Here is a 56124-nt window from a genome sequence, read left to right as displayed (position 1 = left end):
GGCTGATCGTCGGCTTTCATTGCGGCCTTCGCCCCGATGCGACCCAGATCGGCCAACCCGCATAACCCTTGGGGTGTAGCGCAGCGAATATGTGATCCTGGAAGCCCTGCCGGAACCGTGCAACGAACTCCGGCCCGTCGCCGCGTTTGGTTGCCATCTCGCCGGCATACACATCGGCCCATGCTACAATGACATCGGCGAAGTCCTGCGCATCTCCGTCCAAGTTGGTGACCGTGAAGGTCTCGACACGTATGTCGTCGAATCCGGCTTCGATCAGATATCGGCGACTCTTGGGCCCGAGCTCAACGTCCATTTCGAAATGCGCGAACAGCTTCGCCACTTCATTGTATGTCCAACGGATGCTTTCGGCGCGCGGCTCGCCGAGGCAATGCGAATTCTTCTCGTTGGTGATGTAGACCCGCCCGCCTGGCTTGCATATGCGGTAGAGTTCCTTGAGGATGAGTTCCGGTCGATTGAAGATTTGAAGCGAATGTCGGCAGGTGACCAAGTCGAACTGCTCCTCGTCGAGCAGCATTTCCGAGGCATCGCCATAAGTATATTCGATGCCCCGGATATCGAACTCCCGCATCACGCGTCGGGCGTAGTCTAGGCTTGATATGGAGTGGTCGAGGGCGACAATCCGCGACGGCTGGAACTCTTTCTGCACGAGCACGGCGAAATCACCGATCCCGCAACAGATGTCGGCCATAACGATCCCGGGTCTCATGCCATGTCGCGGCAGGATTGCACGCTCGTGGCGCCAGGTCATCTTTGTCTGCGTGCGCAGGATTGGAACGAACCCGCCTTCCTCGAGGAAGCCCTGCCCTGGATAGAATTCGCTGTCATACTCCTCGACCGTGATGTTCGGTTCGATTCCGCTCAGCCGACCGAATTTTCGCGAGGTCCATCCGACGACGCTCGACGTGATGACAACAAATTTGAGATCGGGTCGAGCGCGACAGGCATCGATGATGATCCTCGAAAAGGCGTAAAATGCAGCGTTGTTCATCTGCGCCAAGCGCCTGACATTGACGTAGAGAACGCCGCGTACTCGGCCGATCGCATCGCGAAGCAATGCCAGGCTAGGCCCAAGCTCATCGATCGCCTGAGGCCGGACCACCCCAGATATTGAGAACTCCTGGTTGTTCGCATCGTACTGCGCCTTGAAGCGCGCGTGCAGGTTGTAAGGGCTCAATGTTGCAGGCCCTCAAGCGGAAGATCCACGACGAGCGTGATCGCATCGCCGTCGGCTTCCTCGACCCTGAGTGCCGCGTTGTAGTCGACAGCCAGTTCCAGGAGTACCACCTCCCGGCTGGGCGCCAGATCCCCAGACACAGAATTGAGATATCGCTCCTTGGCCTCAAATCCCGCGACTTGCGAAACGGCTTCTTCGTAGAATTGGCGCTCCTCCGGCATGCAGGGAAATGTCAGTTCGATCCTGTCCGTCGCGCCATAGCGAGACACCCTGCATGCCAGTTCGCCGTCGGCGTGGCGGGTACGAAAGGCGACTTCCAGTAATTCGTTGAACGCAGAGGAAAAGAGATTCGAATGCCGCACCGAGTCTGATCTGTTTTGACTGATCATCCGGGCTATGTACGTCGAGACATAATCGCAGTGTTTCCAAGCGGAGACAAAAGTCTTGATTTCCATGTCGATCTGGATCATCGGCTCAAAAGTCGGTTCGCCAACCGGGTCATGATGAACAGATCCCATCCGCATCCTCTCCTATTCCATCCGTATTTGAGCCCAGGTGACGCGATGAACTCCGGGACGGAAATTTGACCGCCTCGTGATGAGCCAGTCCCGCATTGCGCGGCATCTAGCTCGATCGTTTTTACAGCCCTCCGATTTACAAACGGTGCAAGTGGCTAGCGCGCCCGATTTGATTCCTCCATCGCTTCCAGCCCCTTCGGCGGCGACCGCCTGATGAAATCGCCGGTTGCCTCGGATCCGAGCGGCCGTCCCATGAAATTGCCTTGCAGGTAATCGCAATTTTCCTTGATCAGCCACCGTGCCTGCGCCGCCGTCTCGACCCCCTCGGCGGTGACGCTTATTCCCAGGCCGTGCGCCAGACTTATGATCGATCGCACAATCGTTTGGCTCTTTAGATCCGTCTCCAGATCCGCGATGAAGTATTGATCTATCTTCAAGGTATCGAACGGAAAATTCTTAAGGTAGCTCAAGGATGAATAGTATGTTCCAAAATCGTCGAGCGAGATTCGTATTCCCAGGACATTCAAAGTATTCAATGTATCTATGTTGTCTATAGTCTTCTCAAGAAGAACCGTTTCGGTGATCTCGAGTTCAAGCCTTTCAGCCCGGATTCCAACTGCGTCGATGATCTGAGCGACCGTGTCCGTCAGCGAACCGCTCAGGAACTGAGCCGGCGACAGGTTGACTGCGACTGTCAGCGCGGAAGGCCAGGCCAATGCCTGGCGACAAGCTTGCTCGAGCACCCATCGTCCAATTTCGTCCATCAGACCGTCCGCTTCGGCGATCGGAATGAACACGCCGGGCGGAATGATTCCGATCTCGGGGTGCCGCCACCGCAGCAGCGCTTCGAAACCAATCACCGACGAAGGAGGCCTGATGAGCGGCTGATAGTCCAGGTAAAGCTCGCCCCGCTCCAGCGCGGTTCGAAGGCTGCGCCTCAGATTTTCGCGTTGCTCAAGCAACAACAGCATCGAGCGATTGAACGTTCGAGCGCAGCCGCGACCATCCGTCTTGGCTGCGTAAAGAGCAATATCTGCCGCCTTCATCAGCTGCTCGCCATCGGTCCCGTGCTCCGGCCCGAAAGCGATTCCGATACTTGAACCGACGAAGACGGGAATGCCGTTGATGACGAAAGGGTCCTTGAACGCGTTGACCAGCGATGTGGCGAGGCGCTCGGCTTCCGCGGGCTGCTCCTTGCCCAATTGGATGACGGCGAATTCGTCGCCGGCATACCGGTACGCAGATTCGCCGTCCTCCAGCGCGTCGCGGATTCGACCTGCCGCAAGTTGCAGAAGCGTATCGCCTGCCCCATGGCCGAGCGTGTCGTTGACCGCTTTGAAATCGTCAAGATCGATTTGCAGCAGGGCGGCTTTCGGCTGAGATCCGCCGATGGCCGCCAGCGCTTGCTGCAGCCGCTCACCGAATCGCCGTCGATTCTGCAGTCCGGTCAGCACGTCGTGCGTCGCCTGATGGAGCAGAATCATATGCTCCTGCTCCTGCGCCGCGCTGCGCTCCCCCTGCTCCCGGGATTCAATGATTCCCACGCCATCTGCAGTGCCGAAGACGAAAACGGAGCGGGGCGCTTCGCCCAATGAGCGCGGCAGGTCAATGCTTGCCGCAGAGCTGCCCTGGAACACCCGAAGAAATTCGTCGCGGCACCTCGTATCGAGGAAGCTTGGATAGATCTCCCAAATGGCGGCGCCTGGCACCACCGCACCTCCGTACAGGCGTTTAAGCCTGGCGGCGTAGTGAGTTAGGCGGAAGTCGCTATCATAGAACGATAGAAGTTCGGTCGTATTCGCCAACAGGTTAGCGAGAAGCGCTTCGCCGGCACGTGAACCATCGCTTGAGGAAGACTCCTCATTCTGCGTGCCGACGCCTGATGCCTCTGAACGCAAAAGCCACCTCCGTAGGCGGTGAAAATTAGCGTCCCCCAGTTTAGAAATAGCATAAGTAACAAGCTTGGCAAACTTTCAACTCGCTATTTCAACAAGCGCGGCATGCGCTGTAATTGCAATGGCTGCTCCGCTGTGATTGGCGGCAGGTTATTCCACGATGGTGGTTCATTCATTGTTAATAAATCGCGGATCGACAGATAATCGGCGTCGCGCCAGGCCTGATTCGAAATATTGCGACCCACAGGACAGAGCGGAGTTCGCGGCCTGGGATCGATCACAGACCTAGTGTTTCGAAATCGGCTTTCTCAAAAATCTGGTTTTCAGCCACGTTTTCGACGGTCCGCTCTGGTAGGGGCTATCGGCGCGTTTCGAGATGACGCCGTCGAGCTCGGTTTTCTCGGTGGCGCGAAAGATCGCGAGCGCGTCGCCCTCAAAATGCTCGCTGTATTGGATCTTGCCGAGGCCAGGCTCAACCAGTCGCCACAGCGCTTGCTTGCGTTGCAGCAGGGGTAAGGGGATAAGATTGCGACCGTCGAGATGGAGGATGTCGAAAGCGACGAACACCAGCCGGCTCGGCTCGTTCCAGATCGCGGCTTCCAGCTCAGGAGAACCGGGCGAGCCCCGCTCGCCTGAGACAATCACCTCGCCGTCGAGAATGGCAGCCCGGCATGGCAGGTCGACAGCTAGCGCGATGGGCCAGTATTTAGTCGTCCAGTCGCGTCCGTTCTTGTTGTAAAGACGCGCGCCGTTCTTATCAATGATGATTTGCGTGCGGTAGCCGTCGAATTTGGCCTCGTGGACCCACCCTTCATCTTCGGGCGGCCGCTCGACAAGAGTTGGTATCTGCGGCGGAATGAACTCCAGCCGTTCGTCGTCGACCTTGTCACGCTGACTCAACTACGCCACCATCTTTGCCGGATAGCGGTGGCGCGAGCGGCACAGGCGATCTGGTATCCATTTGGACACCTGCCGCCTGTGCCTTGCCCCCACTAAGCCATTCTGCGACGGAATGAACACCGGCCAGCCGCCCCTCGGCCATTGGCACGCTTACTCAACTACGCCACACCTTCGACGGATAGCGGTAGCGCGAGCGGCACAGGCGATCCGATGTCCCCCAACTTGGACATCTGCCGCCTGTGCCGAGCCCCCACTAAGCCATCGAGCCCCCACTAGGCCATTCTGCGGCGGAATGAACACCAACCGGCCGCCTCGGCCTTGGCACGCTAACTCACTTACGCCTTTGACGGTTTGCGGCGGCGCGGTCGGCACAGGCGGTGCGATATTCCCCCCAACTTGGAAACCTGCCGCCTGTGCCGAGCCCCCCGCTAAGTCACAGCGAACATCTACGAATAAGGCCGCGCTGTCGTTAGCTGCGCATCCAGATACTTATCCGGGCGTACATATCTCGATCGGCACGGCATCTCTCGCCAGGGATTTTGCCCAATGGGGTACCGCCAGCCAAGGATCGCTTGCCCGGCAAGGATTGTCGCCGGATCCAGTATCACTCCGGGCATACTGATGAAACGTCCGCCGCGGATGCTATGATCAGCTTCCAAGCGCCTTGAGCCATCCTTCAAACGAGGAGGTCTTCTCGTGCTCGCCAAGCGAAACAGAGTGGGCGGGGCGCGGCAACACCGTCGTCCTGCGCCCTTCGCGGGGGCTGTAACCGAACTCCTTGCTGAACGCCCGGCTGAAATTTGCCGCTGAACTGAACCCGAAGGCCTCCGCAATTTGAACGATGCGCCGGCTGTCCGCCGGATCGCTGAGCGCAACATGGGCCGCTAGAAGTCGGCGACTTTGAATGTAATGGAGCACCCCACCGCTCGGTTCGAACAGCTGGTAGAGACGAGATCGCGAAACACCGAGCGCCCGGCACATTGAATCCGGCGTCAGATGAGCCGCTTCCAGGTTGTTCTGGACGTATCGACGGGCCCGCTCCATCAGCGCGACACTCGCCAGTTGTTCGGCCGCAGCCGCATGTTCGGCCGGCGGCGCTAGGCACGCAATGATCATGCTGCGGGTTGCGTGTACGATGCGAGGCAGGTCGTCAGCGGTGAGGCTGCGCAGTCTTGTTACGATGCCGTCGACATAGTCGATCAAAAGGTTTGCAAAATTGCCGGAAAGAATTGAATTGTTGTTTGCGTCGAGGGTTGCCGCCGCGTCGGCGAACAAATCACGCGGCAAATATAGAACGAGACTTTCGGATTCGGTCATCCTCCCGCGAAACGGGTAACCTAGCGACCTGATCTCAAGTTTGCCCGGCTGGCCCTCCGCGACACGGCGATTGACCTCCGTCCACGACCGGCCGGTATGTGGCAAGACGACATACCAATGATCGATCGAGCTGGACCGAAGCTTTGCGGCGGAACGGATATAACTGTGCGCCGGCGTCCGCTGTTCGACGATCAGCATGCCGCCGAGATTCCAAGCCTTGTGCGCTGCGGGGAAGCCGTCGTCCAGCGATTTGTCATCCGGCAGCCTGACCTCGACAAGCGGTGCCACATGCGCTTGCCAAGCGGGGAATTGATCCTCTGCTGCCAGTTCGAGTGTTGAAAAGGACAGCGGTTCCAGTGCCGGCGCGATTGGCCGAGCCGCCTCGTTGTCGGGTTGAACGTCGCGAGGCCAACGCCGTCGCTCACGCTCCGGTACAGGCCCGGTATGCGCCTCGTCTTGCTCCTTAGCGTCCATCGCGCGTGGTGCCATATCCGATTCCGGTATGCCCATGCCCCCGCAATCATGTGGTGTATCCCGGGATCTGGCAAGCCTGTGGACCGCATCGTCGATCACGCTGGGTTACAATAAGAAATGCATCCCGAGATAAGTTTCTGGATACGAGGCTAACGACACACTTCAGACCGGCGCCTATAGATTCCGACATCGTGAAAGCGACGTTGAGGAGACCAGGTAATGAATGAAAAAGTCAAAGGAGAAGCTCGCCGCAAGATAATTCTTGATGGATATGTCAACAACGAGCCTTTGAAAGACATTGCGGCAAAGCTCGGATGCTCACTGGCGAGTTTGAAAGTCAGCGCCAGCAAACTTGGCTGCACTCGCGCCCCGAAAGAGGCGGCTGACTTTCGACGCGGCTTTCGTATACCTGACAACAAACGGCAAGACTATTACCAGCTCATGCGGGTCGGCCAATATAGATCTCGGGACTGCGCACAGATTTTGGGATTATTGACAACACAATCGCCGAGCATGGAGTAACCTTACTAGAAGCTGGGGACAACATCTTTTCAAGCCTCGGTGACAAGGCCCCGCCGCAAAGTACGGGCGGCGGGCCCTGAAAGGTTCGCTCAAATGCTGCGTCGGCGTTTCAATCGCACCTGCCTTAGCCCTCTCGATCTGGCCGTTTGCGAACGCGTGTTCAATCAGGTCTGCGCAGATGAACAGCTCGATCCTTTGGACCCGGACGCCGAAATTCTAGCGGTATTGGTTGTGGCCATCTTTCGAAATGCTCACACCAACGAACGCGAACTGCTGGAGGCGGTCAAATCTCGCCGGCAAAAGGCCAGGGCAGCCGTCCGCACGCCTAAAATGAACTAGTTGATCTACCCGCCAGCGGCATCAAGCCGGCCATTCAGCCCTCTGCACATCGTCCGTAAGGGCAATGCTTCGACGAAGGGCCCGCTGCGCCAAGGCCCCCCGCCCCAAAAGGTCCGGGCGCGCAGCAACGTTTTGCACATCAGCTAGTCGGCTCTGGAATTTCAACCGGAAATCGAGCATGATGCGGCTTGGTATTGGCGTTGGATGCTTCGCGCTCCCATGAAATACCGGAGGACGGGACATGGCCATCGCGCTTGTACTCGTTTTGATCGTCGTGGGCTCGGTGTTGTTCCACTTCCTGAGCCCATGGTGGTGGACGCCGATTGCCTCGAACTGGGACTATATCGACCACACCATCATCATCAGCTTCTGGATCACCGGCGTCGTTTTTGCCGCCGTTGTGCTCTTCATGGCGTATTGCGTGTTCCGCTTTCGCCATCGCGAAGGCAATCGCGCGGTATACGAACCGGAGAACAAGCGTCTCGAATGGTGGCTGACGATCGTCACTGCGATCGGCGTCACCGCCTTGCTCGTTCCCGGCCTGTTCGTCTGGAGCCGCTTCGTCAACGTGCCGAGCGATGCGACCGAAATCGAGGTCGTTGCCCAGCAATGGCAGTGGAGCTATCGCCTGCCGGGCAAGGATGGCAAGCTCGGCACTTCGGACACCCGTGAAGTAGCCGCTGAGAACCCGCTAGGCATCGCCCCAGAGGATCCCAACGGCCAGGACGACGTCGTGGTCGAGGCGGCGGACCTGCACTTGCCGGTCGGCAAACCGGTCAAGATGCTGCTGCGTTCGATCGACGTGCTGCATGATTTCTACATCCCGGAATTCCGCGCCAAGATGGACATGATCCCGGGATCGGTCACCTATTTCTGGTTCACTCCAACAAGGACCGGAACCTTCCAGGTCCTGTGCGCCGAGCTCTGCGGCCAGGGACATCCGCTGATGCATGGCATGGTGATGGTCGACACCGAGCAGGATTACCTGACCTGGCTCGGGCAGCAGCAGACTTTTGCGCAACTGTCGGCGCCTCAGCAAACGGGCTCGGCGAACCCGCTGCCAGGAAAGACAATGGCGTCCGCTTTGGACGTCGGGGCAAAAGTCGAAACTGTCGAGGCCCGCTGAACAGGGAGGTGCTCCCATGGTCGACGTCACACCCGCAGATGCCGTTCCCCCCGCCGAAGTCGGGGAAATGGAACTGTACCATCCGCACAGTTGGTGGACGAAATACGTCTTCTCGCAGGACGCCAAGGTCATAGCGATCCAGTATTCGGCAACGGCAACGGCGATCGGCTTTGTAGCGCTGTTCCTGTCCTGGCTGATGCGCCTGCAGCTCGGCTTCCCCGGCACGTTCGATTTCATTACTCCGGAGGCCTACTACCAGTTCATCACCATGCACGGCATGATCATGGTGATCTACCTGCTCACCGCACTCTTCCTCGGCGGCTTCGGCAACTATCTCATCCCGCTGATGGTCGGCGCCCGCGACATGGTCTTCCCCTATGTCAACATGCTGAGCTACTGGGTCTACCTGTTGGCGGTGCTCGTTCTCGTCGCAAGCTTCTTTGCGCCCGGCGGACCGACCGGCGCCGGCTGGACGCTCTACCCGCCGCAGGCGATCATGACCGGCACGCCCGGTGGCCAGGACTGGGGCATCATCCTGATGCTCTCTTCGCTCATCCTGTTCATCATCGGCTTCACCATGGGTGGCTTGAACTATGTTGTGACGGTGCTGCAGGGCCGCACGCGGGGTATGACCTTGATGCGCCTGCCGCTCACCGTATGGGGCATCTTCACCGCCACCGTCATGGCTCTGCTCGCCTTCCCGGCGCTGTTCGTTGCTTGTGTGATGATGCTGCTCGACCGCGCGCTCGGCACCTCCTTCTTCATGCCGGCGATCGTCGAGATGGGCCAACAGTTGCAGCACAGTGGCGGCAGCCCGATCCTGTTTCAGCATCTGTTCTGGTTCTTCGGCCATCCGGAAGTCTACATCGTGGCCCTGCCGGCCTTCGGCATCGTGTCCGACCTCATCAGCACGCACGCGCGCAAGAACATCTTCGGCTACCGAATGATGGTCTGGGCGATCATCGCCATCGGCGCGCTGAGCTTCGTGGTCTGGGCGCACCACATGTATGTCAGCGGCATGCACCCTTATTTCGGCTTCTTCTTCGCCACGACGACGTTGATCATAGCCGTTCCGACCGCCATCAAGGTCTATAACTGGGTGCTGACCCTGTGGCGCGGCGACATCCATCTCTCCATACCAATGCTTTTCGCGCTCGCCTTCATCGTCACCTTCGTCAATGGCGGGTTGACGGGGCTGTTCCTCGGCAATGTCGTCGTCGACGTTCCCCTGTCGGACACGATGTTCGTCGTTGCCCATTTCCACATGGTGATGGGTGTCGCCCCGATCCTGGTGATCTTCGGCGCGATCTATCACTGGTATCCGAAGGTCACCGGACGGATGCTGGACGAGGCGCTCGGCCAGTTTCACTTCTGGGTCACCTTCCTCGGCGCCTACCTGATCTTCTTCCCCATGCACTATATCGGCCTGATTGGTGTACCGCGCCGCTACGCCGAACTGACAGACATGACGATCATGACGGAGTCGGCCCATCATCTGAATTCGTTCATCAGCATCATGGCCTTCTTGGTCGGCTTCGCCCAGATGGTGTTCCTGTTCAACCTGATCTGGAGCATCCGTCACGGCCGTGACGCTGGCGGCAATCCGTGGCGGGCAACGACGCTCGAGTGGCAGACGCCGCAGACGCCGCCGGCGCACGGCAATTTCGGCAAGGAACTGCCGATCGTCTATCGTTGGGCCTATGACTATAGCGTGCCGGGCGCGAAGGAGGATTTCATCCCGCAGAACGTGCCGGGCTCCTTCATCCCATCGAGGGAGCCGGCATGAGCGTCATCCTGGTCTTCCTGCTGGTGATCGCCGGCTTTGCCGGATGGTGGCTTTCGCACCAGCGGCTGACCGCGAAGCCGTGGCTCGAGCAAGGCTTGGCCGGGGATTTCGTCGGCCTCGAGCGATCGGCCCTGCCCACCGCCAAGATCGGCCTCGGTGTCTTCCTCGCGGTCGTCGGCTGTCTGTTTTCGCTGTTCACCAGCGCCTATTTCATGCGCATGGGTCTGCCGGACTGGCGGCCTCTGCCGCTGCCGCGGCTGCTCTGGCTGAACACCGGCGTGCTGGTGCTGAGCAGCGTCGCGCTGCAATGCGCCGTGATCGCGGCGCGCAGAGGCCAGACGGACATGGTCAGGCTCGGTCTTGCGACGGCCGGGCTGACCGCCCTCGCCTTCCTGATCGGCCAACTGATCGCGTGGCGGCAGCTGACCGATGACGGCTACCTGCTGGACTCCAACCCGGCCAACAGCTTCTTCTATCTGATCACCGCCATGCACGGCCTGCACATACTGGGCGGGCTGGTCGGCCTTGGCAGGACGAGCATCGGCGCCTGGACGGGCGCCCGGCCGCAGCGGCTTCGCCTCGGGATCGAGCTCTGCGCGATGTACTGGCATTTCCTGCTTTTCGTCTGGCTCGGCATCTTCGCCGTCCTGGCCGGCTGGGCGGCGACATTCGTGAGCATTTGCCAACGGCTGCTGACCTAGGAGACTGGCGATGGCCGAGACGACACTGACGGATAGCAGCCAGTTGGATCGCCCCCAGGGCTGGCGCGGGATTGCCGCCGACTGGGCCTCGGATCAGCGCGCGTTCAAGAACGTGTCCTGGGGCAAGGCCATGATGTGGATCTTCCTGCTCAGCGACACCTTCATCTTCGGCTGCTTCCTGCTCTCCTACATGACCGCCCGCATGTCGACGCGCGTGCCGTGGCCCAACCCAAGCAAGGTCTTCGCGCTGCACATCGGCGGGTCGGAGGTCCCGCTGATCCTGATCGCCATCATGACCTTCGTGCTGATCTCCAGCAGCGGCACCATGGCCATGGCGGTCAATTTCGGCTACCGCCGCGATCGCCGCAAAACCGCGATCCTGATGCTTTTGACCGCCGCGCTCGGCGCAACCTTCGTCGGCATGCAGGCCTTCGAATGGACCAAGCTCATCACCGAAGGAGTGCGGCCCTGGGGCAATCCCTGGGGAGCCGCGCAATTCGGCTCATGCTTTTTCATGATCACCGGCTTCCACGGCACGCACGTCACGATCGGGGTCATCTTCCTGATCATCGTGGCGCGAAAAGTCTGGCGCGGCGATTACGACATCGGGCGTCCAGGGTTTTTCACCAGTCGCCGGGGCCACTACGAGAATGTCGAGATCATGGGACTCTACTGGCACTTCGTCGACCTGGTCTGGGTGTTCATCTTCGCCTTCTTCTATCTTTGGTGAGAGGCAGGCTTTGCTGAGAGGACGAAATGGCTGAAGCAACCGCAAACGGTCTCGGACAACAGGCGCTGCACTCCACCCACGATGCAGCGACCGCCGGCAAATCGGACACGCACCAGGAACACCCGATCAGGCTCTATCTGGTGGTCTGGGTGTGGCTGTTCATACTCAGCGCCTGCTCCTATATGGTCGACTATTTCGGCCTGCACGGCTATCTCAGATGGTCGCTGATCCTGATCTTCATGATGCTCAAGGCAGGACTGATCGTGGCCGTCTTCATGCACATGGCCTGGGAACGGCTGGCGATGATGTATGCGATCATCCTGCCGCCGATATTGGTGCTGGTCTTCGTGGCGATGATGGTCTTCGAGGCCGACTATACGCTGCTGACCCGCATCGCGTTTTTCGGGCCCGGCCCCTGACGCGCGGTTTGGATAAACCGCAGCCTAATCAGCCCGAAATGGCCGGTGCCTCGAAACAACCGGCGGTTTGGTTTTGATATGCGTCGTGAACTCAAGCAAAGGACGCGGAAATGACGATAGCGAACAGACTGAGGAATTTCATAGACGGCAAGGGAATCCCGTACGACACCGTCGCGCATCATCGGACTGCAACCAGCAGGCAGGCCGCCATTGCCGCCCACGTGCCCGGCAGCATGATGGCCAAGTCCGTGGTCGTTCACCACGAGCTCGGCTATGCGCTGGCCGTGGTCCCAAGCACCCACAGGATCGAACTCGCCAAGCTCCAGGACGTCATGGACAAGCGCCTCGGGCTCGCTTCCGAAGACGAGGTGGTCTCGCTCTTCGATGATTGCGATATCGGCGCCGTGCCACCGATCGGCGCGGCCTATGATGTGCCGGTCATTTTGGACGAAAGCCTCGGCGATGCCGCCGAGATCTATTTCGAGGGCGGCGACCACAAGACCCTTGTGCATGTCAGCGGCAAGGATTTCCGCGACCTGACCACAGGCGCGCGTCGGGCACGCTTCAGCCACCCGGCCCTGTGAGAGCACCGGCACTCCCGCCCGTGCTCGACAGGTCTACGAGTTCGCCGGTCTTGGGGCGGCCGGCGCTTCCACGACCTTGCGATACACGTGCCAGGTGGCATGGCCGAGGACTGGCAGCACAACCGCCAGCCCTGCGAACACCGGCAGTGAGCCGACGATCAGCCCAACGGCGACGATCAGTCCCCAGACGGCCATTACGATGGGGTTCGCCAGCACTACGCGTACGGAAGTGTGAATGGCTTCGTAGGCGCCGACATCGCGATCAAGCAGCAGCGGAAAAGCCACCACGGTGGTGCACAACACGACCACGGCGAAGACGAATCCGATGGCGTGACCCAGCACGATCAGGGTCCAACCGCGCCCGGTGGCGAATATGTCAGCGATGAAACTGGACAGCGATGCCGGGGGCGCGGGACCGAACAGCTGCTCGTAGAAAATTTTGGCGGTCAAAAGCCAGGCGATGAAGATCGCGAACAGCATGATCCCGACCGCGGCGATGGCCGGCAGCGCCGGGGAGTTCCTGACCTCGAAGGCATGGCGCCAGGATGCATCGAGCCCGGCTTCCCGTCTGCGGCTGATCTCGTAAAGACCGATCGCCGCGAATGGGCCGATCAGCGCAAAACCGGACACCAGCGGAAACAGCAGTGGCAGCGCGTTCGCTCCCGATGTCCAGGTAGCAAGCACCACGCCGACGAGCGGATAGATCATGCACAGAAACACGATATGCGAGGGTTTCACCATGAAATCGTCGACACCGCGCCTGAGCGCGTCGAAAAGATCGGAAAGGCCGATCTTTCTCACTCTGGTATGCTCGAGCGTTTCGCTAGCGCCTGCAATGACGTGAAAGCTTGCCATGACCATTCCTCCAGACCAGGGTCCGGCAAGGTCGCGGATTCGCGGTGCTACCGCTCTGCATGGTTGGCCACGCAAAACCGCGACCTGCACCGGCAGCCAACATACTCCATTGCGCCCGGTTTGTCTCTTTTCATTGGAACGAGGGTGCGGTGGCCGGCCAGAGCTGCACGCTGGTTCCAGAGGTTTTTTTGCGGTATTCTTATACAGCTACAACGCAGCGCCTCCGGGACGCGCAAGGAGGCTGGATCACTTTGATTGGCCCGTGATCCTTTCCCTGTTTTCCGGGTCATGCGCCTGGTCGAAGGCGAACGTCATGGACACGCGAACGCTTCTCATACTCGGCCTCGGCATAGCCATTCTGCTGGTGCTGGGATTCTTTGCGCTGCCTGCATGACGGCGCCGGCGGCCACACTTCAGCAGCGTCATGCCGGCCGCCCTCGGTCGGAGCGAGCCGGCGCCACCGACGGGCCTGGAAGGGCCCGCTTACTTCGAAAACTGTTTCAGGTAAGCAATGACGTTGGCTACGTCCTGATCGTTCTTGAGGCCGGGAAACACCATCTTCGTCCCTTTGAGCATTCCCCTGGGGTCGTGAAGATACTTCGTCAGCGTGGGCTCATCCCATTTGATGCCGGATTTTCCGGCCTCGATCATGGCCGGGGAATAAGTGAAACCGGGATGCGTGCCCGCGGTGCGCCCGATGACGCCGTGCAGAGACGGGCCGACCTTGTTCTGGTCCTGGTCGGCAATGTGGCAGACCTTGCACTTGGTGAAGACCTTCTCGCCTGCGGCTGCATCCTGCGCCCGCGATGGGCTTGCAAGGAAGATCGTGGCCGACGAGGCGACGAAAAGTGCGATTGCGCGCATGGCATTCCTCCCTGATCGATCGTCATTTGCGCCGGACGATCCGCACCACGCCAGCTGCGCTGGGGCGGCCTGCACGGTAGAGCGGAATATCCGTGGTCCCACCTATGGAATTGCGGCATCTACATACCACAGTATCAAGCCGATGGGTAGAAACGCCAGTTTGTGCGAAGGTGCATGTTGCCCAAGCTGCGCAGCGGTTCTGACAGAACGACATGCATCATAGCACGGACCTAAAGCGCGTCGCCTGGGTCCGTTTCCTCGCGAGGCGCCTTAGGCCGTGTGCTGAGAGTCACGGCGGATCGGTATTGCAGCTTGCAGCCATCTGTCCGATCGCCTCGGACAGTCCGGCGAGTTGGAAGTCGGCCTCGCCGCGTCCCGACAGCAGGCCGAAACGCCATGACAGTAACAGACGGCTCGCCGAAACCAGCCGCTTGATGCCATCGGCTCCGTCCCTGACCAGCATTTTACCGCGTGGGCCGACAGACCAGCTTTCATCGAACTTGCCGCCGCCATCGACCATGACCGACATGGTGATCTTGCGGCTGGCGGAGACTGAATCGTTGAGTTGCAGCCATTCGCTCCAACGCGGTTCGCCGCCCGGTCGACAAGCCAGCGTCAGCACCGGACTGTAGCCCAGCGCGCCGCCGCCGGTGATCAGCTTGTTGGTGGCGTATAGCGACGCAGTCACCTGGCCGTCGTTGCCGGCGTCGACGCGCCAGTTGCCGAGATCGGGTCCGGCATCTGCGGCGCCGGCCGCGGCAAGCAAGAGCGCTGCGGTAACCACCACGCTCCTCATCTTGAATGCCACACCCACCGACGCCTCCAAACGACCCTGCGCAATGTGATATCGAGCAGATAATCATCAATGTTCGGTATCGCCAGCAGCGTGCATTCATCTGAAACGGGTGGTGTTGCCCCGCAGCAACAACAGAGGACATGAACGAAAAAGGCCGCCTCGTGGGCGGCCTTGCGAAATCAGCTTATCGCCGCCGGTTTTACTCGGCGTCCTTGGCGGCCTTCTTCTTCGGCGCGGCCTTCTTCTTGGGCTCTTCCGCCTCACCGGCTGCTTCGCCGGCCTTGGCCTCGGCTTTCTTGGAGGAAGCCTTCTTCGCCGGCTTCGCCTTGCTGGCGCTCTCGGCCTCCTCGTCGTCCGCCATCAGCTCTTCCTTGCTGACCTTCACGTCCTCGACCGAAATCTGGCCCAGCAAATAGTCGACGACCTTTTCCTCGAACATCGGCGCGCGGAGCGAATTAATCGCCTCGGGGTTGCTGCGGTAGAACTCGAAAGCTTCCTGCTGCTGGTTGGCCGGGAAGCGGCGAACCTGCTCGAACAGGCCGCGCTGCAGTTCATCGTCCGACACGGTGACCCCGGCCTTCTCGCCGATCTCGGCAAGAACCAAGCCGAGACGCACGCGACGTTCGGCCAGGCGCATATATTCGGCGCGCGCCTCTTCCTCCGTCGTTTCTTCGTCGGCAAAGGTACGGCCGGCGGCTTCGAGGTCGCGGTTGACCTGCGCCCAGATGTTGTTGAACTCGGCCTCGACGAGCTTCGACGGTGCCTCGAAGGAATAGGCGGCATCGAGCTGGTCGAGCAGCTGGCGCTTCACCTTCTGGCGGGTCATGGAACCGAACTGGTTCTCGATCTGGCCGCGCACGATCTCGCGCAGGCGCTCCAGCGATTCCAGGCCAAGGTTCTTGGCCGTCTCGTCATTGATCTCAAGCGCGCCGGGCTTGGCGACTTCCTTGACGGTGACGTCGAAGGTGGCTTCCTTGCCGGCCAGATGCGCTGCCTGGTAGTTCTCCGGGAAGGTCACCGTGACCTGCTTCTCATCGCCCGCCTTGGTGCCGACCAGTTGGTCCTCGAAGCCCGGGATGAACTCTTTCGAGCCCAGCACCAGCGGCTGGTCGGTGCCGGCGCCGCCGGCGAACGCCTCGCCGCCGATCTTGCCGACATAATCGATGCTCACGCGATCGCCTTCGGCGGCCTTGCCCTCCTTGGGCTCGTAGCTGCGAGCCGATTCAGCGACCCGCTTCACCTGGTCGTCGACCTCCGATTCCGGCACGTCGTAGACCTGACGCGTCACCTTGATGTCGGAGAAATCCTTGACCTCGATGGCCGGGATGACCTCGTAATTGAGGCGGAACTCGAAGTCGGCGCCGCCGGCCAGGATCTTCTCCGCCTCCTTCTCGTCCTCGGTCATGATGACTTCAGGCTGCATGGCGGCCTTTTCGCCGCGGCCCGAGATGATCGAGCGGGTCGAGTCGTTGAGGATCTCGTTGACCACCTCGGCCATGAACGACTTGCCGTACATCTTGCGCAGGTGCTGCACCGGTACCTTGCCCGGGCGGAAACCGTTGATCCGCACCTTGCCGCGGGCGTCGTTCAGCCGCGCCATCAGCTTGGCTTCCATGTCACCGGCCGGCACGGTGATCTTGATCTCGCGCTTGAGACCGGAGTTGAGCGTTTCGGTGACCTGCATCCTAAAACCTTTGTTTTCACCAACGAGGCTGCCAAACGGTCCTTAGCCGTTTACAGCCTGCCGGTATATTCTTGCCGGAAATGGCTTTGGTACGGAACCTGGTGATTTGACCGCCAATGCGGCTCAAACTCTCCTGAACTGCGCTTCCAAAATGTGAAGAAGTCTTTGTTTTTCCTACTTCTTCTTACATTCGGCAGAAGCGGATAGTCGCGTCCCGTCACATTCGACACGCCTTTTGTCACAGGCTAGGCTAATTTTCAACCATCTTCGCGATTACGAGAATGACGGTGACTTGGACCCCGACATTGACAGAATGATGGCTACATGGGATTGCCGGGGAACGCGGATGTGGCGGAATTGGTAGACGCCCTGGATTTAGGTTCCAGTGCCGAAAGGCGTGGGGGTTCGAGTCCCTTCATCCGCACCACCCTTCGCCTGCGAGCTTCTGGTGGTAGGCCACCCCATGGTCGTCAGAGCGAAGGGTGTCCTCCGAACCTTTGGCAGGAAGGATCGGAGCCATCAACTCCTGGCGGCGCACGCAAAGGCTCGAGCAGACAACCCGCTTTTTCGTGTGCAATTCCCTTGAAATAGCGCGTCAACAGGTTCTTAGTCGCAGCAACAGGCAGGTTGGGGCTCTGTCAGGTTGTGCGCGTAGTTTCTCTGGTTCTGGCGGTTGGGTCGGCTGTCGCGGCAGCGACATGTCACGTTGAGGCCTTGGAGTACACTTCGGTTTCCTCTCCGGGCCAGCAGCCAATTCTTCTTGTATCCGGTGAGTTTGGCGCCAATGAACCCCTGAACGCCTTCAGCAACGCGGTTGCGAGCAGCAGGGCCAGGATGATCGTATTCAACTCCCGCGGCGGCAACGTCGGCAGTGCGATTCGCTTGGGGAGCGAATGATCCGGGCGGCGGGTTTGGATACTCTTCAGCTTCGCCAATTGCAGTGCGCTTCAGCCTGCTCACTGGCCTTCCTGGGCGGCGTCCACCGCGTTGCCGAACCAGGTTCCATCGGCGTTCATCGGCCGTCCCTCAAACCGGCTGACGGGATGTCAAATGAAGACGCGGAGGCCCGTTTCCAGTTCGGCACGGCCGCAATCATATCCTATGTGGTCGAGATGGGAGCGGATCCCAAGCTGATGGAATTGGCTTCGAGCTATGACAAGCATGACATACGGTACCTGTCGGCCAGCGAACTCCTGCGCCCGACGCCAGGCAACAGCCGGAAAGCGTTGCGGTCGCCTTCGTCAGGGATCTCATCGAGCATCATGGCGATAACAACGATTTCGCTCTTGCTCAGGCTCGGGCGTCCTACGCTCCCACGGTCGACTATCATGGCAAGTTGACGAACCTAAGTTCGATCATTGAGGACAAGAGGAGCTATTACCAGCGATGGCCTGAACGCGGATACAACGTCCGCAATGACAGCATTGCGGTCAGCTGCGCCAACGATCGCTGCAAGGTCTCAGGCATCTACGACTGGATTGTGCGCAGCCCCTCGACACACAAGCAGGAGAAAGGCGTAGCGGACTTCAGCTATACGACATCGATCGGTCCCTATCCCAAAATCATCGCCGAGACGGGCGATGTCCGGCCATAACCAGGACCGTCGTTAACGCGGACCGTCGCGCTGACGCCCAGGCCCGAACACACTAATAAAGCGGCTCCTCGAACAGCGTCTTGTCGCCGTCCATGAGCGCCTTGATCTGCGCCTTGCCATTGGCGGAGAGCGCCAGCTTGACGCCGAACGGCCTCACGCGCATGTCGTTCTGGATCGCCATCCCCTTGCCCTCCGGCAGGTAGAAACGCTCGATCCCGTATTCCGGCGTGATCGTCATCTCGGGTGAGCGCAGATCCCAGCCATCCGCTACATGCCCGACAATGTCGGCCTCATCGGAAGCGGCAGGCGCCGGCACCTGATCGAACCATGCCGCGCTCGGCTGCCAGTAGCCGTCCACAGCCTTCTTCAACCTGACGACGATCTCGGAGTCGTTGCTGGTGAACTTGCCCGGCGGAATGTTAGCGATAAGCTTCACCGGGATGCGCGAGATGTCATAGCCAAGCGAGATGTAATCGCCGCGCAGAAGATCGCGCGGGTCAACGGGCTCGACCTTGAGCAGGACCTCCTTGCCGTTGCGCAGGATCGCCGCGCGTCCGGCGATGATCCAGCCCAGCAAGCCGATCTGAACAAGCGCCGTCACCAGCGCCGCGATGATCAGTCTTTTGCCGCTCATGCCGCTGCTCCTCCGGCGGGCGTCTTCATTCGTTTTTCAACGCGGATGATGACCAGCGCCAGTATCCCCAGCAGCACGGCCGCGGACAGGAAGAAGCCCGCCGTGTCGAGCATCGACTGCAACATCACCACATAGATAATGGCGAGCTCGAAGGCAAAGCCGGCATAGGCCACCCAGCGCAAGCCTCTGCTTTCACGGCCGCCGAGCATGATCGCCGCGACGATGCCGGCAAGCGCGGCTGCCGAGGCAATGGCAAAGCCGCTGTTGTAGCTCGCCTCATCGGCCAGTTCGAACTGGACCATTGCGAGGCCGGCAAGAAAGCCGATGAGCGCATGCAATGGCAGCCTGCCGCCGAGTTGCACGACGCTGTCGACGGGTTCGGCGACAAAGATCGCTGCCGCGAACAGCAGCATCGAGACGAGCACGAGCGGAATCGCGACCTGGAGCGTGTTGTGGTCGATCGCCAGCAGCAGGAGATAGAATACGATCGAAAGGATGATGACGTGCCGCGCCGCCTGGCTGCGTGTCCAGAATGAAATGGCGAACAGCACCAGCACGATAGCGGCGAAGAGATGCGGGAACTCGGCCCGGCGGAAAAATCCTCCCCATTTAAGGAACAGCCAGGCATCGGCGATGCCGACGGAGGCGACGGTGAGCGGGTTCGAGCGCAATGCGACCGCCGCCAGCGCCGTGCCGGCGCACCACGTCAGCAATGCCGAAGCCTCGTCGCCCGACAGATGATACATCTGACCGATCAGCGCGATTGACCCGCCAAAGGCCGCGGCGGCGACGATCCATAGCGCCTCACCGATCGCCGCATGGTCGCGTGTCTTCAGAACGGCGCCAGCGACATAGCCGCCGAGGATGACAGCAAACAGCGCCGTCACGCGCGCCAGGCGCGGAATGGCTTCCCAGTTGGCGGCGACGAAGATCAGGATCGCGGCACCGAACAGTAACGCCGCCATCATCGCCAGGATAGAGCCGAAGCTCAGCGAGGCGCGATCGTTGGCGGCAACGTCACGCGTCAATGCGTCCGCCGTCGGCGCGTCGATCAGGCCCGCCGCCCGCCAGCGGGCGATATCGGCCCTCACCTTCGTCGCATAGCCCGCCATCCGTTCCCCCGAGCTTGGCCATTTTTACTACCTCGCGCCGCAAATCGTTGACGCAACGGCATTTTCCGATTCGGTCTTCCTTATGGCGCAAGCGTGAATCGCCGTTAATGTTGCATTGCACAATTTGCATTGCTGCCATGCACCAATGGCACTTTTAAACCGATATGACCCTCCCTATTTTCCGTTCGTACACAAACGGAATGATCCGAGCCCAAAGACGAAACGAGCACTACCATGAACCTGATCCGCAACTACCGCAACTGGCGCCGCTACCGGGACACCGTTTCCGAGCTGAGCCGCCTGTCGAACCGTGAACTGACCGACCTCGGCATCAGCCGCAGCGACATCCACTACGTCGCTCGCAAGGCGGTCTAATCCGCTTCGGACCGCGAATGGTCCGAACCAGTTTTTGAGAAGAGCAAGACAATGAACCTGATCCGCAGCTACCGTAACTGGCGCGTTTATCGCGAGACGGTTTCTGAGCTGGGTCGGCTTTCGAACCGCCAGCTCAATGATCTCGGCATCGTTCGCGACGAGATCAAGATGATCGCCCGCAAGGCGGTTTGATAAGGAATCTCGCCAGGGTCGACCTCCTCCCCGACCTTGACGGATACGGTCAGCCTTTACCTCCTCCCGAAGGTTGACCACCGAAACGGCGCCCGCCGGACCTCCTCCCCCGGCGGGCGTTGTTCTCCGAAAGGATCCGCCCCTTCAATTGGCGGAAGGAATTTCGTCAAAGCCGACCTCCTCCCCGGCAATGACGAATATGGTCGATCTTCACCTCCTCCCGAGGATCGACCCCCAAAACGACACCCGCCGGACCTCCTCCCCCGGCGGGTGTTGTTGTTTTGGAGGTAGTCGGCCGGTCGAAGCCGGCAATTGCATTCGCCGCGCCAAGCGACTATCTCGGCGCTCATGAGCAAAGATCCCGTTCACGTCATCGGCGGCGGCCTCGCCGGCTCCGAAGCCGCATGGCAGATCGCAGAAGCCGGCGTGCCGGTCGTGCTGCACGAGATGCGCCCGGTGCGCGGCACCGACGCGCACAAGACCGACGGGCTCGCCGAGCTCGTCTGCTCCAACTCGTTCCGCTCGGACGACGCCGAGACCAATGCGGTTGGCTTGCTCCATGCCGAAATGCGGCTCGCCGGCTCGCTGATCATGAGCGCCGGCGACGCGCACCAAGTCCCGGCCGGCGGCGCTTTAGCCGTCGACCGCGACGGTTTTTCCGAGGCAGTAACCGCAAAAATCGAAGCGCATCCCCTGATTGCCATCCAGCGCGAGGAAGTGCCTGGACTTCCGCCGGCGGATTGGGACCAAGCGATCATCGCCACCGGTCCGCTGACCGCGCCTTCGCTTGCGCAGTCGATTGCCGAAGCAACCGGCGCCGATGCGCTCGCCTTTTTCGACGCCATCGCGCCGATCGTGCATTTCGACACCATCGACATGAACACCTGCTGGTACCAGTCGCGCTACGACAAAGTTGGCCCCGGCGGCACCGGTAAGGACTACATCAACTGCCCGATGGACAAGGAGCAATATCTCGCCTTCGTGGCGGCGTTGCTGGAGGGCCAAAAAACCGAGTTCAAGCAGTGGGAAGGCACGCCCTATTTCGACGGCTGCCTGCCGATCGAGGTGATGGCCGAGCGCGGCGTCGAGACGCTGCGCTACGGGCCGATGAAGCCGATGGGGCTGACCAACGTCCACAATCCGTCGGTCAAAGCCTATGCAGTGGTGCAGCTTCGCCAGGACAATGCGCTGGGCACGCTCTACAACATGGTCGGTTTCCAGACCAAGCTGAAGCATGCCGAGCAGATCCGCATCTTCCGCACCATTCCCGGACTGGAGAATGCCGAATTCGCCCGCCTCGGCGGCCTGCACCGCAACACTTATATCAACTCGCCGACGCTGCTCGATCCGTCGCTGCAGCTGAAGTCGCGCCCCGGCCTGCGTTTTGCCGGCCAGATCACCGGTTGCGAAGGCTATGTCGAAAGCGCCGCGATCGGCCTGCTCGCCGGCCGCTTCGCCGCGGCCGAACGGCTCGGCCGGGCGGCCTCACTGCCGCCGTCGACCACGGCCTTCGGCGCGCTGCTCAACCATATTACCGGCGGCCACATCGTCTCCGACGACGAGCCGGGCAAGCGCTCCTTCCAGCCGATGAACGTCAATTTCGGCCTGTTCCCGCCGGTCGAGGCTCCAAAGTCCGAAGGCAAGCGCCTGCGCGGCAAGGACAAGACCGTTGCCAAGCGCCGCGCGATCACGGCGCGCGCATTGGCCGATTGTCGCGTGTGGCTGGGCCTGCCTTCGCAGGCGCAGGCAGCGGAATAGCTACTCCGCCGGCTCGGCGCTCGCCGCCGGCAATCCCGGCTTTCCTGCTTCGGACGGATTCCTCCGCACATAGGCCGCCTTCAACGTCTCCGACGTATCGCGCGAGCCGTCATGGCTCCAGCCTGGCGGCTGGATCAGATAGCTGAGACGCCGGCCGAGCGTCAGTCCCGGCATCATCGCATCCTTGAACATGCCGATCCATTCATGGAAGGCGACCTTCAGCGGGTTGAAGGTGCCGATGTTCTTGACAATGCCGTAGCGCGGCCGGTCCTCGTCCAGTTCCGCGACGAAAGTGCCGAACATGCGGTCCCAAATGATCAGCGTGCCGGCATAGTTGGCGTCCAGATAGCGCGGATTGGTGGCGTGGTGGACGCGGTGGTGCGAGGGCGTGTTGAAGACGAATTCGAACCAGCCCCACATCTTGCCGATCGTTTCGGTGTGGATCCAGAACTGCCAGACGAGGTTGAAGCCGAAGACGAAGGCAATGACGGCCGGATGGAAGCCGAGCAGCACCAGCGGCGCCTGCAGCACGAACATGAAGGTGAAGAGGCCGGTCCAGCTTTGCCGCAGCGCCGTCGAGAGATTGTAATGCTGGCTGGAATGATGGTTGACGTGCTCGGCCCAAACCCAGCGCACCCGATGCGCGATGCGGTGGTAGACATAGTAACGCAAATCATCGAGCAGGAAGGCGGCGACAAACACCCAGATCGACAGGCCGAGATTGAAGAAACGGAATTGCCAGAGCCACAGCAGCGCCCAGTAGGATACGACACCGAGCAGCAGGCCGGCGACGACATTGCCCGTCCCCATCATCAGGCTGGCCAGCGTGTCGCGCGTCTCGAACGATCCCTTGGCGCGGCCGGTGCGTACCAGCCAGAGCTCGATCAGGATCGCCGTGACGAAGAACGGGATGGCAAGCTGGGTGACCTGCGGGAAATTGTAATCGTCCATCACGCCGCCTCTCGGATCTGATCGTGCTTCAGCAGCACCGCCGCCACGGTCAGCGCGTCTGCCTCGTCGGCGAAGGCAAACCGCCCACCTTTCCAGGTGAAATCATCCATTTTCAGCGACAAGACATTCCCTTGCCGTACCAGGGCGAGCACATCCCGCGGCGTGACGATGCGGGTTAGGAAACAGTCGCCGATGCTCTGGACGATGCCGCAGCGCTGCGGGTCGAGTTCCAGGATGGCGGCTTGCCTGTCGGATGTCAGCCTGACCGCCCCAGGCTTTTCGTCTGGAAAGTCTTCGGCAAAACGTGCGAGCGCGTGTTCAGCCCCGGCAAGCGTCGCGGTCATCGTGCCGCCGGTGAAATGCACGGCCGCCACCGACAGCGCGATGCCGAACACGACAAGGACGACCAAGACTGGCAGGCTCATGGAAAGGCGGCTCCTCCGGTGGCTCGCATTTCTTTGAGGCGACACGCGGAGAACCCCTAGCATGGTTGACGTTTACGTCAAAGGGGAGTCCAGCCTCGGTAGTGTCTGAAGCTGCAAAACGTTGTTGTCGCATAGGGGTTCGAATTTCGGTATGCTCCATCGCGTGGATAGCCAGGCCGACGAGCAACCCGACGTTTTTGCCCTATTGAGAAGCACCGCCGAGTCTAGCAAGCGGCTTGCCGAGTCGATGTTGGCAGCCTATGCCGCAGATGCCCTGCCTGCGACGGGGGACGATATCGCGCATTGGGAGCGGGTATTGGCCGACGCCAAGTCAGAACTGTTAAGGCTGCACGATGCCCACCCGGACCTAAAGGCCAAAAGCGACCCGCCGACGTGATCGGCAATGCAGTCCGCATCATGCGGATTGCTACTGGCGAGGAAACCGAAGACGTGCAGCCGGATGACGGCAAGAGCGCCGCCGCCAAAGAGCTTGGTTCGAAGGGCGGAAAGAAGCGTGCCGCCAACGTGTCACCGGAGCGGCGCGCAGAAATCGCTAAGAAGGCGTCTGAAAGACGATGGAACAAACGGTGAGGCTTCAAAGCCCTTTCCCGTCGTCCTTCTCTTGTCTGTAGTCAATGGGCAGCATCAGCGTGTCGCCCTTTCTTGGGTAGTGTTCGTTCAGCAAGTTCATGAAGCCATCCCATGTCTTGCTGATCCGCATGAACGCGACCACCGCGCCTAGGTGCTCTTTCAGCTTGGGGTAACCGATATTCTTCGCGGGGCTTTGGCTGTAGCGCGCCGTTGGCCTTCCGGCTTCATTGCGAGGGGTTACCCATTTCAGCTCTTTCAAGACGCCAGCTTCGAGGCGCTTGTAGACGATATCATTTGTCAGATGGCCGAAGTATTGCGGCCGCTTCACCGAATCGAGGGCGAAATCCAGACCGCGCAAACGAAACATGTGTTCATAGAATTCGCTCAGGAAAGTCTGAACCCAAATCTGCAGCTCTTTTGCTACCCACGCCTCAAGCAACTTGGCCAAGGCATCCTTGGCCCTGTCTCTCTGGTAGCCCGTCGCTTCATCGACTAACGCGATGATGCCAATGCGCGCGAAGCCGGATTGCGCCATGCTGACGAAGCAGTACGGCGAGCCGGAAAGCAACAAGTCACCAGAGCGCCGCTATAGCCCGGCGGGTCTGCACTGGTGCGGTCAAGACGCGCGTCGAAGGCAATCCCGATCCGGAGCATGTCAGCGAGTCGCACATTGAGCGCGCCAATCTCACCATGCGCGTGGCGAACCGTCGCTTCACGCACCTAACCAATGCGTTCTCAAAGAAGTTCGATAATCACGTCCACATGGTCGCGATCTACACTGTCTGGTACAACTTCATCAAAATGCACAAGACGTTGAAGATGACGCCGGCAATGGCTGCTTGCGTGTCCAAGACGCTCTGGTCGATGGAAGATCTTTGCGAGAAGATGGACGCCGTTGCGCCGAAGCCGGGCAAGCGTGGGCCTTACAAGAAGCGTGGATGATGTGTGATGGACATCACGGCAAGGCTTACTAAAGAGACGCGCGAGTGCCTGGAACGTATTACGTCCTTTCCCTGGGATGTTCATGCGGCGGCAATTAGGCGGCGAGCGCCCCGGCCGGCAGGTGATACATTCGGCTTCTCGGAAGACGGTGTTTACTTCGACGTGGGAGACACGGCTGAATGGCTCGACAAGCCAGAAGGTGACATTGTTCTCAAAGCTTTTGTTGTCGCATTCCCTGATCCATCCTCAGAAGATGGCATTCGCGAAGAGCTATCCGTTATCTTGAAGCGCCCCGAAAAATCAAACTGAGACACTACCCCAGCCGCGCATGGCATGACGCAAGAGCAGCCAGTGCCGGCGCAAGGTTGAGAGGGTCGCAGTGCCCCCGAGTGGAGACCGACCCGGCTTTTCCATCCTGTCGAGATACGCACGCGTGAGCGCCAGCGGCAGGAAGGCGGGGCGCAGCGACGCGGGGAGAGCCGACGCGCCCTTCTCGAAAGCGCCGAGATGCTCTCGCGCCAGCGCGATCATCGCCGCAACCGCGCGCTCGGCGGCAGCATCGCCCGCTCCTTTGACGAACTCTTCCGGCGAGGAGCCGGCGGCTGCCAGGATATCGGAGGGGATAAAGCACTGTCCACGGCGACGGTGCAGCGGCAACAAAAGCAGCAAGCCGGTGATGGCCTGCGCGCAGCCCGCCCTGCCCGCCAGTTCGGCAAAGCGTGGCGCGGCATTCGGATCGAGTACCATCGCCGCAAGCTGGATGAGCGCCGCGGCCGTCTCGCCGCAATAACCCTCCAGGTCGGTCCGCGACGGCATCGGATCGTTGTAGAGATCGAAGATACGCGCTTCGAGCATGTTCTCGAAAGCGGCCTTCGGCAGATGGTTGGCGGCGATCGCCGCCCTCAGCGCGTCGGCGGTAGGATGACCTGTCTCCGCCTCGCCCTCGGCCAAGATGACATCGCGCCACCATTGCAGCCGGACCTCGCCCGGCAGCGGCTCGTGGATGCGGTCGCGAACGCCGGCGACCTCGGCATTGAAGGCATAGAGCGCAAGCAACGCGTCACGCCTGTCGGCGGGCGCGTAGAGCGCGCATAGATAGCGATCATGATCTGCGGCACGCACCGCATCCATGACGATGTTGGGCATGCCGGCCATCAATCGACGGCAATGAGCGCTGCGGCAACGGCACGGTCCTCGGCCAGCAGCACGTTGTAGGTGCGCACGGCCGCGCCCGTCGACATCGGGTCGGCCGAAATGCCGGCCTCTTTCAGGGCGGAGCGGAGTGCAGCCGGCAGCGGCCGCAGATCCTTGCCGGTGCCGACCAGCAGGATTTCTACCTTGTCGGCCTGGGCGAACAGCTTGTCGAAGTCCGAAGCTTTTAGCGCCAGCGGATCGGCCGGCTCCCAGCCATGGATACCGGACGGCAGGCACAGCAGCGAGCCTCGATGCGACATGTCGGCAAAGCGGAACCCGCCATTGCCATAGGCCTCGACCGGCGCCCTGCCCGGGAAATGCGCCTCTCGGATGACGATGCCTTTGGCCATGGGGCTAGAGCATGATGCCGAAAAGGGTGGAGCGGTTTTCGGACGACATCATGCTCTATCTCTTTGATTTAGAGCGGATTCTGATCTCAGGTCGACTCGACCTGAGATCATCCGGCTCTGACGGCTTCAGGTCGCCACGGCCTTGCCGTTCGCCGGCTTGGTCTCTTCGGCGGTTGCGGCCTGCGGCCTGAGCTTGAAGAGGATCAGCAGCGGCGCGGCGATGAAGATCGACGAATAGGTGCCGAACACCACGCCGAACAGCATCGCCAGCGTGAAGGAGCGGATCACCTCGCCGCCGAACAGCACCAGTGCCAACAGCGCAAGGATGGTGGTCACCGAGGTCAGCGTGGTTCTGGACAGCGTCTCGTTGATGGCGTTGTTCAACAGCTGCGGCAACGGCATCTTCTTGTATTTTCTTAAGTCTTCGCGGACGCGGTCATAGACGACGATGGTGTCGTTGAGTGAGTAGCCGATGATGGTCAGGATCGCCGCGAGCGACGACTGGTTGAATTCCAGTCCGGTTATGACGAAGAAGCCGATGGTCATCACCACATCGTGCACCGTGGCGATGATGGCGCCGACGGCGAACTGCCACTCGAAGCGGAACCACACATAGAGCAGGATGCCGACCAGCGCGATGAGCATGGCGATCGTGCCTTGCTTGGCGAGCTCGCCGGAGACCGTCGGTCCGACCACCTCCACGCGGCGGAAGTCATACTGGTCCTGCAGTTCGCCGCGCACCTTGTCGATGACGGTCTGCTCGGCATTCTCGCCGGCGTCCTGCGTGCCGACGCGGATCAGCACGTCGTTCGGCGCGCCGAACTGCTGCACCTGGATCTCGCCGATGTTGAGCTCAGAGAGCCTGTTGCGGATGTCACCGAGATCGGCGTCGCCCTGCTTGGACTGCACCTCGATCATCGAGCCGCCCTTGAAGTCGATGCCGTAATTGATGTCGATGGTGAGGAACCCGACAACTGACAGGATCGACAAGATGCTGGACAAAGCGAACGTCCAGCGGCGGATACCCATGAATGGGATCCTGGTGCCGGGCGGAATGAAGGTGACCGGCGCGCGCGGCAATTCCTTCGGACGGGCGCGGCGCAGCCAGATCGACACCAGCATGCGGGTGAAGGTGAAGGCGGTGAAAACGGTGGTCAGAATGCCGATCGCATAGGTGATGGCGAAACCCTTGACCGGTCCTGTGCCCAGCCAAAACAGCACCACGGTGGCAATCAGCGACGTGACATTGGAATCGACGATCGTTGCCAGCGCCTTGGCGAAGCCGGTGTCGATCGACTGGATCACCGAGCGGCCAAGTCGCCGCTCCTCTCGAATGCGCTCATAGATCAGAACGTTGGAGTCCACCGCCATGCCTATGGTGAGCACGATGCCGGCGATGCCAGGCAAGGTGAGCGTGGCGCCCAGCAGCGACAGCAGCGCCACGATCATCGCCACGTGGACGGCCAGCGCGATGTTGGCGAGGAAGCCGAGGAAGCCGTAGGCGACGAACATGAAGGCGACGACGAGGATCGAACCGATCACGCCCGCCACCTTGCCGGCATGGATGGAATCCTGGCCGAGGCCTGGACCGACCGTTCGCTCTTCGATGACCGTCAGCGTTGCCGGCAGCGCGCCGGCGCGCAGCAGCACGGCAAGGTCATTGGCGCTCTGCGGGGTGAAATTGCCGGAAATCTGCCCGGTACCGCCCAGGATCGGCTCACGGATCTGCGGCGCCGAAATCACCTGGTTGTCGAGGACGATGGCGAACAGCTTGCCGACATTCTGCGCCGTCGCCTGGCCGAACCGTGTCGCTCCCTTGGAATCGAAACGGAACGAAACCACCGGCTCGTTGGTCTGCGAATTGTAGGTCGCCTGCGCGTCGACCAGATTTTCGCCGGAAACGATGACGCGGTTTTCGATGAGATAGGGGACGGGCGGATCGTCCTGCGAGTAGAGGACGGAAGAGCCCGTGGGCGGACGGCCCTTCAGCGCATCCTGCACAGGCATCGACTGGTCGACCATCTGGAAGGTCAGCTTGGCGGTCTGTCCGAGGATCTCCTTCAGCCGCTGCGGATCCTGCAGGCCCGGCACCTGGACAAGGATGCGGTCGTCGCCCTGCCGCTGCACGATCGGCTCGGTCGTGCCGAGCTCGTTGACGCGCCGCTCGACCACTTCAATCGACTGCGACAGAGCCGTTGAGGTGCGGTATTTCAGGCCGGCGTCGGTGACCGTGAATTTGAGCAGGCCGGGCTCGGAGTCATCCAGCGACATTTCCTGGATGGAGCCGCCGCTGAACAGTCCAGCCGCGACCGGATCGGTCAGCGGCTTTAGGACTTTTTTGGCCTGGTCGAGTTGAGCCTGGTCCGTGATGCGAACCTGCACGGTGCGGCCGGAACCGGAAAGGCCGGTGTAGTTGATCTTGGGATTGGCCTCGCGCAGCAGCGTCCTGATCTCGTCGCGCGTCGTCTCCATCCTATCCTTGATCAGATCGTTCTGATACATTTCAAGCAGGATGTGCGAGCCGCCCTGAAGGTCGAGGCCGAGCGTCATCTGCCGCTTCGGCACCCAGCTCGGCAGTTGCGCCAGCGTGCTTGCAGGAAACAGGTTGGGCGCGGCGAGGACCACTGTCACGGCCACGGCCAGCCAGATCAGGATCATCTTCAGGCGCGAGAAATAAAGCATTCGTTCTTATCCGTTCAGGCGTACAAGCGGCAGCGTTCCGCCATCAAGGTGGTGATTACTTCTTCGCGTTCTGGTTCGCCACCGGCTCGCCCTTGACCCGCACGTCGGAGATCGTCGAGCGCAGCGCCGTCACCTTGGTCCCGCCGCCAAGGTCGATCTCCAGCTCATTGTCGTCGATCACCTTGGTCACCTTGCCGACGAAGCCGCCGCCGGTCACCACCGTATCGCCGCGGCGCACTGCGGCCAGCATTTCCTGGCGCTTCTTCAGCTGCGTGCGCTGCGGCCTGATGATCAGAAAATACATGATCACGAAAATCAGGACAAACGGCAAAATGCTGATGAACATATCGGGCGAGGTGCCGACGCCTTGGGCGTATGCCGGTGTGACGAACATCAAGAAACTCCTGGATGGTGAAATACCGCCGGGACGGCCCCGCGAAATTTTGGCCGGAATATAGTCGGTAAAGTTGCCAATGCAACTGCGCGACCCGCCGAATCCGTTGCTTTTCCAGCCGTTTGGCGCGTGCTAGAGCGTCGCAGCCGGAAGCCGGTTGGAGCCGGCCGAAAAGATCGTGCTACAACAGAAGCTTGCAGTTGGTTCTTGGTGCGCAGCCGCGGATCCGTTTCACGTTCCGTGATTGCCAAGTTAAAAAGACCGGAAATGACCGATAGCCTGGATGCCCTGAACAAAAAGCTCGACCGCCTGATCGACGCGGTCTCCCGTCTCGCCCCGCCACCGGTTCCCGAGACCGACCTCGGCGTGGCCGATTGCTTCGTCTGGCAGGCCGATCCCGGCTGCCTGGAGCCGGTCCACAAGGTCAATCGCGTCGACATCGGCCTGATCCGCGGAGTCGACCGGGTCCGCGACATCCTGCTCGACAACACCGAGCGCTTCGCGTCCGGCTTCGCCGCCAACAATGTGCTGCTCTGGGGCGCGCGCGGCATGGGCAAGTCGTCGCTGGTCAAGGCCGTGCACGCCAAGGTCAATGCTTCGGACAAGCTTGACCGGCCCCTGAAGCTGATCGAGATCCATCGCGAGGACATCGACACCCTGCCCAAGCTGATGAGCCTGTTGAAGGCGGCGCCCTACCGCTTCATCCTGTTTTGCGACGACCTTTCCTTCGACCATGACGACACTTCCTACAAGTCGCTCAAGGCGGCGCTCGAAGGCGGCGTCGAGGGCCGCCCGGCCAACGTCATCTTCTACGCCACGTCGAACCGTCGGCACCTGCTGCCGCGCGATATGATCGACAATGAGCGCTCGACCGCCATCAACCCGTCGGAAGCGGTGGAGGAAAAAGTCTCGCTCTCCGACCGCTTCGGCCTGTGGCTCGGCTTCCACAAATGCTCGCAGGACGAATATCTCGACATGATCGACGGCTATGTCCGTTACCATGCCCTCGCGATTGATCCCGAGACGTTGCGCGCGGAAGCCTTGGAATGGGCAACGACGCGCGGCAGCCGCTCCGGCCGCGTCGCCTGGCAGTTCACCCAGGATCTTGCCGGACGGCTCGGCAAGCCGCTTAAGGACTGATAGCCCATATCACCGGCTGCACTGAAAAAGCCCGCTCCTGGCGGAGCGGGCTGAAGCCGGCGGGCCGGACTGGAGGTCAGGCGGCCCGCAATTTGTTCTTGTTCTATTCGAGATAGCCGCTCGGATCGACCGGGGCGGAGTTCTTGCGCACCTCGAAGTGCAGCTTCGGCGAGTCCGTGGTGCCGCTCATGCCGGACAGCGCGATCTCCTGGCCGCGCTTGACCTTCTGGCCGCGCTGCACCTCGATCGAGCTGGCGTGGCCGTAGACGGTGACCAGGCCGTTCTCGTGGCGCACCAGCACCGTGTTGCCGAACTCCTTGAGACCGTCGCCGGCATAGATGACGACACCGTTTTCGGCCGCCTTGATCGGCGTCCCTTCCGGCACCGCGATGTCGACCCCGTCCTTGCCGGAGCCGAAGCCGGAGATGACGCGGCCGCGCACCGGCCAGCGCATCTTGCCGATGCCGGTCGCATCCGGCGCCACTGCATCGTCGTCCTCGGCCTGCTGGATGACCTTGGCGTCCTTCTTCGGCGGCGTGTAGGAGGCGAGCGTCTCCGACGGTGTGGTCTTTGCCGGCGGCTGCGTGGTTGCCGTCGTCACCGGATCGACGGTCGGCTTGGTCGCGACAGGCTTCGCGGCAGCGACGGCAACGGTGCCGCCGGCCGGAACCTTGAGCGTCTGGCCGATCTTCAAGAGGCCGTCCTTCATGCCGTTGGCCTGCTTGAGCGCCGTGACGCCGACGCCGGTCTTGCGGGCGATCGAAGACAGGGAATCGCCCTGCTGAACGGTGTAGGTACCGCCGGCGCCGGCCGGCTTTGCCTCGGCCATCTGGGCGGGCGTGGCGCTCTTCGAACCGCTGGCCGCCGCCGATGCATCGACCTGCGCGGCGGATTTGCCGTCCTTGAGTTTTGGCTGCTGCGGCAGCACGGCAACCTTCTCCGGCGCGCCGGCGGGCTGCTTCGGTGGGTTGGCGGGCTTGGTGCTGTCGGCAACCTTCGGCCCGCCCTTGCTCGAATAGGCATAGGCCGGAATGACGATCTTCTGGCCGGTTCTGATGCCCTTGTTGGCATCGAGCCCGTTGACCTTGATGATCGCATCGGCCGGCACATGATATTGGCGGGCCAGACCGGAAATCGTCTCGCCTTCCCTCACCACGATCTCGGTCGCGTGCGGCGCCGCGCTTGCGTTGCGCACCGCGTCGGGCTCGGCGGTCTTGAACGGCTTCGCGGCCGGGGCGACTGTATTGGTGGCCGTCCTGTCCAGATGCGGCGCGGCAGGCGCCGGCGCGAGTGCCGGGGCCGAGGCGGTGCGCATCGGCTTGGCGGCGGCCGGCGCCGAGGGCGGCGGCAATTGCTGGGACGTCACCGGCTCGAGACTGGAGCGACTCACGGACTGGGTGTGACTGCCGTCGACAGGCGCCGGCGCGACCGTATCGCCCGGATAGGGCTGGTCGACATTCTGCTTGTTGATGATGGCGCGCTGATTGTTGGTGGACGATGTGAAGACGTCGTCGACACCATTGAAGCGCATCGCCTGGGAGCTGCAGCCTGCCGCGGCACCGGCGATCATGAGGACGGCGCAGCCGCGCGCCAGATTGCGTCCGTTTGCCTTCAAACCATTGAATTGCATCGCACTAACCCGCACAGACCCGGTACAAACTGGTCATGATTAAAGCGCGTTAATGTTACTGGCCGGTTAACCCATTAGAATCCGCCGAAAATTTTCTTAAAACATTTTTCGACAGGCGCGACGAAGTCCGGACAGATCGTGCCGATCGAGACGAGAGGGACGTCTCGGGAGCCGGCGAAGCGCACGAAATGAGACCGGGCGAGCAGCGGCACCACCCTCACTTGACCACGCCTGCGCTGCCAAAGCGGTGCCTGCCAGAATCGTCCAGGCTTCTGGAAATATCCTTGCTGTTGCGCCGAGGTAACAGCATTTTTCGGTTGAGTTCGGCTAACGTGGATGCAACCGGGAGGGGTACCCTGATGAAACGAGTTCTGATCGCCGCAGCGGCTTTTGCTGCTGCTCTAAGCGCCGTTGCGCACGCGTCCGCCGCCGATCTCGCCGTTCCTGTCCCTACGAAGACCGACGTTGGGTATGATTGGAGCGGCTTTTACATCGGCGCCAATGGCGGCTGGGGCTCGAGCCACTCCTGCTGGACCTCAGCGTTTTTTGGCAGCGAAGGTTGTCATAACGCCACCGGCGGGACGGCCGGCTCTCAGCTCGGCTACCGCTGGCAGCGCAGCGATTGGGTCTTCGGCCTGGAGGCTCAAGGGAATTGGGCCGATTTGAAAGGTTCCAACGTCGACATCGTTGTTCCCGTCTTCATAAATCGGTCCCATGTCGACTGGTTTGGCTTGCTGACCGCCCAAGTCGGGTACAGCGTCGACAACGCCCTATTCTACGTCAAGGGAGGCGCGGCCGTGACTCACGACCGTTTCGATGTTTTCTTTTCACCCGACACGCCCGCCGGCGAGACAGACGATCAGACCCGCTGGGGCGGTGCCTTGGGTGCCGGTCTTGAATATGGCTTTGCCCCGAATTGGTCACTCGCGATCGAATACGATCACCTGTTCATGCCCGACAAGACCACCACCTTCACGGTCGTTGGCGCGCCCGGGGGCCCCTTCAGCACCGAGCGCATCGATCAGGATGTCGATCTCGTTGGTTTGCACCTGAACTACCGCTGGGGTGGCTGACTACAGTGATGGGTCGCAGGCGCGTTCGACGCGGTTAGCCGTCGATCGCAGGGCTGGCGCGCTAGATCACCGCGGCAACGCTGCGCAGGACCGGCTGCAGCCTCACCATGCCGATGTCCTCGCGCTCGAAACGGCTGCCGACCTTGGTGAGCTTGGCCAGCACCTGCTCGCCCTCCTCCGGGCCGATCGGCGCGATGACGACGCCACCGCTCGACAATTGATCGAGCAGGAAGCGCGGCAGGCTTTCGAAGGCCGCCCAGGCGATGATGCGGTCGAACGGCCCTTCGTTGGGCAGGCCGTTGGAGCCGTCGGCCTGGCGTACGATGACATTGCTGATGCCGAGCGCCTCGAATCGCTGCTTTGCCTGCTCGGTCAAGGTCTTGTAGCGGTCGACGCTGACGACGCGCGCGGCAAGCCTGGACATCACGGCTGCCGTATAGCCGGACCCGGTGCCGATCTCGAGCACGCGGTTGCCCGGCTCGATGGCCAAAGCCGCAACCACCGCCGCCTGCAGGTCCGCGCCCTCGATCGCCTCGCCGCATTCGATCGGCAGCATGCCTTCCGACCAGGCGATCGAATGGAACTGCGCGGATAGGAAGCCGCGCCGCGGCGTCGCCTCGAAAGCAGCGACCAGTGCCTTCGGCGCCGTGCCCCTGCCGCGCAGCCGCAGCAGGAAAGCGGCGAAACCTTCACGGTCGTCGATAGCCATGGTCATGACAGCGCCTTGGTCAGCTGGTCGCGGAGTTCATGGGCGGTGAGGTCGAGGTGCAGCGGCGTCACCGACACCAGCCGGTTGCGCAGCGCGTAAAGATCGGTGCCCTTTTTGCCTTCGACCGGCTCCCGACCGAAGCGCAGCCAGTAATAAGGCAGACCGCGACCGTCGCGGCGCTCGTCGACCCAAAGGCTGTGCACGAGCTTGCCCTGCGCGGTGACGACCGTGCCCTCGATTTCGTCGGGTGCGCAGTTCGGGAAATTGACGTTGAGCAGCACGCCTTCCGGCAGCGGCGTTGCGATCAGCTTTTCGAGCAGCGCCGGCGCCAGCGCTTCGGTCGTCTCGTAAGGGACGACGCGGTCCTCGCCCAAATAGGAATAGGCCTGGCTGACCGCGATCGAACGGATACCGAGCAGCGCCCCCTCCATGGCGCCGGCAACCGTGCCCGAATAAGTAACGTCGTCGGCGATGTTGGCGCCGGAATTGACTCCCGAAAGGATGAGGTCAGGCGGCCCGGGGAGGATCTTTTTCGTGCCCATGATGACGCAGTCGGTGGGGGTGCCGCGCACTGCGAAATGCTTCTCGCCGACCTTCCTCAGCCTGAGCGGTTCCGAAATCGAAAGCGAATGCGCGTAGCCGGACTGGTCCTGCTCGGGCGCCACCACCCAGACATCATCCGAGAGCGTTCGGGCGATGCGCTCGAGCGACGCAAGGCCTTCGGCGTGGATGCCGTCATCATTGGTCAGCAGGATGCGCATGAACTCATTTCGATTCGATCTTGGCAAGACCACCCATGTAAGGCCGCAGCACTTCAGGAATGGTTACGCCGCCGTCCTCATTCTGGTAGTTTTCGATGACGGCGATGAGAGCGCGGCCGACCGCGGTGCCGGAGCCGTTCAACGTGTGCACGAAGCGGTTGCCCTTGCCGTCCTTGTCCTTGTAGCGGGCATCCATGCGCCTCGCCTGGAAGTCGCCGCAGACCGAGCAGGACGAGATTTCGCGATAGGCGTTCTGGCCCGGCAGCCAGACCTCGATGTCGTAGGTCTTGCGTGCGCCAAAGCCCATGTCGCCGGTGCAGAGCGTCACCGTGCGGAACGGCAGGCCGAGCCGCTTCAGCACCTCCTCGGCGCATTGCGTCATGCGCTCATGCTCGGCGAGCGAGCTTTCCTGGTCGGTGATCGACACCAGCTCGACCTTGTAGAACTGGTGCTGGCGCAGCATGCCGCGCGTGTCGCGGCCGGCCGAGCCCGCTTCCGAGCGGAAGCACGGCGTCAGCGCCGTGTAGCGCAGCGGGAGCTTCTCATGCGGCGTGATCTCCTCGCGCACCAGATTGGTCAGCGGCACTTCCGCCGTAGGGATCAGGCCCAGCCGTCCGTCGCCATGCGGCGTGAAGAACAGGTCCAGTTCGAATTTCGGCAGCTGGTTGGTGCCGAAGAGAACCTCGTCGCGCACCATCAGCGGCGGCTGGATCTCCCCATAGCCGTGCTCTGTCGTGTGCAGGTCGATCATGAACTGGCCGAGCGCGCGCTCCATGCGCGCCAGTTGGCTCTTCAGCACCGTGAAGCGCGAGCCGGACAGCTTCGCCGCACGCTCGAAATCCATCATGCCGAGCGCTTCGCCGATCTCGAAATGCTCCTTCACCCAGTTCGGGCGGGTCGGCACATCGCCGACGACGCGCTTGACGACATTGTCGTGCTCGTCCTTGCCGACCGGCACGTCGTCGAGCGGCACGTTGGGCAGGACCGCAAGCGCGTCGTTCAGCGCCTGGTCGAGCTCGCGCTCGCGCGCCTCGCCGTTCTGGATGAACGCCTTGATCTCGCCGACCTCGGCCTTGAGCTTTTCAGCAAGCACGGCCTCGCCCGAGCGCATGGCATTGCCGATTTCCTTCGAAGCGGCATTGCGGCGCTCCTGCTTGACCTGCAATTCGCTGAGATGGGTGCGGCGCTCCTCGTCCCTGGCGATCAGATCCTCGACGGCGGACTGGGCGTCCTCAGCCGACCACGAGCGCTTCACCAGCGCTTCGATAAGGGCCTTCGGGTTGTCGCGAATCCATTTGATGTCAAGCATGGCTTTCCGTCCTCGAGTAAGGTTCGAGGGCGTAAACCGCATCCCTGATCGATGCAAGACAGCAGCAGCCGGCAGCCGTGTTTTTCAGGCCCGGGACCAGGTTTTAGCGCTAGGTTGACGGCGCGTCCGGCGTCTTTCCGGCGACAGCGCTGTCTGCCTCTTCCTGCCCGTCGCGCGCCAGACGGTCGCGCTCCCGGCTGCGCTCGATCAGGCGCGAAGTGAAGATCGCGACCTCGTAGAGCACGATGGTCGGAAGAGCGAGGCCGATCTGGCTCATCGGATCTGGCGGGGTCAACACCGCGGCGACGACGAAGGCAATGACGATCGCCCATTTGCGCTTCTCGGCCAGCGCTTGCGACGACAGAAGACCGACGCGCGTCAGCAGGCTGGTCACCACCGGCAGCTGGAACACCAGGCCGAAGGAGAAGATCAGCGTCATGATCAGGCTGAGATATTCCGACACCTTCGGCAGCAAGGAGATCTGCACCTGGTCGTTGGTGCCGACCTGCTGCATGGCGAGGAAGAACCACATCACCATCGGGGTGAAGAAGAAATAGACCAGCGAGGCGCCCATCAGGAACAGGATGGGCGACGCAATCAGGAACGGCAGGAAGGCGCTGCGTTCGTTCTTGTAGAGACCCGGCGCGATGAATTTATAGATCTGCGTGGCGATCAGCGGGAAAGCGATGACCATGCCGCCGAACATGGCGAGCTTCACCTGGGTGAAGAAGAACTCCTGCGGCGCCGTGTAGATCAGCTCGACCTTGTGCGGGTCGAGCCCAGCCCATTGCGTCGCCCATTTGAACGGGACGACCAGAAGGTTGAACAGGCGCTTGGCGAAGAAGAAGCAGGCGAGGAAGGCGATGAAGAAGCCGCCCAGCGACCAGATCAGCCGCCGGCGCAGCTCGACAAGGTGCTCGATCAGCGGCGCCGAGGATTTCTCGATCTCTTCCCTCTCCTTGTCCGAGACGCTCACTTGGCGGCTCCTGCCGTCTTCTTGGCATCGGCGGCCTTTTTCACGGCCGGCTTCTTCGCCGCGGGGTTGGCCTCAACCTTGGGTGCCGCCTTCTTAGCAGGCGCTGCGGCCTTTGCGGGCGCCGGCGCAGATTTTGCCGGGGCTTTAGGCGCCGGAGCCTTGGCCGATGCGGCTTTCGCCGCTGCACCGGCGGCTTTCGTCTTCGACGCGGCCACTTTTTTCGCCGGCTGGGCGGACCCGGCGGTCTCCGCAATGGGCGTGGTCACGGAGGCCTCAGTCAAGGCCGGGGAGATCGGCGCAGCTGGCGGGGACATCGGCACAGCCGGGGCGACGTCGGTTCCGTTGATGCCCGGGATTTCCGTCGCGCCGTTCTTCAGCGGCTCGGCAGGCTGCGGGGTCGTTGCATCCGAGGGCGCCTGATCGGAAGCCGGCTTGGGCTTCATCATCGTATCGACGCCGGCCCGCACGTCGGCCGCCGCCTGCTCGAACGGATTGAGCTGCTTGCGGATTTCGTTCATCGGGCTGAGCCCACGAAGGCTGTCGACCGAGTCCTTGACATCGTCAAGCTCGGCTTCCTTCAGGGCGTCGTTGAACTGCTTCTGGAAGTCGCCCGCCATGGCGCGCAATTTGGCCGCGGTGCGGCCAAACGTGCGCAGCATGTTGGGCAAATCCTTCGGCCCGACGACCACGATCATGACGACCGCGATCACCAGCAGCTCGCTCCAGCCGACTTCGAACATGGCAATCTATTCCAACGAGAGCCTGTCGCCCAAAAACACGAAAGGGTTCTGGGACAACGACATGCTCAAAGCAACAACCGGACTCAGCTCTTGCTGACCTTTTCCTTGCCCGGCGATACGGTCTCGTCGGCGCGGTGCTCGACGGTCCGCTTGTCGTCGGTATCGTCCTCAGCCATGCCCTTCTTGAAGCTCTTGATGCCCTTGGCCATGTCGCCCATCAGCTCCGGCAGCTTGCCGCGGCCGAACAGGAGCAGCACGATGACCAGAACGATCAGCCAGTGCCATATCGATAGTGAACCCATAACAATCTCTCTCGAATGTTTTCCCTCGGCGATGATCTATGCGTTTTCGCTCGGGGATTCAAACACAACCGCAATGAAGTTGGTAAAATGGCTAGCGGATGTCACGCACTTTCGGCGTGAGCGCCTTGCTACGAATCCGCGCAGCCCCTGCTAATAGACCATTCGTATCGGTTTCGCACTCACTCTTCGGTGACGCGCGGCGTGAGCAATCCGAGCTCCTCGAGGTCGATATCGGTCAGCGCATCCTCGTCCTCGGCCAGCGCGTCCGGATCGGCCGGCGGCACAGGCATCGAGAAATTGGACGGCATGCGCGTCGAGAGCAATCCGGCGCCCTTCAGCTCTTCCATGCCGGGCAGGTCGCGGATCTCCTCCAGCGCGAAGTGATCGAGGAAAGCGTCGGTCGTGCCGTAGGTCACGGGACGGCCGGGCGTGCGGCGCCGGCCGCGCATCCTGACCCACTCCGTCTCCAGCAGCGTGTCCAGCGTGCCCTTCGAGGTCTCGACCCCCCTGATATCCTCGATCTCGGCGCGGGTGACCGGCTGATGATAGGCGATGATCGCCAGCACTTCGAGCGCCGCGCGCGAAAGCTTTCTCTGCTGGACCGAGTCCCGGCTCATCAGGAAAGCCAGGTCGCCGGCGGTGCGGAACGCCCAGGCGTCGCCGACCCGCACCAGGTTGACCCCGCGCTTGGCGTAGATTTCCTGCAGATCGGCCATTGCCGCCGCGATGTTGACGCCCTCGGGCAGGCGCGCCGCCAGTTGCCTTTCACTGACCGGCTCGGCACTGGCGAAGATGATCGCCTCGGCCATGCGGACTGCTTCCGACAATTGCAGCCGCTCGGCGGGGTTCTCGATAGAACCCTGCTCGGCCATCTCGGCTTCCGGTTCGACCTTGAACGGGATGACCGAAGCGTTGGCGCGTTCACTCATGATGCCACCTCGACTGCCTTGACCCCTTGTGCGCGGCCGCGCAGATAGATCGGCGCGAAGACCTGATCCTGCCGCACTTCCAGCTTGCCCTCGCGCACCATTTCGAGTGTCGCGGCGAACGAACTGGCGACTGCCGTGCGCCTTTCTTCCGGCGCCGCCAGATACTGGATCAGGAAGCTGTCGAGCGCCGTCCAGTCGCCAATCGTTCCGACCAGCCGTGCCAGCACGTCGCGTGCGTCCTTCAGCGACCATACGGCGCGTCTGGCGATCGTCACGTTGCTGATCGCCTGCCGCTGGCGCTGCTGCGCATAGGCGGTCAGCAGATCGTAGAGCGAGGCCGAATAGGCATTGCGCTTCTCGACGATCACCATTTCCGGCATGCCGCGCGCGAAGACGTCGCGGCCGAGCCGGTTGCGGTTGACCAGCCGCGCAGCGGCATCACGCATCGCCTCCAGCCGCTTCAGCCGGAATTGCAGCACCGCTGCCAGTTCCTCGCCGCTCTCGCCCTCTTCGCCCGGCTGTTTCGGGATCAACAGCTTCGACTTGAGGAAGGCAAGCCATGCCGCCATGACCAGATAGTCGGCCGCGAGCTCCAATCTCAGCGCCCTCACCTTCTCGATGAAGGCCAGATATTGCTCGGCGAGCGCCAGGATCGAGATGCGGGCGAGATCGACCTTCTGGTTGCGCGCCAGATGCAGCAGAAGATCGAGCGGGCCCTCGAAGCCGGCGACATCGACCACGAGCGACGGATCGCCGGTCAGACGTGACTCGTCGTTCTCGGCCCACAGACGGTCCATCGGTGCGGCCTTCGCGGCCTTGCTGTCCAATGTTTCCGCCACTTGCCTTGCTTTCCCTTCGGTTCAGGCCACCGCGTCGAAATAGGTGGCGAATTCCGCGCGTATGGTGCTTTCGTCCGCGACGTCGCGGTCCTTTATATAGGCCAGCGCCCGCTCCGCTCTCGCCAAGGACTTGCCTTCGAGCACCGTCGTACGCGACGCGATCCCCGACATTTCCTCGAAAACGCCGTTGCAGTGAAGGACGAGATCGCAGTCCGCCGCAAGGATCGCGGCCGCCTTTGTCGGGAAATCCCCAGAAAGTGCCTTCATCGAGGTGTCGTCGCTCATTAGGAGCCCCTCGAAGCCGATCTCGCCACGGATCACCTCGTTGACGACCTTGGCCGAGGTCGTCGCCGGATTGTCCGGGTCGATCGCGCTGTAGACGACATGCGCCGTCATCGCCATCGGCAGGTGGTTGAGCGCCTTGAACGGGGCGAAATCATGTTGCCGCAACTCGGCGAGCGGCGTATCGACCGTCGGCAGCGCAAAATGCGTATCGGCAAAGGCGCGGCCGTGGCCGGGAATATGCTTCATGACCGGCAGGACGCCACCCGACATCAGGCCCTCGGCCGAAGCCCGGCCAAGCTCGATCACGGCATTGGGCTCCATACCATAGGCGCGCGCGCCGATGACATCGCTGGCGCCCGCAATGGGGACGTCGAGCACCGGCAGGCAGTCGGCGGTGATGCCGTGGCGCAGCAGATCGAAGGCGTGAAGCCGCGCGAGCAGCCACGCGGCGCGGCGGCCGGCCTCGCGATCGTCGCGCCAAAGCGCGCCGAGCGCTCCGCCTGCAGGATAGTTCGGCGCCAGCGGCGGCCGCAGGCGCTGTACCCTGCCGCCCTCCTGGTCGATGAAGACCGGGGCATCCGGGCGTCCGACGCTCTCGCGCATCGAGGCGACCAGGTCGCGGATCTGCTCGGTCTCGCCGACATTGCGCGCGAACAGGATGAAGCCCCAAGGACGTTCGTCGCCGTAGAAGCGGATTTCATCTTCGGTGAGGGATTTCCCGGCACAGCCGAGGATCATGGATTTTGATTCGGTCATGAATCGAAGCTTAGAGCAATTCCAGGAACAATGTGTAACCGTTTTGTGCCCGGAATTGCGCAAAAACAAGGAGTTATGCGGTTCTGCGTTTCTGCCGGCGCTGAACCGCCCTAAGATTTGCGAAAGCAAAGGGACTGACCCTGACCGCTGCCGCATGAATGCCGATAGCCGTCCACAACGAAAAAGCCGGCGCGGCCTCGCGGCGGCGCCGGCTCTGAACGGTGCTAGATGATCAGCGCGACACGAAGCAGGTGCCGCCGGCCGCCTTGTAGTTGGTGCACAGATTGATCGCGTCGTTGCGCGACTGGGCCGGAACCCGGACGCGGTAGAAAGTGCCCTTGCCGGCGATCTGCGCCTTGACGATGTTGGCTGTGCGTCCGGCAAGCACGCTGCCGTAACGGCGCTGCAGGTCCTGGTAGGTGGACTGGGCGCTTTCAACCGTCGGCTGCGAAGCGATCTGCATCGACCACGAGCCGCCGCCTGCCGCCGCCGGATCGATGGAGGCGACCTGGTCGGGCTTGACCTCGCCCACGATATCGACCGGCTGATCGGACGGACGCGGCGGCGCCACCGGCACCTTCGCCGGCGTGTTGGCGGACTGGACCCTGGCTTCGGTCTTCGGCGCGGCGGCGGGCTTCACCGCTGCGGCATCGCTCTGGTCATCACCGCCCTGGTCGGCAGCCTGATCGGTTGCCGGCGTGACGGCGCCTGTCGGCTGGGCATCGCCCTGCCCGGCGGAAGCGACGTGCTGCGGCGCCGGATCGGTCGGTTCGGTCGCCGCGACCTGCGGCGCGGGAGCCGGGTCGTCTCGCGGAACCAGCGAGCCGTCAGGCTTCACCATCATGGTCTTCACCTTGCGCGGCGCCACGGCGACGACATCGTTGTTGGTCCCCTTGTCTGCCTCCTGCAGAACCTGGGCGATGCGGTCTTCCGATTTCGGCGCCGGAGCGGCCTGCTGTGGGGTTGCGGGGGCGGCGGCCTGGGCGTCAGCCGGCGCTGGCGCTGCTGCGTCCGGTGCCGGCGCTGCGGCCTCTGGAGCCGGCGCGCCTTCGGCCGGTGCCGGCGCGGCTGCGGCCGGAGCTGCTGTGTCCGGAACCGGCGCTGCCGCGGCCGCATTGCCGGCTGAGTTGGTGCCAGGCGCGGCGTCGGTGTCGTCAGGCGAAAGGTCGACGATCCGGCTCTGCGGGGGTTCCTTCGACGCCACGTCGATAGGTTCCTCGGTGTTGGTCACCAGTTTCTGCTGCGCCGGTTCGGCGGGCTTGGCCGCCCCACCCTTGGCCACGGCGTCATAGACCTTGTTGTCTTGGTTCGGCACCACAGTGCCACCCGGATTTTGCGGCTTGACCTTGATCGGCGAATTGTCCGCCTTCACGATCACGGGCGCTTCGCTGCCGCCCTTGCCGCCAAAGGAGAAGGCGAGAGCGCCGAGACCGCCCGCGACCACAACGGCGCCGACGAGCGCGGCAAGCATCATGCCACGGCTTCGCGGCTTCGCGGCTTCGCGCTCGGCAAATCCGGGCACAGTCATCGCCTCGTCGAGCTCAGGATCGTAGTCAAGTTCGTCGACGGCGAAGTCGTCCGCCTGCGAGACCGGCCGGCTGCCGGGCAAATCGTCTGCATCGAGTTGGCTTGCAGATGCGGAATGGGACAGGGTCGCCGGTGCAGCGGCCGTCTCGGCGCGCAACTCGCGGCGGTCGTAGCCGGTCTTGAATCCGGCATTGAGGGAGTCGTCCTCATAGCCCCGGCTCTGCACAGGCGCCTGAGCGATCTCGGTTGCGTTCATCTCGCTAAGCAGGCCGGCAAACTCGGCATCGAGATCGTCATAGTCAGGCGCCGCAGGCTGATCCTCCTCGAAGCTGAGCTCCGGAATGTCGAGGTCGTCGGCCAACGCCACCACGCGCTCCGGCACGTCGACCGTCTCGACATCGGGCATTTCCTCCTGCTGGCGAGACTGCGGCGCCGCGGCTGGCTTGGCGTAAGCGGAATAGTCCCTCGCCGGCTCCTCACGATTGGCAGGCGCCGACATCTGCGGCGCCGGGGCCGGCGTGGCGTAACCGGCATAGTCCTTCGCCGGCTCCGCACGATAGGCAGGCGTCGGCATCTGCGGCGCCGGCTTGGCGTATGCGGAATAATCCTTCACAGGTTCGTAGGCAGGGGCAGCGGTTTGCAGCGCCGTAGCCGCAGGCTGCGTGGCATAAGAGGCGTGCACCGGCGCTGCGACCGGGGTCACGCGGCTCCACGACTTTGGCGGTTCGGCAGGCGCGACCGGCGCGTCCATCTCGATGCCCTTGGCGAAGGCGGCGTCGAAAGCCTCGTCATCGAAATCTATGCTGGGTTCGGCATCCTGTTCGGAAGCCGCGCCTTCGAAGCCCTGCCGGTCGAGTTCGCCGGCGAGCAGCCTATCGAGATCGGCATCGGCGGACTGGGCGGTCTGCGTGCCGTAGGCGGGCTCGTTGCGTGCGTCGAGATCCCAATCGAGCTCATCGGCCACGCCAGCCTTCTGGTCGGTGTGGCCAGCCGGCTGAACGACCGACCGCGGTGCCGGTGCGGCGGCCGGAACGGGAGCAACCGGGACCGGCGCAACCGGGATCGGCCGCGCGGTCATGGCGCCAAGCAGCGCATTGAGTTCGTCTTCCAGGCTGCGCTCGCCTGCGGCCGGCTTAGCCGGCTCGACTGCCGCAACCGGCGGAACCGGTGCCGATACAGAAGGAGCAGGCTCCGCGATTGACGGCTCCGCCGCGGCGACGGCCTCGGCAGCCGGCGCTTCCGGATCCCCGAACGGCACGTTGTCGAAATTGAGTTCGAAATCGTCTCCGAAGACCTCCTCGGCCGCGGCCTCGTGACCGGCGACCGGTTCAGGATCGACAGCCGGACCTTCCGGCTCCTCGGCAAGCGCGTCACGGAAGCTGAGCTCGAAATCGTCTTCGAAGACCTGATCGGCTACAGCTCCGTGATCGGGTTGGGGATCGAAGGCGGGCTCGGGATCGGCGGCGAAATGCTCGGCCTCGACAGGCGCCTCGAGGGCCGGCGATGGCTCGTCATCGACCGACAGTTCCTGTTCCAGGATCAGGTGCTGCGGCTGATCGATATCCATGGCGATATCAGCCGTCGCCTGCTCAAATTGGGCCTGATCAAATTGAGCCTGATCGAGATGGGCCTGATCAACTGCGGCTCGAACGAATTCGGCCTGATCGGACCCACTCTCGTAGTCTTCAGCGGCGATTGGCTGGTCGACAGCGGCGTGAGCCTCGATCGGCTGCACGTCGGCGCCTTCGGGCTGCTCGATATCACGGTCATCGAAGGCCAACTCGTCCTCGAGCGACATCTGGACCGCAGTGTCGAAATCGGCGTCGAACGCCGTCTCGTCCGCAGGCTCAAGGACAGCAGGCTCGACAGCCGCAGGCTCGGCGGCCGCGGCGGCGCTCTCGTCCGTGTCAGGCTGGTCGTCGATCCAGAAGCCCTCATCCAGCGAGGCCGCCATTTCCTGGTCGACGGAAAGGTCGTCCTGCACGGGCGAGACTTCCAACGAACGCGCGACCGCCTTGTCGAAATCATCGTCGAATGCCGTGTCGGCGGCCGGCTCCGGCGCAGGGGGCGTGGCAACAGCGGGCGTGGCAAAATGGGCGTGATCCGCCGCATCGTCAAAGACGAAATCCCGTTCGAGAGAAGCGGCGAGCTCGTCGTCGCTGAGAGTGGCAGCCCAGTAAGCCGGCGCAGCCTGGGCAGCCTGCTGCGCCACCGGCTCGCTTTCCTCGGCAATGTCGAAGTCGCCCATCAGCTCCTTTTCGAGGTCGATGTCGAAGTCGGCCCCATCGGCAGCCTGGTTCGCGGACGCAGCCTTTGCGGCCGCCGGCGACTGCGGCCTGACCGGCTGACGCGGATCGAAACCCATGATGCGGGTCAGTTCGGCGAACGGATCGTCGTCGGCGATGTGATTGCTTGCGGCTACTTTCAGCTGGGTTCTGTCTGCCATTATTGTTCCCGAACTCGCACACAGTCGGACGCCATGGACGTCGCGCAGGGTTGGCCCTTACCAGCGCAATGTGGGCAAAAGGTGACAGGCTTTTTAGTCAAACCTAACGCATTTCGGTAGGCGCATCAGCTCCTATCAGCGTCAGGCCGGAGGTCAAAACATCCGAAACAGCCTGCACCAGCCCCAGTCTGGCATACGTCAATTGTGGGTCGTTAACCTTAACAAAACGTAAGTCTGGGTTGTCGGTGCCCCGATTCCAGTGTGCGTGGAAGCTCGACGCCAGATCGTAGAGGTAGAATGCCAGCCGGTGCGGCTCCAGCGCAAGCGCCGCGGATTCGATTAGCCGTGGATATTCAGCGAGTTTCCGGATCAGGCCGATTTCGCCCTCGTCCGTCAGCGACGCAACCGAGGCCACAAGCCGGTCGCGGTCGAAATTCGCTTCGCCCAGTTGCTCGCTCGCCTGCCGGAACACCGAGTGGCAGCGCGCCGAAGCGTATTGCACGTAGAACACCGGATTGTCCTTGGACTGCTCGGTGACCTTGGCGAAGTCGAAATCGAGCGGCGCATCATTCTTGCGGTAGAGCATCATGAAGCGGATCGGGTCGCGGCCGACCTCCTCCACCACGTCGCGCAGCGTGACGAAATCCCCTGACCGCTTCGACATGCGGACCGGCTCGCCGTCGCGGAACAGCTTCACCAGTTGGCAGAGCAGGACCGTGAGCTTGACCGTGTCGCCGGCGACCGCTCGAGCCAGCGCTTCGAGCCGCTTGACGTAACCGCCATGGTCGGCGCCGAGCACATAGATGAGATCGACGAAGCCGCGCTCGACCTTGTCCTTGAGATAGGCGACGTCGGCGGCGAAATAGGTGAACGAGCCATCCGACTTCACCAGCGCCCGGTCCATGTCGTCGCCGACCGCGGTCGAGCGGAACAGCGTCTGCTCGCGGTCTTCCCAGTCGTCCGGCTTCTCGCCCTTCGGCGGCGGCAGCTTGCCCTTGTAGATATGACCCTTCAGCGTCAGGTCGGCGATTGCCGCGCGGATCTTCTTGGCGTTGTCGGCATGCAGCGTGCGTTCGGAGAAGAACACGTCGTGATGCACGTTGAGCAGCGCCAGATCATCGCGGATCATCGCCATCATCGCGTCGACCGTGCGATCCTTGACGATCGCCAGCGCTTCGTCTTCCGGCATCTCCAGCAGGCCGAGGCCGAACTGTTCGGCCAGCGCCTGCCCGACGGGTATCAGATAGTCGCCTGGATAAAGGCCTGGCGGAATCTCGCCGACGGCTTCGCCGAGCGCCTCGCGATAGCGCAGCATGGTCGAGCGTCCAAGCACGTCGATCTGCGAGCCGGCATCGTTGATGACATATTCCTTGGTCACGTCGTAGCCGGCGAAGGCCATCAGGTTGGCTAAAGTGTCGCCGACGACGGCGCCCCGGCAATGGCCGACATGCATCGGGCCGGTCGGATTGGCCGAGACATACTCGACGTTGGCCTTGCGGCCGCCGCCGATCTTGGAGCGGCCATAGTTGCGGCCCTCGCCGAGCAGCACTGCCAAATGCGCCTGCCAGAAGCCGTCCTTCAGCCGGAGATTGACGAAGCCCGGGCCGGCAACATCGGCGGAAGCGATGTCGGCATCGCTGCGCAGCGCTGCGGTCAGCTGCTCGGCCAGCGCGCGCGGGTTCTGGCCGGTGGGCTTTGCCAGCACCATCGCCGCATTGGTGGCAAGGTCGCCATGACTGGCGTCGCGCGGCGGCTCGACCGCGATGCGCGACAGATCCAGCGCTCCGCCATCCTTGTCCTTCAGATCAAGGGCTTCGACGGCTCTTACGATCCGCGCGTTGAAATCGGCGAAGATATTCATCGGGTATGCTCTGGGCTTTAAGAGGGACCGGCTGCTTGGCCGACAAAAACGTGGCTCGCCCTAGCCCAAATCCGGCGTATGGTCAAACAATCGCCTGTGCTCCTTGAGCGCATAGGTGTCGGTCATTCCGGCCAGGAAATCGGCGACGCTGCGCGCCTTGATGCGATCCTGCGCCCTGTCGAGCCCTTCGCGCCAGCCGTCCGGCATGGCGCGCGGGTCGGCGAAATAGACATCGAACAGGTCGCGGACGATCTGCTCGGCATCCGCCCGCACGCGCATCACTTCGGCATGCCGGTAGAGATGCTTGTAGAGAAAGGCCTTCAGCTCCTTTTCGGCTGCCGCCATCTCGGCCGAGAAGGTGACCATCGTCTCACCCGCGGCCCTCACCGCATCGGCGCTGTCCGGCTTGAGGCGCTCGATATTGTCGGTAGCGGCAGCAATGACATCCTCCACCATCAGCGTGATCTGCCGCCGCATCAGCTCGTGGCCGGTGCGAACGTCGTCGAGTTGCGGGTAGCGGGCGCGCACGCCACTCAGGATCGAGCCCGGCAGGCCGACGTCTTCCAGCATGTCCAGCGTCAGCAGGCCGGCACGCAGGCCGTCGTCGATGTCATGCGTGTTGTAGGCGATATCGTCGGCGATCGCGGCACACTGCGCCTCGATGCCGGCGAAGCGGTCGAGCTCGAGGTCGTGCAGTGCGGAATAGTCGCGGATCGCCTGCGGCACGGCGCCCTTGAGCCCCTTCCCGCTTGCATTGGTAAGCGGCCCGTTATGCTTGACCAGCCCTTCCAGCGTCTCCCAGCTGAGGTTCAACCCGTCGAACTCGGCGTAGCGCCGCTCGAGCCGGGTGACGACGCGCAGCGACTGCGCGTTGTGATCGAAGCCGCCCCAGCCGGCCATCTTTTCGTTCAGCGCCTCCTCGCCGGTATGGCCGAAAGGCGTGTGACCGAAATCGTGCACCAAGGCCACTGCCTCCGCCAGATCCTCGTCGCCGCGCAGCGCGCGTGCCAGGGCGCGGGCAATCTGCGCCACCTCGATCGAATGCGTCAGCCGGGTGCGGTAGTGATCGCCCTCATGCGCAATGAACACCTGCGTCTTGTGCTTCAGCCGGCGGAAGGCGGTGGAATGGATGATGCGGTCGCGGTCACGCTGGAATGGCGTCCGGGTCGGGCTTTCCGGCTCATCGAACAGGCGGCCGCGCGAGCGCGCCGGATCGCTCGCGTAAACGGCGCGCGGCCGGTAGCCGAAACCGATATCGCCGAGAGCACCCTTGCCCATTCGCCCACCAGTTGACTTGCCCCCCTCAGCTTCATACCTATCATGGGAAACCGAAAGCAAGGTGACGCCGATGGGCGCGGATGCCAAGACTGCCATGAAGGTCGAGATGACCGAAGCGGCCGCGAAGCGGATCGCCAGGATTCTGGCCGGCGAGCCGGGCAAGAATGCCTTGCGCGTTTCCGTCGAAGGCGGCGGCTGCTCCGGCTTCTCCTACAGGTTCGATCTCGTCGACAGTCGCAACGACGACGACGTAGCCATCGAGAAGGATGGCGCCACGATCCTCATCGACGACCTCTCGCTGGTCTATATGGGCGGCTCGGTGATCGATTTCGTCGATGACCTTATGGGTCAGTCTTTCCAGATTCGAAACCCGAACGCTGTCGCCTCCTGTGGCTGCGGCACCAGCTTCTCCGTCTAGCGGGCCGCCATGCCCACGATAGGCGCGGTCCGTCAGGTCGCGCTGTCGGCCGGGCGCGATCTCGATAGAACGCTGGCTTTCTGGCACGATGTGCTCGGCATGAGCGTGCATGCGCGCTACGATCCGCCGGGCATCGCCTTCATCATCGCGGGCGGCGTGCGGCTGTTCTTTGGCGACGGCGTGCCCCCTGGCACCGTCTATCTCGATATTGCCGGCCTCGAGGCCTTCCATGCCGAGGCGAAAGCAGCCGGTGTTCCTTTCACCGCGTCGCCGGCGCTGGTCCATCGCGACACCGAGGGCCGGTTCGGTCCGGCGGGGGAAAGCGAATGGATGGCCTTTCTAAAGGATCCGGCAGGCAATACGATCGGCCTCGTCGAGCGCCTTGCGCCGGAAGAACATTGAGGTCCGCATGAAGATCGTCACCTGGAACATCAACGGCGTTCGCGCCCGCATCGGCAACCTCACCCACTGGCTGACCGAGAGCGCGCCGGACATCGTGTGCCTGCAGGAGATCAAGACCGTCGACGACCAGTTCCCGCGGGCCGAGATCGAGGCGCTGGGCTATAATGTCGAGACCAACGGCCAAAAGAGCTTCAACGGCGTCGCTCTCCTGTCGAAGCTGCCCTTCGACGAGGTCAATCGCGGTTTGCCTGGCGACGATGCCGACGACCACGCGCGCTTCATCGAAGGCGTCTTCTCGACCGATAAGGGCGCGCTGCGGGTCGCCTCCCTCTATCTGCCGAACGGCAACCCAGTCGATGACGAGCGGAAGTTTTCCTACAAGCTGTCATGGATGGCGAGGCTAGAGCGCTGGGCGGAAGAGCGGCTGAGGCTCGAGGAAGCGCTGGTGCTGGCCGGGGACTACAACGTCATCCCCGAGCCCGCCGACGCCAGGTTCCCCGAAAACTGGCGCAGTGACGCGCTATTCCAGCCTCAGACGCGGCAGGCCTTCCGGCGCCTGAAGAATCTCGGGTTCACGGAGGCCGTGCGCGCCGTGACCGATTCGCCGGATGTCTATACTTTCTGGGACTATCAGGCCGGCGCCTGGCAGAAGAACAACGGCATCCGCATCGACCATCTGTTGCTGTCTCCCGAAGCCGCCAACCGCTTCTCGTCGGCCTCGGTTGAAAAGCACGTCCGCGCCTGGGAAAAACCTTCCGACCACGTGCCGGTGGCCATCGATCTGCGCTTGCAGCCGGCCTGAAGGCGCTGCTTGCGGACTCTTGCCGAACCCTGATGTCGCCACAAATCGTGTGTCTGATGCGGGATTGTTGCGGGGTTCGATGGCGATCCGATTTGTTCTTTGCCCGGTCGGCCTTGCGCTGGCATTTGCCGCGCCGGCGCTCGCGGCCCCGGAGTGCCTTGCCAACGGCAAATCGTTCAAGCTCGGTGAGACGGCTTGCCTGACCATTGCCGGCGAAAGTCACCTCGCCCGCTGCGACATGGTTCTCAACAACACGTCCTGGACGAAGGTCCAGGACGACTGCCCCGGCGAGAATCAGGCGCCGAAACTGCACCCGACCTCAATCACGGCGCCGACGGAACCTACCGAAAATTAAGCCGAAGCTGCGGCCTACTGGTCGCCGTTGTTGCCCTTGGTCAGGATGTCGTCGGCGAGCGAAATCGCCGTCCGACGGTCGGCTTCGCCAGCCGCGGCGAAGGCCTCTTCCTGCATGCTGCGGATCCAGGGCTGATCCGCCGGCGGGGCACGCTCCAAGGCAGCCGTCATCATCGCCAGGCCGCGCACGATCTTGCCGCTCTGGAACAACAGATTGCCGAGCGTCGCCTGCGCGCCGGCATGGCCTTTTTCGGCCGCGAGTTGCAGCCAGCGCCCGGCCTGCTTGACGCTGGCCTTCACGCCGCCCTCGCCTTTCAGGAACATCTGACCGATCTCGAACTGCGCGTTCGGGTTGCGGTAGTTGGCGGCGGCGCGCATGTAGTATTCCTGCGCCGCAACCTCGTTCTCCTCGACCGGGCTGCCGGGGATACCTTTGCGCAGATAGTCGCCGAGCGCGACAAGCGCATCGGAGACATAGCTTTCCTCGGGCGAGCCGGGCTCGACATCCTGATCGACGATCTCGGAGAAGAACTTGAAGGCCGCATAGTCGTCGCGGGCCACGCCGTCGCCCTGGGCATACATGCGCGCAAGCTTCCAGGTGGCGCCGATCTGGCCGTTCTCGGCGGCATATTTATAGGCCTCGACCGCTTGGTCCTTGTGGCCGTTCTTGTAGGCGGAGAAGCCGAACTGGAACACCGCCCACGGGCTCGACTGCGGCTTGACCCCGGTCTTGTCGTCGAACACCTTGTCGTCGAAGGCCATGACCTGCCCGACGGCGCCCAAGGTCGCCACCGCGACCAGTGCCGGCAAGACAAATGACCTCAACACCTCAAATGTCCGCATAGCAGTGTGTTTCTTTTGCGCCGCCCGGATGGGTGACCGCGCCGTCGCGGGCCGACCCTACGGTCTGCGCATATTTCCAGATCGCGCCGGACTGATAGTCGGTCTTGCGCGCCTTCCATTTCTTGGCCCGGGCCGCCAGTTCGGCATCCGACAGCGCCACCTCGATCGTGCCATTAACGGCATCGATAGAGATCACGTCGCCATTCTTGATGAGCCCGATCGGCCCGCCGACCGCCGCCTCCGGCCCGACATGGCCGATGCAGAAACCACGTGTAGCACCGGAAAAACGGCCGTCGGTGATCAGCGCCACTTTGCCGCCCATGCCCTGGCCGTAGAGCGCTGCCGTCGTCGACAGCATCTCGCGCATGCCCGGACCGCCGCGCGGCCCCTCGTAGCGGATGACGAGGACCTCGCCCTCCCGGTAATTGCGCTGCGTGACCGCTTCGAAGCACTCCTCTTCCGAATCGAAGCAGCGCGCCGGGCCTGAGAATTTCAGCTCCGACATGCCGGCGATCTTCACGATCGCGCCTTCGGGGGCGAGGTTGCCCTTCAAGCCCACAACGCCGCCTGTCTTGGTGATTGGCCGATTGGCGGGACGCACAACATCCTGGCTCTCATTCCAGGCAACGTGCTCCATGTTTTCGGCCAAAGTGCGGCCAGTGACCGTCATGCAGTCGCCATGCAGATAGCCGTGGTCGAGCAGCGTCTTCATCAAGAGCGGAATGCCGCCGGCCTCGAACATGTCCTTGGCGACATATTTGCCGCCGGGCTTGAGGTCGGCGATATAAGGCGTCTTTTCGAAGATCGCCGCCACGTCGAAGAGGTCGAACTTGAGACCCGCCTCATGCGCGATCGCCGGCAGATGCAGTGCCGCGTTGGTCGAGCCGCCGGTGGCCGACACGACCGTCGCGGCATTCTCCAAAGCCTTGCGGGTAACGATGTCGCGCGGCCGGATGTTTTTCGCGATCAGCTCCATGACCTTTTCGCCGGAGGCGAAATTGAACCGGTCGCGCATTTCGTAGGGCGCAGGCGCGCCGCAGGAATAGGGCAAGGCCAGCCCGATCGCCTCGGCGACCGTGGCCATGGTGTTGGCGGTGAACTGGGCGCCGCACGACCCTGCCGACGGACAGGCGGCCTGCTCGATCTCGAGCAGCTCGGCATCGGAGATCGTGCCGACCGAATGCTGCCCGACCGCCTCGAACACATCCTGCACGGTGATCTGCCTTCCGCGGTAGCTGCCGGGCAGGATCGAACCGCCATAAATGAAGATCGACGGCACGTTGAGCCGCACCATCGCCATCATCATGCCGGGCAGCGACTTGTCGCAGCCGGCAAGCCCGACCAGCGCGTCATAGCAATGGCCGCGCATGGTGAGCTCGACTGAATCGGCGATCACCTCGCGCGACACCAGGGACGACTTCATGCCCTGGTGGCCCATGGCGATACCGTCCGTGACGGTGATGGTGCAGAATTCGCGCGGCGTGCCATTGGCGGCCGCGACGCCCTTCTTCACCACCTGCGCCTGGCGCATCAGCGAGATGTTGCAGGGTGCGGCCTCGTTCCAGCAACTGGCGACGCCGACCAGCGGCTGCGCGATCTCGGCCGCCGACAGTCCCATGGCGTAGAGGTATGAACGATGCGGCGCGCGCGCCGGACCTTCGGTCACGTAGCGGCTGGGCAGCTTGGCCTTGGAGATTGCCTTGGCGTCCATCGTCGTCCTTGCCGCACACCCCGCGGCCGGTCCCATCGCCGGGCCAACCTGGCACGCGTCCCGAGACCTACTCGAGTTGCTCCGGGTTTATGGCGGGAAATGGGCAGTTCCCTCGGCTAGCCTTTTAGCTTCGGGGTTGTTCATAAACTGTTGCTGAAACGTCACAATCGTCTGAAGCGCCGGCTGTGCAGCTAATTTGCAACACAGGATCGGCCAACCAGCCCAGGCCGTTGATTGCCCAATAGAAAAAGGCCGGGCGGTGCCCGGCCTTCTTCGCGGAATTGCGGGAGCGGCTTAGAACTTGATCTTTATGCCACCCGAGATCGCCGTGACCAGATCGTTGCCGAAGTCGTAGCTGGCGTCGGTGCCGGCCTGATAACCGTTGTCTCCGGTCACGATGCCGGAATGCCCGCTGGTCAGCACACCGAATGCACCAGCCAACCGAACCTCGATGTTCGGCCGCGGCGTGTAGGCGACGCCGCCCCCAAGTGTCCAAGTATCGGTCTGCGCGCCATAGCCGTGCGAAGTGCCGCGATCCCAGGTGAGCTGACCGGCGGCGCTCCACTGATCGTTGAACTTATGGCCTATGCCGCCCGACACCGTCCAACCGTCGCGATACATCAGGTCCAGCGAGGTGGCCTGAAGAGAGCCGGAAGCATCATTGCCCGTAAAACATGCGGCGGTGGGAGTCCCGACAATACAAATGGGAACGCTCTGCAGCACGCTCCAGTTCACCCATTTGATCGAACCGAAAGCAAGCCAGCCTGGCGCGATGCCGGACTGCAATTTCAACTCCACGGAGTCCGGCATGTACTGGGTGCTGCCGTAGATCGGCGCAGAGCCCGTGGGTAATGTCGGTGACGTCAGTGTGCCGGAGATGTTGTCGAGCTTGACCTGCGAATTATAGACCAAGCTGGCGCGGAGTGCGATCTCAGGGATTTCGTAGGCAACGCCAGCGCGCCAGCCCCAGCCGCTGGCCTCCAGGTCGACGCGGCCAATCGGTGACGGCCCAAATGGATTGAAACCCACTAAGCTTTCCTTGAAGCCTGAAATATCCTGGTAGAACGCGCCGCCGATAAAACGGAGCTGGCCCTTACCGACATCGAACTTGTATGAACAGGTACCGGCGTAGTTATTGCTCTTGATATCCGTTTCAACGTTGGAAAAAGCGCCATTCCACGACGCGCCAGGGGCGGTGTGAGCGCCCCACGGCTGTGAATAGTCGATCATACAGTCGACGCCCGGCACAACCTGAACCTTGCCCCCAATGCGCGGCACCCAATAACCCTCGGCGCCATCCGCCGTGGAACTGAGAAAATTGAATGTCCCATTCAGACCAGTCGCATTCTTGTACTTGCGATCCGGCATCACATAGGTAGCTTCCGCTTCCGTCGCGAACGGCGCCGGGTCGAACAGCAGGTCGATGTCGTAGCCGCCGCGCTCGAGCCCGCCGGCATGCGCCGGGTGCATCGCCGATCCGATCAAAGCCAACGAAAAGCACCCTGCCCCCAGTAGTGCTTTGAGCCGCAAAACGTCCATGGAAATCCCTCCCCGAAACACTAAGTGGGGCAAGCTAGAACCAATTCAGGTTAACGGCGCAACAACGAATTCGTGAGCTGTACATGTACACCTTGACAGCCCGCATTTTCGCCATGGTCATCGACCACCAATTGAGCCCTAAAAGCGGCTCGCTCGGCATTGGAGCGAGAGAAAAAATTGCAAAAACGGTCCGAAACAGCTCAAAACGGGCCATTTTGAACGGAATGGTGCCCATTGTTACATTACGGCAACAATGGGGCCAAAACTTTCCGTTTACGTCAAAATTAACCCAACGGCAGGCCCGTATCCGAGTGTAGTGACGCTTCGTAAAGCGCCCTCCAGCGGAGCCGAATCTTGCCGTTCACCCGGCGTCTCGGACCCTGGTCAAAGCGACTGAAAGCTTCTCCTGCGCCTCGCGATATTCGGCGAGCTTTTCGCGCTCTGCCTCGACCACCTCCTGCGGCGCGTTGGCGACGAACTTCTCGTTGGAAAGCTTCTTGTGCAGGCGGGCGATCTCCTCGGTCACCTTGGCCAGTTCCTTCTGCAGCCGCGTTGCCTCGGCCTGAAGGTCGATCAGGCTGCCGAGCGGCAGACAGACGGTCGCCTCGTTCAGAACGATCTGGGCCGAGCCTTTCGGCGGCGCACCGACCAGCGCGATGTTGCCGACGCGCGCCAGCCGCTTGATGGCCTGGGCGTGGCGCTCCAGTCTTTCCTGTGTAAGGGCATTGGCGCCGATCACCGTCAGCGGCGCGATCGCCGCCGGCGGCACGTTCATTTCCGAGCGCACCGAGCGAATGCCGGAGACGAGCTCGACCAGCCAGTTGATGTCGGCGGCAGCCTCGTCATCCTCGAAATCGGGCGCGGGCCAGGCGGCGTGGCAAAGCAGGGAGGTGCGTACCTTCCCCTCGCCCGCGGTCTGCGCCCACAGCTCCTCGGTCATGAACGGCATCATCGGGTGCAGCAGCTTGTAGATCTCGTCCAGCACGAAGGCGACACAGGCCCGGCTCTCCGCCTTGGCCGCCTCGTCCGTGCCCATGAACACCGGCTTAAGCAGTTCCAGATACCAGTCGCAGAACAAGTTCCAGACGAAGCGATAGGCGGCGCCCGCCGCCTCGTTGAAGCGGTAGGTGGTGATGCCCTCCGTGATCGCCCGCGCCGCCCGCGTCAGCTCGGTCAGGATCCAGCGGTTGACCGCGAGCTTGGCGTCGTGCAGCCAGAAATCGTCGTTCCTGGCGACCTCGTTCATTTCGGCGAAGCGCGTGGCGTTCCAGAGCTTGGTCCCGAAATTGCGGTATCCGGCGATACGCGCCGGGTCGAGCTTCACGTCGCGCCCCTGCGCTGCCATCACGGTCAAGGTGAAGCGCAGCGCGTCGGCGCCATACTCGTCGATCAGTTCGAGCGGGTCGATGACGTTGCCTTTCGACTTCGACATCTTCTGCCCGTTCTTGTCGCGCACCAGCGCATGAACATAGACCGTGTGGAACGGCTCCTCGTTCATGAAATGCAGGCCCATCATCATCATCCGGGCCACCCAGAAGAAGATGATGTCGAAGCCGGTCACCAGCACGTCGGTCTGGTAGTAGGTCTTCAGCTCC

58 protein-coding genes and 1 tRNA gene (2 of these 59 only partly in view) are annotated in these 56124 nt (G+C 62.3%); 23 read left to right on the top strand and 36 right to left on the bottom strand.

Annotated features, from left to right (window positions below; genetic code table 11):
* From CK215_RS01380 to CK215_RS01355, 6 genes are all read right to left on the bottom strand, one after another.
* A protein-coding gene (locus CK215_RS01380) for a SpoIIE family protein phosphatase (RefSeq protein ID WP_095830152.1) crosses the window boundary here: on the bottom strand, positions 1-20 show its 5' end (the start). The gene continues 2347 nt to the left of window position 1, outside the view; only the first 20 of its 2367 coding nucleotides appear in the window; the start codon lies at positions 18-20; its stop codon lies beyond the left edge, outside the window.
* Entirely contained in the window at positions 17-1195 is a 1179-nt protein-coding gene (locus CK215_RS01375) for a class I SAM-dependent methyltransferase (RefSeq protein ID WP_095829876.1), read from the bottom strand. Before CK215_RS01375 ends, CK215_RS01380 begins: the two co-directional genes overlap by 4 nt.
* On the bottom strand, positions 1192-1713 hold the full coding sequence (locus tag CK215_RS01370; RefSeq protein WP_095829875.1) for a ubiquinone biosynthesis methyltransferase UbiE: 522 nt from the start codon (positions 1711-1713) through the stop codon (positions 1192-1194). The genes CK215_RS01375 and CK215_RS01370 overlap by 4 nt, the downstream gene beginning before the upstream one ends.
* Positions 1714-1868: 155 nt before the next feature.
* On the bottom strand, positions 1869-3518 hold the full coding sequence (locus tag CK215_RS01365) for a bifunctional diguanylate cyclase/phosphodiesterase (protein WP_095830151.1): 1650 nt from the start codon (positions 3516-3518) through the stop codon (positions 1869-1871).
* A 375-nt stretch (positions 3519-3893) separates the two neighbouring features.
* The gene (locus tag CK215_RS01360) at positions 3894-4508 is read right to left on the bottom strand and encodes a DNA ligase (protein WP_095829874.1); all 615 of its coding nucleotides are present in this window, start codon (positions 4506-4508) and stop codon (positions 3894-3896) included.
* Positions 4509-5156: 648 nt separating this feature from the next.
* Positions 5157-6314, bottom strand: a complete 1158-nt coding sequence (locus CK215_RS01355; RefSeq protein WP_245299691.1) for an AraC family transcriptional regulator — start codon at positions 6312-6314, stop codon at positions 5157-5159.
* Positions 6315-6518: 204 nt separating this feature from the next.
* On the opposite strand from CK215_RS01355, the gene CK215_RS30580 reads away from it, so the two are divergent.
* From CK215_RS30580 to CK215_RS01320, 8 genes are all read left to right on the top strand, one after another.
* Complete coding sequence (locus CK215_RS30580; RefSeq protein ID WP_127214219.1) at positions 6519-6821, top strand: hypothetical protein; 303 nt, start codon at positions 6519-6521, stop codon at positions 6819-6821.
* Between the two features lie 93 nt (positions 6822-6914).
* Positions 6915-7160 carry a hypothetical protein gene (locus CK215_RS01350; RefSeq protein ID WP_095780722.1) on the top strand — a complete coding sequence of 82 codons (246 nt, stop codon included), beginning with the start codon at positions 6915-6917 and terminating at the stop codon, positions 7158-7160.
* A gap of 241 nt (positions 7161-7401) precedes the next feature.
* Positions 7402-8286, top strand: a complete 885-nt coding sequence (locus CK215_RS01345) for a cytochrome c oxidase subunit II (protein ID WP_095829873.1) — start codon at positions 7402-7404, stop codon at positions 8284-8286.
* A 16-nt stretch (positions 8287-8302) separates the two neighbouring features.
* Positions 8303-10072: a cbb3-type cytochrome c oxidase subunit I gene (locus CK215_RS01340; RefSeq protein ID WP_095779206.1), complete on the top strand. Its 1770-nt coding sequence runs from the start codon at positions 8303-8305 to the stop codon at positions 10070-10072.
* On the top strand, positions 10069-10773 hold the full coding sequence (locus tag CK215_RS01335) for a cytochrome c oxidase subunit 3 (RefSeq protein ID WP_067000057.1): 705 nt from the start codon (positions 10069-10071) through the stop codon (positions 10771-10773). Before CK215_RS01340 ends, CK215_RS01335 begins: the two co-directional genes overlap by 4 nt.
* Before the next feature lie 10 nt (positions 10774-10783).
* On the top strand, positions 10784-11503 hold the full coding sequence (locus CK215_RS01330) for a heme-copper oxidase subunit III family protein (protein WP_067000053.1): 720 nt from the start codon (positions 10784-10786) through the stop codon (positions 11501-11503).
* A gap of 26 nt (positions 11504-11529) precedes the next feature.
* Complete coding sequence (locus tag CK215_RS01325) at positions 11530-11922, top strand: cytochrome C oxidase subunit IV family protein (protein WP_082953928.1); 393 nt, start codon at positions 11530-11532, stop codon at positions 11920-11922.
* A 110-nt stretch (positions 11923-12032) separates the two neighbouring features.
* Complete coding sequence (locus tag CK215_RS01320) at positions 12033-12506, top strand: aminoacyl-tRNA deacylase (RefSeq protein WP_095811897.1); 474 nt, start codon at positions 12033-12035, stop codon at positions 12504-12506.
* A 33-nt stretch (positions 12507-12539) separates the two neighbouring features.
* Here the strand turns inward: CK215_RS01320 and CK215_RS01315 are convergent, their stop codons facing one another.
* The 4 genes from CK215_RS01315 to tig form a co-directional block, all read right to left on the bottom strand.
* The gene (locus tag CK215_RS01315) at positions 12540-13361 is read right to left on the bottom strand and encodes a DUF2189 domain-containing protein (RefSeq protein ID WP_095780725.1); all 822 of its coding nucleotides are present in this window, start codon (positions 13359-13361) and stop codon (positions 12540-12542) included.
* Positions 13362-13844: 483 nt separating this feature from the next.
* On the bottom strand, positions 13845-14225 hold the full coding sequence (locus tag CK215_RS01310) for a cytochrome c family protein (RefSeq protein WP_095829872.1): 381 nt from the start codon (positions 14223-14225) through the stop codon (positions 13845-13847).
* Between the two features lie 289 nt (positions 14226-14514).
* The gene (locus CK215_RS01305; protein ID WP_245418580.1) at positions 14515-15039 is read right to left on the bottom strand and encodes a hypothetical protein; all 525 of its coding nucleotides are present in this window, start codon (positions 15037-15039) and stop codon (positions 14515-14517) included.
* Positions 15040-15220: 181 nt separating this feature from the next.
* Positions 15221-16705, bottom strand: coding sequence for a trigger factor (gene tig, locus CK215_RS01300; protein WP_067329599.1), 1485 nt, complete (start codon positions 16703-16705; stop codon positions 15221-15223).
* A gap of 342 nt (positions 16706-17047) precedes the next feature.
* On the opposite strand from tig, the gene CK215_RS01295 reads away from it, so the two are divergent.
* Both CK215_RS01295 and CK215_RS01290 read left to right on the top strand, forming a co-directional pair.
* Positions 17048-17132: transfer RNA gene (locus CK215_RS01295), tRNA-Leu, on the top strand.
* Positions 17133-17598: 466 nt separating this feature from the next.
* A complete protein-coding gene (locus tag CK215_RS01290; protein WP_095829871.1) occupies positions 17599-18045 on the top strand; it encodes a hypothetical protein in 447 nt (148 codons plus the stop codon).
* Positions 18046-18351: 306 nt separating this feature from the next.
* Here the strand turns inward: CK215_RS01290 and CK215_RS01280 are convergent, their stop codons facing one another.
* Positions 18352-18933 (bottom strand): GDYXXLXY domain-containing protein, encoded by a 582-nt coding sequence (locus CK215_RS01280; RefSeq protein ID WP_067000036.1) that lies wholly within the window; start codon positions 18931-18933, stop codon positions 18352-18354.
* Entirely contained in the window at positions 18930-20045 is a 1116-nt protein-coding gene (locus tag CK215_RS01275; RefSeq protein ID WP_067000033.1) for a DUF2157 domain-containing protein, read from the bottom strand. Before CK215_RS01275 ends, CK215_RS01280 begins: the two co-directional genes overlap by 4 nt.
* A 234-nt stretch (positions 20046-20279) precedes the next feature.
* On the opposite strand from CK215_RS01275, the gene CK215_RS01270 reads away from it, so the two are divergent.
* From CK215_RS01270 to trmFO, 3 genes are all read left to right on the top strand, one after another.
* Complete coding sequence (locus CK215_RS01270; RefSeq protein WP_006335194.1) at positions 20280-20420, top strand: DUF1127 domain-containing protein; 141 nt, start codon at positions 20280-20282, stop codon at positions 20418-20420.
* A gap of 51 nt (positions 20421-20471) precedes the next feature.
* Positions 20472-20612, top strand: coding sequence for a DUF1127 domain-containing protein (locus CK215_RS01265; protein WP_067000031.1), 141 nt, complete (start codon positions 20472-20474; stop codon positions 20610-20612).
* Positions 20613-20960: 348 nt separating this feature from the next.
* Positions 20961-22370, top strand: coding sequence for a methylenetetrahydrofolate--tRNA-(uracil(54)-C(5))-methyltransferase (FADH(2)-oxidizing) TrmFO (gene trmFO / locus CK215_RS01260; RefSeq protein ID WP_095825603.1), 1410 nt, complete (start codon positions 20961-20963; stop codon positions 22368-22370).
* On the opposite strand, the gene CK215_RS01255 is transcribed toward trmFO, so the two are convergent.
* Together CK215_RS01255 and CK215_RS01250 are read right to left on the bottom strand one after the other, a co-directional pair.
* Positions 22371-23321, bottom strand: coding sequence for a sterol desaturase family protein (locus CK215_RS01255; RefSeq protein WP_170950192.1), 951 nt, complete (start codon positions 23319-23321; stop codon positions 22371-22373).
* Positions 23321-23746, bottom strand: coding sequence for a hypothetical protein (locus CK215_RS01250; RefSeq protein WP_095829868.1), 426 nt, complete (start codon positions 23744-23746; stop codon positions 23321-23323). The genes CK215_RS01255 and CK215_RS01250 overlap by 1 nt, the downstream gene beginning before the upstream one ends.
* 151 nt (positions 23747-23897) lie before the next feature.
* Here CK215_RS01250 and CK215_RS31185 point away from each other — a divergent pair, with 151 nt between their 5' ends.
* Both CK215_RS31185 and CK215_RS01245 read left to right on the top strand, forming a co-directional pair.
* Positions 23898-24143: a hypothetical protein gene (locus CK215_RS31185; protein ID WP_170950182.1), complete on the top strand. Its 246-nt coding sequence runs from the start codon at positions 23898-23900 to the stop codon at positions 24141-24143.
* On the top strand, positions 24140-24337 hold the full coding sequence (locus CK215_RS01245) for an RNA-binding protein (RefSeq protein ID WP_245418579.1): 198 nt from the start codon (positions 24140-24142) through the stop codon (positions 24335-24337). The genes CK215_RS31185 and CK215_RS01245 overlap by 4 nt, the downstream gene beginning before the upstream one ends.
* Positions 24338-24341: 4 nt before the next feature.
* Here CK215_RS01245 and CK215_RS01240 read toward each other — a convergent pair whose 3' ends face one another.
* Entirely contained in the window at positions 24342-24905 is a 564-nt protein-coding gene (locus CK215_RS01240) for a P63C domain-containing protein (RefSeq protein WP_210201660.1), read from the bottom strand.
* Positions 24906-25027: 122 nt separating this feature from the next.
* Between CK215_RS01240 and CK215_RS01235 the strand changes: the two genes are divergently transcribed.
* Positions 25028-25279: a hypothetical protein gene (locus CK215_RS01235; protein WP_095829866.1), complete on the top strand. Its 252-nt coding sequence runs from the start codon at positions 25028-25030 to the stop codon at positions 25277-25279.
* A gap of 6 nt (positions 25280-25285) precedes the next feature.
* The gene (locus CK215_RS30575; protein ID WP_141245437.1) at positions 25286-25588 is read left to right on the top strand and encodes a hypothetical protein; all 303 of its coding nucleotides are present in this window, start codon (positions 25286-25288) and stop codon (positions 25586-25588) included.
* Here the strand turns inward: CK215_RS30575 and CK215_RS01230 are convergent.
* From CK215_RS01230 to yajC, 4 genes are all read right to left on the bottom strand, one after another.
* Positions 25580-26425 (bottom strand): phytoene/squalene synthase family protein, encoded by an 846-nt coding sequence (locus CK215_RS01230; RefSeq protein ID WP_245418578.1) that lies wholly within the window; start codon positions 26423-26425, stop codon positions 25580-25582. The two genes, CK215_RS30575 and CK215_RS01230, sit on opposite strands and share 9 nt — an antisense overlap.
* An 8-nt stretch (positions 26426-26433) precedes the next feature.
* The gene (locus CK215_RS01225) at positions 26434-26823 is read right to left on the bottom strand and encodes an Mth938-like domain-containing protein (protein ID WP_067329577.1); all 390 of its coding nucleotides are present in this window, start codon (positions 26821-26823) and stop codon (positions 26434-26436) included.
* A gap of 126 nt (positions 26824-26949) precedes the next feature.
* A complete protein-coding gene (gene secDF, locus CK215_RS01220; RefSeq protein WP_095829865.1) occupies positions 26950-29505 on the bottom strand; it encodes a protein translocase subunit SecDF in 2556 nt (851 codons plus the stop codon).
* Positions 29506-29560: 55 nt separating this feature from the next.
* The gene (gene yajC / locus CK215_RS01215; protein WP_067000009.1) at positions 29561-29899 is read right to left on the bottom strand and encodes a preprotein translocase subunit YajC; all 339 of its coding nucleotides are present in this window, start codon (positions 29897-29899) and stop codon (positions 29561-29563) included.
* A gap of 267 nt (positions 29900-30166) precedes the next feature.
* On the opposite strand from yajC, the gene CK215_RS01210 reads away from it, so the two are divergent.
* Positions 30167-31039, top strand: a complete 873-nt coding sequence (locus CK215_RS01210) for an ATP-binding protein (protein ID WP_095829864.1) — start codon at positions 30167-30169, stop codon at positions 31037-31039.
* 103 nt (positions 31040-31142) lie between these two features.
* On the opposite strand, the gene CK215_RS01205 is transcribed toward CK215_RS01210, so the two are convergent.
* Positions 31143-32669 (bottom strand): LysM peptidoglycan-binding domain-containing M23 family metallopeptidase, encoded by a 1527-nt coding sequence (locus CK215_RS01205; protein ID WP_095829863.1) that lies wholly within the window; start codon positions 32667-32669, stop codon positions 31143-31145.
* A 359-nt stretch (positions 32670-33028) separates the two neighbouring features.
* Here CK215_RS01205 and CK215_RS01200 point away from each other — a divergent pair, with 359 nt between their 5' ends.
* Positions 33029-33742 carry an outer membrane beta-barrel protein gene (locus tag CK215_RS01200; RefSeq protein WP_067000875.1) on the top strand — a complete coding sequence of 238 codons (714 nt, stop codon included), beginning with the start codon at positions 33029-33031 and terminating at the stop codon, positions 33740-33742.
* Positions 33743-33803: 61 nt separating this feature from the next.
* On the opposite strand, the gene CK215_RS01195 is transcribed toward CK215_RS01200, so the two are convergent.
* The 12 genes from CK215_RS01195 to CK215_RS01140 all read right to left on the bottom strand — a co-directional run bounded on the left by CK215_RS01195 (position 33804) and on the right by CK215_RS01140 (position 48460).
* On the bottom strand, positions 33804-34457 hold the full coding sequence (locus CK215_RS01195) for a protein-L-isoaspartate(D-aspartate) O-methyltransferase (protein ID WP_066999999.1): 654 nt from the start codon (positions 34455-34457) through the stop codon (positions 33804-33806).
* Positions 34454-35212: a 5'/3'-nucleotidase SurE gene (surE, locus tag CK215_RS01190; RefSeq protein ID WP_066999996.1), complete on the bottom strand. Its 759-nt coding sequence runs from the start codon at positions 35210-35212 to the stop codon at positions 34454-34456. Before surE ends, CK215_RS01195 begins: the two co-directional genes overlap by 4 nt.
* A 4-nt stretch (positions 35213-35216) precedes the next feature.
* Positions 35217-36521, bottom strand: coding sequence for a serine--tRNA ligase (serS, locus tag CK215_RS01185; protein ID WP_095829862.1), 1305 nt, complete (start codon positions 36519-36521; stop codon positions 35217-35219).
* 109 nt (positions 36522-36630) lie between these two features.
* The gene (tatC, locus tag CK215_RS01180; RefSeq protein ID WP_095829861.1) at positions 36631-37497 is read right to left on the bottom strand and encodes a twin-arginine translocase subunit TatC; all 867 of its coding nucleotides are present in this window, start codon (positions 37495-37497) and stop codon (positions 36631-36633) included.
* Positions 37494-38237 (bottom strand): Sec-independent protein translocase protein TatB, encoded by a 744-nt coding sequence (gene tatB / locus CK215_RS01175; protein WP_066999987.1) that lies wholly within the window; start codon positions 38235-38237, stop codon positions 37494-37496. The genes tatC and tatB overlap by 4 nt, the downstream gene beginning before the upstream one ends.
* Before the next feature lie 83 nt (positions 38238-38320).
* Positions 38321-38539, bottom strand: a complete 219-nt coding sequence (locus CK215_RS01170) for a twin-arginine translocase TatA/TatE family subunit (protein WP_066999984.1) — start codon at positions 38537-38539, stop codon at positions 38321-38323.
* Positions 38540-38718: 179 nt separating this feature from the next.
* The gene (gene scpB, locus CK215_RS01165) at positions 38719-39468 is read right to left on the bottom strand and encodes an SMC-Scp complex subunit ScpB (protein WP_066999981.1); all 750 of its coding nucleotides are present in this window, start codon (positions 39466-39468) and stop codon (positions 38719-38721) included.
* Entirely contained in the window at positions 39465-40265 is an 801-nt protein-coding gene (locus CK215_RS01160; RefSeq protein WP_067000872.1) for a ScpA family protein, read from the bottom strand. Before CK215_RS01160 ends, scpB begins: the two co-directional genes overlap by 4 nt.
* 63 nt (positions 40266-40328) lie before the next feature.
* A complete protein-coding gene (nagZ, locus tag CK215_RS01155; protein WP_095829860.1) occupies positions 40329-41348 on the bottom strand; it encodes a beta-N-acetylhexosaminidase in 1020 nt (339 codons plus the stop codon).
* Positions 41349-41580: 232 nt separating this feature from the next.
* Positions 41581-45321: an SPOR domain-containing protein gene (locus tag CK215_RS01150; protein WP_095829859.1), complete on the bottom strand. Its 3741-nt coding sequence runs from the start codon at positions 45319-45321 to the stop codon at positions 41581-41583.
* Between the two features lie 103 nt (positions 45322-45424).
* Positions 45425-47182 carry an arginine--tRNA ligase gene (argS, locus tag CK215_RS01145; RefSeq protein ID WP_066999970.1) on the bottom strand — a complete coding sequence of 586 codons (1758 nt, stop codon included), beginning with the start codon at positions 47180-47182 and terminating at the stop codon, positions 45425-45427.
* Between the two features lie 60 nt (positions 47183-47242).
* Positions 47243-48460 carry a deoxyguanosinetriphosphate triphosphohydrolase gene (locus CK215_RS01140; RefSeq protein ID WP_095778429.1) on the bottom strand — a complete coding sequence of 406 codons (1218 nt, stop codon included), beginning with the start codon at positions 48458-48460 and terminating at the stop codon, positions 47243-47245.
* Between the two features lie 70 nt (positions 48461-48530).
* Here CK215_RS01140 and erpA point away from each other — a divergent pair, with 70 nt between their 5' ends.
* From erpA to CK215_RS01120, 4 genes are all read left to right on the top strand, one after another.
* Positions 48531-48878 carry an iron-sulfur cluster insertion protein ErpA gene (erpA, locus tag CK215_RS01135; protein ID WP_095801868.1) on the top strand — a complete coding sequence of 116 codons (348 nt, stop codon included), beginning with the start codon at positions 48531-48533 and terminating at the stop codon, positions 48876-48878.
* A 9-nt stretch (positions 48879-48887) separates the two neighbouring features.
* Positions 48888-49280: a VOC family protein gene (locus CK215_RS01130; protein ID WP_066999961.1), complete on the top strand. Its 393-nt coding sequence runs from the start codon at positions 48888-48890 to the stop codon at positions 49278-49280.
* Between the two features lie 7 nt (positions 49281-49287).
* Positions 49288-50082 carry an exodeoxyribonuclease III gene (xth, locus tag CK215_RS01125; RefSeq protein ID WP_067329529.1) on the top strand — a complete coding sequence of 265 codons (795 nt, stop codon included), beginning with the start codon at positions 49288-49290 and terminating at the stop codon, positions 50080-50082.
* Between the two features lie 79 nt (positions 50083-50161).
* Positions 50162-50437, top strand: coding sequence for a hypothetical protein (locus tag CK215_RS01120; RefSeq protein WP_066999955.1), 276 nt, complete (start codon positions 50162-50164; stop codon positions 50435-50437).
* Positions 50438-50451: 14 nt separating this feature from the next.
* Here CK215_RS01120 and CK215_RS01115 read toward each other — a convergent pair whose 3' ends face one another.
* The 4 genes from CK215_RS01115 to CK215_RS01095 all read right to left on the bottom strand — a co-directional run.
* The gene (locus CK215_RS01115) at positions 50452-51279 is read right to left on the bottom strand and encodes a tetratricopeptide repeat protein (protein ID WP_066999951.1); all 828 of its coding nucleotides are present in this window, start codon (positions 51277-51279) and stop codon (positions 50452-50454) included.
* A complete protein-coding gene (gene ilvD, locus CK215_RS01110; RefSeq protein ID WP_066999948.1) occupies positions 51266-52990 on the bottom strand; it encodes a dihydroxy-acid dehydratase in 1725 nt (574 codons plus the stop codon). Before ilvD ends, CK215_RS01115 begins: the two co-directional genes overlap by 14 nt.
* Positions 52991-53284: 294 nt before the next feature.
* Positions 53285-54529, bottom strand: a complete 1245-nt coding sequence (locus CK215_RS01105) for an OmpP1/FadL family transporter (protein WP_066999945.1) — start codon at positions 54527-54529, stop codon at positions 53285-53287.
* Between the two features lie 361 nt (positions 54530-54890).
* On the bottom strand, positions 54891-56124 hold the 3' end of the coding sequence (locus tag CK215_RS01095; protein WP_095829857.1) for a valine--tRNA ligase. It continues 1550 nt past the right edge of the window; 1234 of the gene's 2784 nt are visible here — the last part of the coding sequence; the start codon falls outside the window, past its right edge; it ends in the stop codon at positions 54891-54893.

The organism is Mesorhizobium sp. WSM3864 (assembly GCF_002294955.1).
Lineage (GTDB): Bacteria > Pseudomonadota > Alphaproteobacteria > Rhizobiales > Rhizobiaceae > Mesorhizobium.
The sequence above is the reverse complement of the archived record's forward strand: the minus strand, read 5'-3'. Positions and strand labels throughout refer to the sequence as shown.

Bases quoted from the DNA above. Each gene is read 5' to 3' on its own strand.
- CK215_RS01370 (WP_095829875.1), bottom strand. From the start codon at position 1,713: ATGGGATCTGTTCATCATGACCCGGTTGGCGAACCGACTTTTGAGCCG.
- CK215_RS01355 (WP_245299691.1), bottom strand. From the start codon at position 6,314: ATGGCACCACGCGCGATGGACGCTAAGGAGCAAGACGAGGCGCATACC.
- CK215_RS30580 (WP_127214219.1), top strand. From the start codon at position 6,519: ATGAATGAAAAAGTCAAAGGAGAAGCTCGCCGCAAGATAATTCTTGAT.
- CK215_RS01350 (WP_095780722.1), top strand. From the start codon at position 6,915: ATGCTGCGTCGGCGTTTCAATCGCACCTGCCTTAGCCCTCTCGATCTG.
- CK215_RS01345 (WP_095829873.1), top strand. From the start codon at position 7,402: ATGGCCATCGCGCTTGTACTCGTTTTGATCGTCGTGGGCTCGGTGTTG.
- CK215_RS01340 (WP_095779206.1), top strand. From the start codon at position 8,303: ATGGTCGACGTCACACCCGCAGATGCCGTTCCCCCCGCCGAAGTCGGG.
- CK215_RS01335 (WP_067000057.1), top strand. From the start codon at position 10,069: ATGAGCGTCATCCTGGTCTTCCTGCTGGTGATCGCCGGCTTTGCCGGA.
- CK215_RS01330 (WP_067000053.1), top strand. From the start codon at position 10,784: ATGGCCGAGACGACACTGACGGATAGCAGCCAGTTGGATCGCCCCCAG.
- CK215_RS01325 (WP_082953928.1), top strand. From the start codon at position 11,530: ATGGCTGAAGCAACCGCAAACGGTCTCGGACAACAGGCGCTGCACTCC.
- CK215_RS01320 (WP_095811897.1), top strand. From the start codon at position 12,033: ATGACGATAGCGAACAGACTGAGGAATTTCATAGACGGCAAGGGAATC.
- CK215_RS01315 (WP_095780725.1), bottom strand. From the start codon at position 13,361: ATGGCAAGCTTTCACGTCATTGCAGGCGCTAGCGAAACGCTCGAGCAT.
- CK215_RS01310 (WP_095829872.1), bottom strand. From the start codon at position 14,225: ATGCGCGCAATCGCACTTTTCGTCGCCTCGTCGGCCACGATCTTCCTT.
- tig (WP_067329599.1), bottom strand. From the start codon at position 16,705: ATGCAGGTCACCGAAACGCTCAACTCCGGTCTCAAGCGCGAGATCAAG.
- CK215_RS01290 (WP_095829871.1), top strand. From the start codon at position 17,599: ATGATCCGGGCGGCGGGTTTGGATACTCTTCAGCTTCGCCAATTGCAG.
- CK215_RS01280 (WP_067000036.1), bottom strand. From the start codon at position 18,933: ATGAGCGGCAAAAGACTGATCATCGCGGCGCTGGTGACGGCGCTTGTT.
- CK215_RS01275 (WP_067000033.1), bottom strand. From the start codon at position 20,045: ATGGCGGGCTATGCGACGAAGGTGAGGGCCGATATCGCCCGCTGGCGG.
- CK215_RS01270 (WP_006335194.1), top strand. From the start codon at position 20,280: ATGAACCTGATCCGCAACTACCGCAACTGGCGCCGCTACCGGGACACC.
- CK215_RS01265 (WP_067000031.1), top strand. From the start codon at position 20,472: ATGAACCTGATCCGCAGCTACCGTAACTGGCGCGTTTATCGCGAGACG.
- trmFO (WP_095825603.1), top strand. From the start codon at position 20,961: ATGAGCAAAGATCCCGTTCACGTCATCGGCGGCGGCCTCGCCGGCTCC.
- CK215_RS01255 (WP_170950192.1), bottom strand. From the start codon at position 23,321: ATGGACGATTACAATTTCCCGCAGGTCACCCAGCTTGCCATCCCGTTC.
- CK215_RS01250 (WP_095829868.1), bottom strand. From the start codon at position 23,746: ATGAGCCTGCCAGTCTTGGTCGTCCTTGTCGTGTTCGGCATCGCGCTG.
- CK215_RS31185 (WP_170950182.1), top strand. From the start codon at position 23,898: ATGCTCCATCGCGTGGATAGCCAGGCCGACGAGCAACCCGACGTTTTT.
- CK215_RS01235 (WP_095829866.1), top strand. From the start codon at position 25,028: ATGCGCGTGGCGAACCGTCGCTTCACGCACCTAACCAATGCGTTCTCA.
- CK215_RS30575 (WP_141245437.1), top strand. From the start codon at position 25,286: ATGGACATCACGGCAAGGCTTACTAAAGAGACGCGCGAGTGCCTGGAA.
- CK215_RS01230 (WP_245418578.1), bottom strand. From the start codon at position 26,425: ATGCCCAACATCGTCATGGATGCGGTGCGTGCCGCAGATCATGATCGC.
- CK215_RS01225 (WP_067329577.1), bottom strand. From the start codon at position 26,823: ATGGCCAAAGGCATCGTCATCCGAGAGGCGCATTTCCCGGGCAGGGCG.
- secDF (WP_095829865.1), bottom strand. From the start codon at position 29,505: ATGCTTTATTTCTCGCGCCTGAAGATGATCCTGATCTGGCTGGCCGTG.
- yajC (WP_067000009.1), bottom strand. From the start codon at position 29,899: ATGTTCGTCACACCGGCATACGCCCAAGGCGTCGGCACCTCGCCCGAT.
- CK215_RS01210 (WP_095829864.1), top strand. From the start codon at position 30,167: ATGACCGATAGCCTGGATGCCCTGAACAAAAAGCTCGACCGCCTGATC.
- CK215_RS01205 (WP_095829863.1), bottom strand. From the start codon at position 32,669: ATGCAATTCAATGGTTTGAAGGCAAACGGACGCAATCTGGCGCGCGGC.
- CK215_RS01200 (WP_067000875.1), top strand. From the start codon at position 33,029: ATGAAACGAGTTCTGATCGCCGCAGCGGCTTTTGCTGCTGCTCTAAGC.
- CK215_RS01195 (WP_066999999.1), bottom strand. From the start codon at position 34,457: ATGACCATGGCTATCGACGACCGTGAAGGTTTCGCCGCTTTCCTGCTG.
- surE (WP_066999996.1), bottom strand. From the start codon at position 35,212: ATGCGCATCCTGCTGACCAATGATGACGGCATCCACGCCGAAGGCCTT.
- serS (WP_095829862.1), bottom strand. From the start codon at position 36,521: ATGCTTGACATCAAATGGATTCGCGACAACCCGAAGGCCCTTATCGAA.
- tatB (WP_066999987.1), bottom strand. From the start codon at position 38,237: ATGTTCGAAGTCGGCTGGAGCGAGCTGCTGGTGATCGCGGTCGTCATG.
- CK215_RS01170 (WP_066999984.1), bottom strand. From the start codon at position 38,539: ATGGGTTCACTATCGATATGGCACTGGCTGATCGTTCTGGTCATCGTG.
- scpB (WP_066999981.1), bottom strand. From the start codon at position 39,468: ATGAGTGAACGCGCCAACGCTTCGGTCATCCCGTTCAAGGTCGAACCG.
- CK215_RS01160 (WP_067000872.1), bottom strand. From the start codon at position 40,265: ATGGACCGTCTGTGGGCCGAGAACGACGAGTCACGTCTGACCGGCGAT.
- nagZ (WP_095829860.1), bottom strand. From the start codon at position 41,348: ATGACCGAATCAAAATCCATGATCCTCGGCTGTGCCGGGAAATCCCTC.
- CK215_RS01150 (WP_095829859.1), bottom strand. From the start codon at position 45,321: ATGGCAGACAGAACCCAGCTGAAAGTAGCCGCAAGCAATCACATCGCC.
- argS (WP_066999970.1), bottom strand. From the start codon at position 47,182: ATGAATATCTTCGCCGATTTCAACGCGCGGATCGTAAGAGCCGTCGAA.
- CK215_RS01140 (WP_095778429.1), bottom strand. From the start codon at position 48,460: ATGGGCAAGGGTGCTCTCGGCGATATCGGTTTCGGCTACCGGCCGCGC.
- erpA (WP_095801868.1), top strand. From the start codon at position 48,531: ATGGGCGCGGATGCCAAGACTGCCATGAAGGTCGAGATGACCGAAGCG.
- CK215_RS01130 (WP_066999961.1), top strand. From the start codon at position 48,888: ATGCCCACGATAGGCGCGGTCCGTCAGGTCGCGCTGTCGGCCGGGCGC.
- xth (WP_067329529.1), top strand. From the start codon at position 49,288: ATGAAGATCGTCACCTGGAACATCAACGGCGTTCGCGCCCGCATCGGC.
- CK215_RS01120 (WP_066999955.1), top strand. From the start codon at position 50,162: ATGGCGATCCGATTTGTTCTTTGCCCGGTCGGCCTTGCGCTGGCATTT.
- CK215_RS01115 (WP_066999951.1), bottom strand. From the start codon at position 51,279: ATGCGGACATTTGAGGTGTTGAGGTCATTTGTCTTGCCGGCACTGGTC.
- ilvD (WP_066999948.1), bottom strand. From the start codon at position 52,990: ATGGACGCCAAGGCAATCTCCAAGGCCAAGCTGCCCAGCCGCTACGTG.
- CK215_RS01105 (WP_066999945.1), bottom strand. From the start codon at position 54,529: ATGGACGTTTTGCGGCTCAAAGCACTACTGGGGGCAGGGTGCTTTTCG.